The sequence below is a fragment of the Streptomyces sp. NPDC047000 genome, from assembly GCF_040644295.1.
GTDB lineage: Bacteria > Actinomycetota > Actinomycetes > Streptomycetales > Streptomycetaceae > Streptomyces.
Genome location: NZ_JBEYWE010000039.1, coordinates 1 through 56,995, shown reverse-complemented (window position 1 = coordinate 56,995; position 56,995 = coordinate 1). Strand labels below are relative to the sequence as shown.

Genomic DNA, 56,995 nt, shown 5'->3' with positions numbered 1-56,995 from the left:
GCGTACAGCGGCATCGTGGACACACCCGAGCCGCCCGGGCCGCCGAAGTTGAACAGCAGCGAGCCGATGCGCTTGCCTCCGTCGCCGCTCGCCTTCGCGCGGATCAGGGCGATGCCGATCGTCTCCCCGGTGGGTCTCGACCAGTCGAGCGGTGCCTCGAGCGTCGCGCACTGCCAGTCGCTGCCGGGCGCGGGGGAGTCGGCGGTGCCCTTGCAGCGGCCCCAGTCCAGCCGCTGCGAGGTCAGCGATGCCGGCAGGGCCCGGGTGCCGCCCGAGGACGGTGCCGTGGACGACGCAGCCGAGGAGTGCTTCTCCCCGTCCCCGCCCGGGCCCGACGATCCGCTGCCGCAGCCGGCCACCAGCAGCGCCGCCGCGAGTGCGGCCGTCCACCGTACGAGACGTGCCATGCGCATCCCCCTCACAGGCCCTCCGCACCGTGTCACGGAGAGCGGTCAGGCCATACTAGGCGGGTCGAGCCGAGCCCGCTTTGGCCTGTGGACAACCCTCTGACCTGCTCTTTCATGCAAGATGCGGGGGGCGGGACGCGGGGTGCGGCGGCTACAGGGCGCCCTTGCGCGTCAGATGGTTGAAGGCCAGCCAGCCCGGCAGCACCGGCAGCCACAGCGTCAGCAGCCGGAACAGCAGGACGGCCGGTGCCGCGACCTCCTTCGGCAGGCCCACGGCGATCAGACCGACGGTCAGGGTCGCCTCCACGGCGCCGACCCCGCCGGGCGTTGGCGCGGCGGAGCCGAGCGCGTTGCCGGCCAGGAAGACGACGGCGACGCTGGCGATGCTCAGCGAGGTCGACTGGTTGCCGAACGCGCGGATCGACGCGTCCAGGCACATCACGAAGCAGGCCGTCAGCAGCAGCATCCCGCCGATGCCGGTGACCAGCTTCTGCGGCCGCTGAAGCACGTCCAGCATGCGCGGCACCACGCCCGCGAACAGCGACCGCACGCGCGTGGCGACGAACTTGCGCAGGAACGGCACCGACGTCACCACCAGCACCAGCACCGCCACCGTCAGCAGGCCCGCGATGACCGTCCGGGACGGCGACAGCGACGGCGTCTTCTCCGTGCCGGTCAGATAGCCGAACGACAGCAGCATCAGGATGTGACAGCCGAGCCCGAACAGCTGCGAGGCGCCCACGCTGGCCACCGCGAGCCCCGGCCGCACCCCCGCACGTTGCAGGAACCGCGTGTTGAGCGCCACACCGCCGACCGCGGCCGGTGCCACGATCTTCACGAATGACCCGGCGACCTGCGCCGCCACGGTCCGCGGGAACGGCACCCGCTCCGGCACGAAGCCGAGCAGCGCCATCGCCGCCGCGACATAGCTGGCCGCCGAGAACAGCACCGCCGCCGCGACCCAGCCCCACTGCGCGTCGGCGAACAGGGTCCCGAACTCGATATGCGTGAGCTGCGACAGCAGGAAGTACGCGCCGATCGCGCCCGCGAAGATACTGAGCAGGGTGCGCAGCCGCACCCGCTCCAGCCGGGCGGGCTCCACCGGTGCCTGCGGCCTGATCCGCAGCACCTGGTGGCGGATCAGGGTGAGCAGGTCCTCCTCACGGGCCTCCTCCACCGCCTCGTCGATCGCCCGCTTCTCGGCCCGCGCCTCCGCGCGTACGGTCCGCTTGTCCGGCTTCCCGCCGGCCGCCGCACCGGACTCCTCGGACGCCTCGCCGAGCCGGGCCGTCTTGGCCTGCTGCGACGCCTCCAGCACCGCCTCACGCTCGCGCTGCGCGCGTTCCCGGGCGAGCCGGCGCAGCGTCCCGCGCGTGGAGCGCGTCAGCGCGATGGGCTGGAGCATGGGCAGGCAGTCGGCGACCTTGTCGGGCCCGAGCACCCCGACCGCCGACGACACCGCCCGTTCGGCGCCCACCCGCAGCCCGACCGTCGTCAGCAGCTGGGCGACGTCCATGCGCAGCAGCAGATCACCGGCCGCGATCTCACCGCCGCGCAGATCGGTGAGGATCACCGAGCCGGAACGGTCCACCAGGACGGCGTCACCGGCCAGCCTGCGGTGTGCGATGCGCCGGGACTGCAGCGCCTCCACCTGCTGCCAGGTGTGGCGCAGCAGCTCGTCGGTGATCTCCTCGTCGGCCAGCGAGTCCAGGGTGCGCCCGCCGGTGTGCTCGTAGACGAGCATCACCGCGTCCGGGCCGAGCTCGGAGGTCGCGATCAGCTTCGGCGCGTTCGCCCCGGCCGCGATGGCCGCGTACGCGAGCAGCGCCTCCTGCTCCAGGGCCTGGCGCAGCGACTGGAAGCTGCTGCGGGTGGCGAAACCGCGCAGGGCGAGGTTGCGCCAGGCACGGTAGAAGAAGCCCTGGGCCTGCTGCTCGCGGTCGACGACGGTGACGTCGAGCGGCGGGCCGTCCTCGAGGGTGACGAAGTAGCGCCTGCCCCGGTAGCCGTTCTCGGTGGCCTCCGGGCTCTCCTCGCGCGAGGCGGTGACCGGGCGGAAACCGACGGTGCGCAGGCCCGCCATGAGGGTGCGGCCGGTGGGCCGCACGTTCGGCGAGCCGACCGCGTACAGGGTGCCGTAGGCGACGGTCCACCCGATGAGCACCGTCAGGATGATCGAGAACGGTGTCGTGTAGCCGGTGACCAGCATGGAGAACGCGTCGAGGAGCAGCACGGTCCACAGCGCGGCGCGCCAGCGCGGTCTGCGGGACATGCCGACGGCCGTCATGTACGCGATGACAGGGGCCAGATAGCCGTGGACCGGGTCGGTCAGGGCGTGGAGGTCACCGGGGGAGGGCTGGGTGAGCGCCTCCTGGATCGAGTCGGGTGCCGCCTTGGCGACCCACAGGTCGGTGGCGAGGGTCACACCGTGCGCGAGGACGGCGGCCAGGACGCCGTCGGCGATCCGCAGCCCGTCCCGCTTGATCAGCCGCTCGATCGCGAACGCCACGGGGACCAGCAGGATCGCGATGCTGGAGACCAGTCCCGCGATCTTGGTCAGCAGGTCGGGGGCCTGGCCGGTGCCCTTGTTGATGTCCTGTTCGAGTCCCGACGTGGTGCCGTGCGCGAAGCCGGCGATCGCGAGCAGCACGATGACGGCGGCCACGCCCACCATGAGGCGCATCAGGTCGGAGGGCCGGTGCACGCGCGCGGGGAGCAGCGGTTCGTCGCCCTCGACCTCGTCGATGTGCGCCACGTCGGGGTCGCCGCCGGGACCGGGAGTACCGGAGGTCACCCCGTCACGGGCCGCCGTCCCGTCCTGCCGCCGCCCGCTGCCGCCGGTGTCCGGGCGCGACGAGGCGTCCGAGGGGCCCTCGGCGCCCTCGGGGTCCACACCCTGTTGCTTCATCGTCTCTTCTTGATCTCGTATCACCGGTCACCGCCCGCACGATGGTGGCACGTCCCACCGGCAGACGCGGGCGTCAGGGTGCGGCAGCGAGGGCGCACAGTCTGCCGGACGCGTCGCCGCGGGGCGAGGGACGGAGCGGTCGCGGGGCCCGCCGCGTTGTCGGTGGGGTGGGGCAGGATGGGGCGAATGAGCGAGGAAAGCCTTCCCCGGGCCGCCCGCCCCGACCACGCGGACGGCCTGCCGGACTATGCCGAGCGGGTCCTGGAGGTCGCGGAACGGATCCCGCCCGGGCGTGTCATGACGTACGGGGACGTCGCCGAATGGCTCGAGGAGGGCGGCCCCCGGCAGGTGGGCCGGGTGATGGCCCTCTACGGCGCCCCCGTCCCATGGTGGCGCGTCATCCGGGCGGACGGAATCCTCCTCCCCGGCCACGAGCAGGCGGCCCTCGCCCGCTACCGCTCGGAGGGCACCCCGCTGCGGGAGGCGAGCCGGTCGGCCGACGGGCACCTGCCGCGCGTCGATCTGCGGCGGGCCCGCTGGGACGGCACCGCGGGTGGGGAGGATCACAGCTGACGGCTTCCGGCACCGGGCCGTCCCGGAGGCGCTCCGTGGGCCGTACGGGTGACAGCGGGCACACGCACCCCATGCCGTACGTTCGAAGGGCGAGGGACGCGAGTGGCACGCCGGACGCGAGTGGCGTGCCGGGCGGACGAGCGGCCGGAGCCAGGAGCGACGCGGGGGAAGAAACGGAAGCACGTCTTCCGGGCGGTCCGCCGGCGTAGCGTCGACCGCGCATCTCCCCGTCACCCCGCGGCCACCGCTCGGCAGTCAGGCAACCAGCACAACCACCAGGACCGGCGAACCACGTGAGCTCCTCTTTCTCCACCAGACGCCCGACGCACCCCCAGGTGCGGCAGGGGAGCCGTGGCGCTTACCGACTGGTGCGCACCCCGCCTTCCGGACCGGTCCCCCCTCGTCTTGACGCCGCGCAGCGCGCCGTGGTTGACCACGGCGGTGGACCGCTGCTCGTCCTGGCGGGCCCCGGCACCGGGAAGACCACCACGCTCGTCGAGTCCGTCGCGGCACGCGTCACCCACGGCGCCGACCCCGAACGCATCCTGGTGCTCACCTTCAGCCGCAAGGCCGCCGTGGAACTGCGCGACCGCATGGCGCTGCGCATCGGCGCCGCCCGCGCGCCCCGGGCGACCACCTTCCACTCGTTCTGCTACGCCCTGGTCCGCGCCCACCAGGACAGCGAGCTGTTCGTGGAGCCGCTGCGCCTGCTGTCCGGCCCGGAGCAGGACGTGACCGTACGCGAGCTCCTCGGCGGCCAGCCCGACCTGGAACGGCTCGGCCTCGCGCATGTGCGGTGGCCCCGCGAACTGCGCGCCTGCCTCACCACCCGGGGCTTCGCCGACGAGGTCCGCGCGGTCCTCGCCCGCAGCCGCGAGCTGGGCCTCGGCCCCGTCGCCCTGGACGCCTTCGCCCGCCGTATCGGCCGCCCCGACTGGCGCGCCGCCGCCGCGTTCCTCGCCGAGTACCTCGACGTGCTCGACCTGCAGGGCGTGCTGGACTACGCCGAACTCGTCCACCGCGCCGTCCTCCTCGCCCACCGCCCCGAGGCCGCCGCGCAGCTCGCCGCCCGCTACGACGCCGTGTACGTCGACGAGTACCAGGACACGGACCCCGCGCAGGTACGGCTGCTGCGCGCCCTGGCGGGCGGCGGGCGCACCCTCGTCGCCTTCGGCGACCCCGACCAGTCGATCTACGCGTTCCGCGGAGCGGACGTGAACGGCATCCTCGGCTTCCCGGCGGCCTTCCCGCGCCCGGACGGCCGCCCCGCCCCCGTGGAGGTGCTGCGCACCTCCCGCCGGTCCGGCGCCGGTCTCCTCGCCGCCACCCGGCTGCTCACCCGGCGCATGCCCCTCACCCGGCTGCCCGCCGACAAGACACGCGCCCACCGCGAACTCGCCCCCGCGCGCGAGGGCGGCCGGGTCGAGGTCTACACCTACCCCACACCCGGCACGGAACTGGACAACATCGCGGACATCCTGCGCCGGGCACACCTCGAGGACGGCGTCCCCTGGGGCGCGATGGCCGTCCTGGTACGCGCCGGCTCCCGCATGATCCCCACGGTCCGCCGGGCCCTCACCTCGGCGGGCGTCCCCCTCGACATCGACGGTGACGACCTCCCCCTGCGCCACGAACCCGCGGTGACACCCCTTCTGACCGCCCTGCACGCGGTCGCCGGGGCGGAGGCGTCGGCAGCGGGGGAACGGGGGGCCGGTCCCGCGGACGCACCGCGCGCGGCGGAGCCCGACCCCGGCGGGGGCGGCTCCGATGCGGCCGGTGCCGACGCGGCCCAACCCGATGTGGCCGGTGCCGACTCTGATGTGGCGGACTCTGATGTGGCCGGTGCCGACGCGGCCCACTCCGACGAGGTCGGCTCCGACCAGGTCGGCCCCGCGGACGCCCCCTGCTGGCTGGACACCGAGACCGCGCTCACCCTCCTCGCCTCCCCGCTCGGCGGGATGGACGCCGCCGATCTGCGGCGGCTCGGACGCGCCCTGCGCGAGGAGGAGCGGAACGCCGGGAACCCCGTACCGCCGCCCTCCGACGTACTGCTGGCGCGGGCGCTGGCCGAGCCGGAGCGGCTCGTCACCCACGACCCGGCCTACGCGCGCGGCGCGCAGCGGCTCGGCGCGCTGCTCAGGAAGGCCCGTGAGCGCCTCGCGGGCGGCGGCACCGCCGAGGAGGCCCTCTGGGACCTGTGGGACGGCACGCCCTGGCCCGGCCGCCTGGAACGGGCCGTCCGGCGCGGCGGCGCGGCCGGCCGCAACGCCGACCGCGACCTGGACGCGGTGTGCGCGCTGTTCGCGACCGCCGCGCGCGCGGAGGAACGCACCGGCGGACGCGGCGCCCTCAACTTCCTCGCCGAGGTCGAGGCCCAGGACATCGCCGCCGACACCCTCACCCGGCGCGCGGTGCGTCCGGACGCCGTACGCCTGATGACCGCCCACCGTTCCAAGGGACTCGAGTGGCGCCTGGTCGTCGTCGCGGGCGTCCAGGAGGGACTGTGGCCCGACCTGCGCCGCCGCGGCTCCCTCCTGGAGGCCGACCGCATCGGCCGCGACGGACTCGCCGAACCGCTCACCCCCGGCGCGCTGCTCGCCGAGGAACGCCGCCTGTTCTACGTGGCCGCCACCCGCGCGCGCGACCGCCTCGTCGTCACCGCCGTGAAGGCGCCCGCCGACGACGGCGACCAGCCCTCCCGCTTCCTCGCCGAACTCGGCGTCGCACCCAGGGACGTCACCGGACGTCCCCGCCGCCCCCTCTCGGTCGCCGCCCTGGTCGCCGAACTGCGCGCGACGACGGTCGACCCGCGCGTGTCCGACGGGCTGCGCGAGGCCGCCGCCCGCAGGCTGGCCCGGCTCGCCGCGCTCACCGACGAGGACGGCCGCCCGCTGGTGCCCGCCGCGCACCCCTACCGCTGGTGGGGCATGTTCGAACCCACCGAGAGCAAGGTGCCGCTGCGCGACCGCGACCAGCCCGTCGTGCTGTCGGGCAGCGCCCTCGACCAGCTCGCCAACACCTGCGCCCTGCAATGGTTCCTGGGCCGCGAGGTGAAGGCCGACGCCCCGGCGACCACCGCCCAGGGCTTCGGCAACGTCGTGCACGTCCTGGCCGACGAGGTCGCCTCCGGACGCACCCCCGCCGACCTGGCCGTCCTCATGGAACGCCTGGAGTCGGTGTGGAACGCGCTCGCCTTCGACGCGCCGTGGAAGTCGGAGCAGGAGAAGGGCAACGCGCGCGTGGCGCTCGAGCGCTTCCTGAAATGGCACGTCATGGACCGCGCCGGCCGCACCACGGTGTCCAGCGAGCACGACTTCGACGTCACACTGGAGGCGGGCGACTACGAGGTGCGTATCCGCGGCCAGATGGACCGGGTCGAGGCCGACGGTGACGGCCGTGCCTACGTCGTCGACTTCAAGACCGGCAAGCACGCGCCCACCGCCGGAGAGGTCGCCCGGCACCCGCAGCTCGCCGTCTACCAGCTGGCCGTCCGCGAAGGCGCCGTGGACGACGCCTTCGGGGGCACCCGCCCCGAACCCGGCGGCGCCGAACTCGTCCAGCTCCGGCAGGCCGCCCCCCAGCGCGACGGCGGTGACACCCTGCCCAAGGTGCAGGCCCAGAAGCCCCTGGAGGGGGAGTGGGCGGGCGAACTGCTCGCCACCGCCGCCGGCAAGGTCCTCGACGAGCGCTTCTCGCCGAGCACGGGCCAGCACTGCGCGCACTGCGCCTTCCGCGCCTCCTGCAGCGCCCGACCGGAAGGCCGGCACATCGTCGAATGACCCGGGTGAGCGATCGCACCCAACGCCTCGACCTGCGCTTTCCATCTCCATGACAGCAATCCGGTCCTCCGCTGTCAGCGCCCGCCGCTAGCCTCTGCCCCATGGCCCGCATCACCGACCCCGAGCAGCTCAAGGAGCTCCTCGGCATCCCCTTCACCCCGGAGCAGACGGAGTGCATCACCGCGCCGCCCGCCCCGCAGGTGATCGTGGCCGGAGCCGGATCGGGCAAGACCACCGTGATGGCGGCCCGCGTGGTGTGGCTGGCCGGCACCGGCCAGGTCGCCCCCGAGCAGGTCCTCGGCCTCACCTTCACCAACAAGGCCGCCGGTGAACTCGCCGAACGCGTCCGCAAAGCGCTGGTCAAGGCCGGAGTCACCGACCCCGACACCATCGACCCGGACCACCCCCCGGGCGAGCCGCTGATCTCCACGTACCACTCCTTCGCGGGCCGTCTCCTGACCGACCACGGCCTGCGTATCGGACTCGAACCGACCTCCCGTCTGCTCGCCGACGCCACCCGTTTCCAGCTCGCCGCACGCGTGCTGCGCGCCGCCCCCGGCCCCTACCCGGCGCTGACCCGCTCCTTCCCCGACCTGGTCGGCGACCTCCTCGCGCTCGACGGCGAACTGGCCGAACACCTGGTGAACCCGCAGGAGCTGCGCGACCACGACGCCGGTCTGCTGCACACCCTGGAAGGCGCCCGGCTCAGCAACGCCGACCTGCGCAAGGTGCCCGAGACCGCCGCCGCCCGCCGTGAACTCGCCGACCTGGTGGTCCGCTACCGGGCCGCCAAACGCGAACGCGACCTGCTCGACTTCGGCGACCAGATCGCCCTCGCCGCCCGCCTCGCCACGCTCCCCGAGGTCGGCCGCATCCTGCGCGACGAGTTCAAGGTGGTCCTCCTCGACGAGTACCAGGACACCTCCGTCGCCCAGCGCGTCCTGCTCGCCGGACTCTTCGGCTCCGGCACCGGCCACCCCGTCACCGCCGTCGGCGACCCCTGCCAGGCCATCTACGGCTGGCGCGGCGCCTCCGTCGCCAACCTCGACGACTTCCCCGACCACTTCGCCCACGCCGACGGCAGCCCGGCCCGCCGGCAGGCGCTCGGCGAGAACCGCCGCAGCGGCGGCCGCCTCCTCGACCTCGCCAACGGCCTCGCCGCACCCCTGCGCGCCCTGCACGAGGGGGTCGAGGCCCTGCGCCCGGCCCCCGGCGCCGAACGCGACGGCCTCGTGCGCTGCGCGCTGCTGCCCACCCACGCCGAGGAGATCGACTGGCTCGCCGACTCCGTCGCCCACCTCGTCCGCACCGGAAAGGCGCCCGGCGAGATCGCCGTACTGTGCCGTACGGCGGCCGACTTCGCCGAGATCCAGGGCGCCCTCGTCGCCCGTGACGTGCCCGTCGAGGTCGTCGGCCTGTCCGGGCTGCTGCACCTGCCGGAGGTCGCCGACCTGGTCGCCGTCTGCGAGGTGCTCCAGGACCCCGGCGCCAACGCCTCCCTGGTCCGCCTCCTGACCGGCCCCCGCTGGCGCATCGGCCCCCGCGACCTCGCCCTGCTGGGGCGGCGCGCCCGGCTGCTCGTCGCCCACGCGCGCGCGGACGGCGACGGCGACCCGGACCGCAGACTCGCCGAGGCCGTCGAGGGCGTCGACCCGTCCGAGGTGATATCGCTCGCGGACGCCCTCGACACCTTCCTGGAGACCCCCCTGGCCGGCACCCCCGGTGCGGCCGGCACCGACGGGCTGCCCTTCTCGGCCGACGCGCGCGTGCGCTTCGCCCGGCTGGCCACCGAACTCCGCGACCTGCGCCGCTCCCTGTCCGACCCCCTGATGGACGTCCTGCACCGCGTCCTGGCCGCCACCGGCCTCGAAGTGGAACTGTCCGCCTCCCCGCACGCCCTCGCCGCCCGCCGCCGCGAGACCCTGTCCAACTTCCTCGACGTCGCCGCCTCCTTCGCCGGGAACGACGCCGAGGCCACCCTGCTGGCCTTCCTCGCCTTCCTGCGCACCGCGGCCCAGTACGAGAAGGGCCTCGACAACGCGCTGCCGGGCGGCGAGAACACCGTCAAGGTGCTCACCGCCCACAGGTCCAAGGGCCTGGAATGGGACGTCGTGGCCGTCCCCGGCCTGGTCACCGGCACCTTCCCCAGCGCCCAGGGCCGTGACAAGTGGACCGCGCAGGCCAAGGTCCTCCCGCACGGCCTCCGCGGCGACGCCGACACGCTCCCCGACGTCGCGAGCTGGGACGCCAAGGGCCTCAAGGCCTTCCACGAGGCGATGAAGGACCACCAGTACACCGAGGAGCTCCGCCTCGGCTACGTCACCTTCACCCGCCCCCGCTCCCTGCTGCTCGGCTCCGGCCACTGGTGGGGCCCCACCCAGAAGAAGCCCCGCGGGCCGTCCGGCTTCCTCCAGCAGCTCCATGACCACTGCGCGGCCGGGTACGGCGAGATCGAGGCCTGGGCCGACGAGCCCGGGGAGGACGACGAGAACCCCGCCCTGCGGCGCGCCACCGCCGACCTCGCCTGGCCGCTGCCCCTGGACGAGGAGGCCCTCACGCGCCGCCGTGCCGCCGCGGAGACCGTCATGGCCCATCTGGAGCAGGCGGCGGCCCGGCCGTACGGAGCCCATCCGTACCCAGCACGCCCGGATGCCGCGCACGGGCCGGCGTCCCCCGACGCACCGGTCCACGACGACCCGGAGCGGCCCCCGCCGCCGGACGACGAGCCCTTTCCCGACGAGCCCTTCCTCGACGGGCCTTTCCTCGACGACGACCCCTTCGACCCGGACACGCCGGCCCCCGGCCCGTCCGCCGAGGCCGCCGCGGCCGCCGCGGCAGAGCCGGCACCCGCCGAGGGCACCCCCGCCGAGGACATTCCCGAGGACACCCCTGTCGAGGACACCGCCGACTGGGACTCCTGGACCGCCGACCGCCCCGCCGCACCCCCCGCGACCCGCTCCACCGTCCCCCAGCAGGTCACCGCACCCCCCGGCGGCACCCCCCACCCCGGCCCCGGCACCCCCGACCCGTACCGGACCCCCCTCACCCCCGAGGAGGCCCGCACCGTCGACTCCTGGGACCGTGACCTCGACGCGCTCACCGGCGAGCTCCTGCAGGCCCGCCAGGACATCACCCAGGTCCCCCTGCCGCCGACGCTCACCGCGTCCGAGCTGCTGCGCCTGGCCGCCGACCCGGACGGATTCGCGCAGGACCTCGCCCGCCCCCTTCCGCGCCCGCCGCAGCCCGCCGCACGCCGCGGCACCCGGTTCCACGCCTGGGTGGAGTCCCGCTTCGAGGAACTGCCGCTGCCCCTGCTCGACCCCGACGACCTGCCCGGCAGCGAGGCCGAGATCGCCGACGAGCGCGACCTGGCGGCTCTCAAGGACGCCTTCGAGCGGACCGAGTACGCGCGCCGCACCCCCCACCGCATGGAGTCGCCCTTCCAGCTGGAGATCGCCGGCCGCGTCGTACGGGGCCGTATCGACGCCGTCTACCGCACGGGCGACGGCGACACGGCCACGTACGAGATCGTCGACTGGAAGACCCACCGCAACCGCACCGCCGACCCCCTCCAGCTGGCCCTCTACCGGCTCGCCTGGGCCGAGCAGCAGGGCGTGCCCCTGGAGTCGGTCACGGCCGTGTTCCTCTATGTGCGCGACGGCGAGACCGTACGCCCCGAGGGCCTGCCCGGCCGGGCCGGACTGGAACGGATTCTCCTGGGTCAGGACCCCGGACCACCCCTGTGTGACCAACCGCCCAGCGAGGATGCCGCCGCGGGCGGATAGGCTCGTGACCATGAGCCAGACCCCGGACAGCGCCGTCCGCGCGTACATCGAGCAGCACCGCACCGCCTTCCTGGACGACCTCGCCGCATGGCTGAGGATCCCCTCCGTGTCGGCCCGGCCGGACCACGCACCCGATGTACGGCGCAGCGCGGTCTGGCTCGCCGGCGCCTTCGCCCGGACCGGCTTCCCGGTCGCCGAGGTCTGGGAGACCCCCGGAGCCCCGGCCGTGTTCGCCGAGTGGCCCTCCGACGACCCCGGGGCACCCACGGTCCTCGTCTACGGCCATCACGACGTGCAGCCCGCCGCCCGCGAGGACGGCTGGCGGACGGAGCCCTTCGAACCCGTCGTCCGCGGCGACCGCCTGTACGCGCGCGGGGCCGCCGACGACAAGGGCCAGGTCTTCTTCCACACCCTCGGTGTGCGCGCCCACCTCGCCACCACGGGCCGCGCCGCCCCGGCCGTCCACCTCAAGCTGCTGATCGAGGGCGAGGAGGAGTCCGGCTCCCCGGCCTTCCGGGCCCTCGTCGAGAAGAACGCCGCGCGGCTCGCCGCCGACCTGGTGATCGTCTCCGACACCGGCATGTGGTCCGAGGACACCCCGACGGTGTGCACCGGCATGCGTGGCCTCGCCGAGTGCGAGATCCGGCTGTACGGCCCCGACCAGGACATCCACTCCGGCGCCTTCGGCGGCGCGGTCCCCAACCCGGCGACCGCCGCCGCCCGCCTGGTCGCCGCCCTGCACGACGAGCACGCGCACGTGGCGGTGCCCGGTTTCTACGACGGTGTCGCCGAGCTCACCGACCGCGAACGGGAACTCTTCGCCGAACTGCCCTTCGACGAGCTGAGCTGGCTGCGCACCGCCAAGTCGCACGCCCTCCACGGCGAGGCCGGGCACACCACGCTGGAACGCATCTGGGCCCGGCCCACCGCCGAGGTCAACGGCATCGGCGGCGGTTACCAGGGACCCGGCAGCAAGACGATCATCCCGTCGTCCGCCATGGTGAAGCTCTCCTTCCGGCTGGTCGCCGGCCAGGACCCGGACCACATCGAGACCGCCGTCCGCAGCTGGGCCGCCGTACAGGTGCCCGCCGGGATCCGGCACGAGATCACGTTCGCCCCGGCCACCCGCCCGTGCCTGACCCCGCTCGACCATCCCGCCCTGCAGTCCGTCGTCCGGGCGATGGGCCGTGCCTTCGAGAGCCCGGTGCGGTACACCCGCGAAGGCGGTTCCGGGCCCGCCGCCGACCTCCAGGAGATCCTCGGGGCGCCGGTCCTCTTCCTGGGCGTCTCGGTCCCGTCCGACGGCTGGCACGCCCCCGATGAGAAAGTGGAGATCGGCCTCCTCCTCAAGGGGGCCGAGACCACCGCCTACCTGTGGAACGACCTCGCCGAGAACTGGCCCCATGCCCTCTGACCTTCCCGGGCCCTCCCGAGCGGCGCCGCGCGCGCACACTGGGAAGGGCGACCTTCGCACCCCGTCCCCACCCGGACCCGGTCCCCACCCGTCGTACGACCCGATGAACCGCTTGCCGAACCACACCATTGCACCGGGGGAGTTGGAAGCACTCGTGACCACCTGGACCGACCACACAGCCGACCGCCCCGTCTCGCTCACCGCCCCGAGCGGCATCGACCGGGCCGCCCACCACCGGCTCGACGAGGCCTGGCTGGCCGCGGCGTGGAGTCACCCCACGACCCGCTGCTTCGTGGTCTCCGGCGGCCAGGTCCTCATCGACGAGACGCCGGACGGCCGGACCGAGCTCGTGATGACCCCCTCCTTCGAAGCCCCGCTCACCGAGGCGCACCGCTATTTCCTGGGCATCGACCAGGACGGCATCCGCTACTTCGCCCTCCAGAAGGACGCCCTGCCCGGCCGTATCGACCAGTCGGCGCGCCCGGCCGGACTGCGCGAGGCCGGCCTGCTGCTCTCACCGCGCGACGCCGGTCTGATGGTGCACGCCGTCGGCCTGGAGAACTGGCAGCGCACCCACCGCTTCTGCTCCCGCTGCGGCGAGCGCACGGTGATCGCCGCGGCCGGCCACATCCGCCGCTGCCCGGCCTGCGGCGCCGAGCACTACCCGCGCACCGACCCCGCGGTGATCATGGCGGTCACGGACGGGGAGGACCGCATCCTGCTCGGCCGCCAGGTCCACTGGCCCGAGGGCCGCTTCTCGACCCTCGCCGGTTTCGTCGAGCCCGGCGAGGCCATCGAGCAGTCCGTGCGCCGCGAGGTCCTCGAGGAGGCGGGCATCACCGTCGGCCAGGTCGAGTACGTCGCCAGCCAGCCCTGGCCGTTCCCGTCCAGCCTCATGCTCGGCTTCGTCGCCCGCGCCACCTCGACCGACATCAACGTCGACGGCGACGAGATCCACGAGGCCCGCTGGTTCTCCCGCGACGAACTGCGCGCCGCGTTCGAGTCCGGCGAGGTCCTGCCCCCGTACGGCATCTCCATCGCGGCCCGCCTGATCGAGCTCTGGTACGGCAAGCCCCTGCCGACCCGCACCTTCATCTGACCAGGACGTACGACAAAGACGTACGACACACATGTACGACAGAGGCGGTTCCCGGGACCCCCGGGAACCGCCTCTGTCGTACACGTGTGTCCTGACGACCGCCGCAGCTCAGACGCCGATCTTCTGCTTCACCTGGGCGAGCGAGGGGTTCGTCAGCGTCGAACCGTCGGAGAACAGTACGGTCGGGACCGTCTGATTGCCGCCGTTCGCCTTTTCCACGAAGGCCGCGGACGCCGGGTCCTGCTCGATGTTGATCTCGGTGTACGCGATGCCCTCGCGGTCCATCTGGCTCTTCAGCCGGCGGCAGTAACCGCACCACGTGGTGCTGTACATCGTCACAGTGCCCTGCATCTCGGTCGCGCTCCTCAGGCAGCTCGGGAAAGGGATCCTGCTACGGAACGCGCCTGGCCGGATCGGCATTCCCTCCCGGGGTATGCCGGACAGGACGGAGTCCGTCCGCAGGAGACATGGCCACTGCCCGGGCCGGCGTTCGTACGACCGCAAGGGCTCACCTGTGGACAACCGGCGCAGTCGTCCCGGGCGACCTGGCAGCATGGCCATGTGACAGCAGCAACGCACTCCACCCTCTTCCCGCAGGTACCGGACTCGGCCGACGCGGTGCTCGACGGGCTCGACCCCGAGCAGCGCGAGGTGGCGACCGCCCTGCAGGGACCGGTGTGCGTGCTGGCCGGAGCCGGTACCGGCAAGACCAGGGCGATCACCCACCGCATCGCCTACGGGGTGCGCGCCGGGATCCTCCAGCCGTCCAGCGTGCTCGCCGTCACCTTCACCAACCGGGCCGCGGGCGAGATGCGCGGCCGGCTGCGGCAGCTCGGAGCCCAGGGCGTGCAGGCCCGCACCTTCCACTCGGCGGCGTTGCGGCAGCTGCAGTACTTCTGGCCGAAAGCGGTCGGCGGGTCCCTGCCCCGGCTCGTCGACCGCAAGATCCAGCTCGTCGCGGACGCGGCGGCCGCCTGCCGTATCCGTCTCGACCGGGGCGAGCTCCGGGACACCGTCGCGGAGATCGAATGGGCCAAGGTCACCCAGACGGTGCCCGCCGACTACGCGCCCGCCGCCGTCAAGGCCGGCCGGGCGGCCCCGCGCGACCCGGCCGAGATCGCCCAGCTCTACACGGTCTACGAGGACCTCAAGCGGGAGCGCGCGGTCATCGACTTCGAGGACGTGCTGCTGCTGACCGTCGCCGTCCTGCAGGACCGGCACGACATCGCCGACCAGGTCCGCGCCCAGTACCAGCACTTCGTCGTCGACGAGTACCAGGACGTCAGCCCCCTCCAGCAGCGCCTCCTGGAGCTGTGGCTGGGCGACCGGGACAGTCTCTGCGTGGTCGGCGACGCCAGCCAGACGATCTACTCCTTCACCGGCGCCACCCCCGACCACCTTCTCGACTTCCGCGTCAGACACCCCGGCGCCACCGTCGTGAAGCTGGTCCGCGACTACCGCTCCACCCCCCAGGTCGTCCACCTGGCCAACGGACTCCTCGCCCAGGCCAGTGGCCGCGCCGCGGACCACCGGCTGGAACTGGTCTCGCAGCGTCCCGCGGGCCCCGAGCCCGTCTACACCGAGTACGCCGACGAGCCCGCCGAGGCCGAGGGTGCCGCCCGCCGCATCCGCGAACTGACCGGCGCGGGTGTCCCGGCGAGCGAGATCGCGATCCTCTTCCGCACCAACGCCCAGTCCGAGACCTACGAACAGGCCCTCGCCGACGCCGGGGTCCCCTACCAGCTGCGCGGCGCCGAGCGCTTCTTCGACCGGCCCGAGGTACGCAAGGCGATCACTGAACTGCGTGCCGCCGCCCGCTTCGGCCGCAACGACGCCCTCCTCGACGACACCGTGGACCTGCACTCCCAGGTGCGGGCCGTCCTCTCGGGAGCGGGCTGGACCCCGCTTCCCCCGGCCGGTTCCGGCGCCGTCAGGGAGCGCTGGGAGTCGCTGGCCGCGCTGGCCGACCTCGCGCGGGCCTTCGCCGCCGTGAAGCAGGACGCGACCCTCGGCGACCTCGTCGCGGAGCTCGACGAGCGGGCGGGCGCCCAGCACGCCCCGACCGTCCAGGGCGTCACCCTCGCCTCGCTGCACTCGGCCAAGGGCCTGGAATGGGACGTTGTCTTCCTGGTGGGGGTCGCCGACGGGATGATGCCGATCAGCTACGCCAGAACCGGTGAACAGATCGAGGAGGAGCGCCGTCTCCTCTATGTCGGGGTGACCCGCGCCCGCGAGCTGCTCCAGCTGTCCTGGTCGCTCACCCGGTCCCCCGGCGGCCGTCCCGGCCGCCGCCCCAGTCATTTCCTCGACGGACTGCGCCCCGGCTCCGGGTCCGCGGCGGGCCGTGCCCCCGCGGGTGCGTCCGGCGGGGGTGTGGAACGCGGGCGCGTCACCGCCGCCGGTGCCGCCGCCCCCGTCCCGCGCCGTACCCAGCGCAGCCCCGCCCGCTGCCGGGTCTGTGGCCGCAGTCTGACCGAGGCCGGTGAGATGAAGCTGATGCGCTGCGAGGACTGCCCGTCCGACATGGACGAAGGACTGTACGAGCGGTTGCACGAGTGGCGCGCCGAACAGGCACGGCTCAGCGGGCAGCCGCCGTTCTGCGTTTTCACCGACAAGACACTGGTGGCCATCGCCGAGACGGTCCCGGAAGGCGACGGCGAGCTCGCCAGGATCCCGGGGGTGGGAGTGCGCAAGCTGCGCCGCTACGGGACCGATGTCCTGGCCATCTGCGCAGGCCGGGAGCCCGACGGGGCCGCGGCCGGGGAGTGACGCCAACTCGTCGCAAAAATAGTTTGCGCAAGTCCCGGCAATCCCCATAGGTTCTAGGCACGGAAACAGCGACCTTCTCGGAGGCACTGATTCCGTGTTCTACTTGCATACCCGACGGACCGGTTCACCCCGGTCCCCCAGACGCCGAGAGGAGGCGAGTCCAGTGATCAGCATCGAGACCAGCACCAGCAGCCTCGTCAAAATGACCGATCGCTCGGCCGTCTCCGCGTGCATGCTCGGCGTCTCCAACCCGGGCACCGGTCTGTCCGGCATCCGTGCCGTGCGTCCGGCGTCCTCTGCGCCTCTGGTCGGTCTTCCCGTCCGTGAGCGCAATGAGCGACCGACCGAGGCACTGGAAGCAGTAGGGGCACAGGCACACGCCTATGCCTTCACGGCAGCCGGTGCCGGATTCCGGAAGCAGACGACGCAGCACCACCTGATGTGGGCCTTCCGTGGGCCAGAACCCTGGAGTGATCCAGTCTGATCGCCGATCAGGCCGGCGCCTTCAGGGCCGCGGAACCCCACCCGGGATCCGCGGCCCTTCTGTTTTCCCCGAACGGGGACGACGGACCGAAGGGGCCTCGGGACGAGCAACACCACCGGTACCAGCCGCAACCCGGTCCGACCCGACCGGAACGACCAGACGAGGAAGACGAACCGTGCAACTCGAAGCGCACGCCCCGTCCGTACCGCCTTCCGAAACGATCCCCCCGCCCGGCCTCACGGAGGACTCCACCTTGTTCCCGCTCACCGCGCTCACCGCGCTCGACGACGCCATCGAGAGCCTCGGCGTGCCCGTCCCCTGCCGTTCCAACGACCCGGAGGTCTTCTTCGCCGAGTCGCCGGCGGACGTCGAGTACGCCAAGGCCCTCTGCCGCACCTGCCCGCTGATGGAGGCCTGCCTGGCCGGCGCCCAGGAGCGGCGCGAGCCCTGGGGCGTCTGGGGTGGCGAGCTGTTCGTCCAGGGCGTCGTCGTCGCCCGGAAGCGGCCGCGTGGCCGCCCGCGCAAGAACCCGGTCACGGCATGAACATCCCCGGAACCATCGACCGCCCCCTCACGCACGATCCCAGGAAACAGGCCCCGATGAAGCCGTCCCTCAGCGAGCCCACCGGCTCGGCGACCCCGGACTCCACCACCGGTGCGAACGACTCGCGCCAGAACAGGACCCGAGAGATGCAACTCATCCCAGAAGCTCTGGCTCGTGCGCAGATGCACGAGCGGATGCATGACGCCGAGCGGGAGCGCCGGGCCATGAGCCTGGTGGTCGCCCGCCGGATGCAGCGCCGGGCCGAGCGCGCGTCCCTGCGTGCCCGCCGCGCGCTGGCCATGGCAGTGATGCAGTAACACCGTGACGCGGTGACCCCCTGCGGGGCCGCCCAGTGGTGCGACCGCCGCGCGAGTGAACCGCCTCGCGGTGCGCCGGTGCCCCGAACCCGGGGCCCGGCGCACCGCCCGTGGGGGCCGGGACGGGTAGACGGACCGGTCCCCCGCCCGGTGACGAGCGCCGGGTGCCGGTGCGGGTCCGGCGGCGCCGTGCCCGCAGCGTGCGGAGCCCCGCGTGCGGAGCCGTCCGGCTCAGGCCTCGGCGGCCGACTCCTCGTCATCGGCCTCCGGCACGAAGCCCGGCAGCCACTCCTCCAGTTCCTCGCGCAGCCCCACTGTCGCGCCCAGCTGGCACAGGACTCCGATGGTGCTCAGCGTCACGCGGTGGATCAGCAGGTACGAGGGCGGCAGATTGAGCTGCTTGGCCAGCTGGTAGGCGGGGGAGCGGGGATCGGCGATCCGGGCCGCCTGGCTGCGCATCCAGCCCCGGGTGAAGGTGAACTCGTCCGCCTGGGCCGGTTCGATGATCGGCAGCAGATAGTCCAGCACCGCGTCGGGATCCAGCTCGACCGACTCCCTGACGAACCCTTCCTCGCACAGCATCTCGTAGACGGACTCGGCGTCGCCGTCCAGCGTCATGCGCAGTGCCCCGCCGATCGGCGTGGGCAGACCGCCGGGCAGCCGGTCGACCGTGCCGAAATCCAGCACCCCGAGCCGCCAGCCGCCGTCCGGACCGCCGGGAAGCAACCGGAAGTTGCCCGGATGCGGGTCGGCGTGCAGCAGGCCGGTGCGGGCGGGGCCGGAGAAGAGGAAACGGGCGAGCAACTGCCCGGCCCGGTCGCGCTGTTCCCGGGTGCCGTCCGAGATGATCTCCGAGAGCGGGATCCCGTCCATCCACTCGGTGACCAGCACCTGGTCGCCCTGGTGCACCACCGCCGGGACCGCGAAGTCCGGGTCGCCCGTGAACTCCTCGGCGTGCACCTGCTGGGCCTGCGCCTCCAGGCCGTAGTCCAGCTCCTCGGAGACCCGGTCGCGCAGTTCGGTGATCAGCGGCTTGACGTCCATCCCGGGGACGAGCGGCCCCAGCAGCCGGGCGAAGCGGCTCAGCTGGGTCAGGTCCGACAGCAGGGCCTCGCCGGCGCCCGGGTACTGCACCTTGACGGCCACCTCGCGCCCGTCGTGCCACACCCCCCGGTGCACCTGGCCGATCGACGCCGCCGCCGACGGCTTGTCCTCGAACTCCAGGAACAGTTCCTGCCAGTCCTCCCCGAGCCGCTCCGCGAGCGCCGCGTGCACACTGCTCGTCGGCATCGGCGGCGCGGCCTCCTGAAGCTTCGTCAGAGCCGCCCGGTAGGGACCGGCGACCTCCTCGGGGAGCGCGGACTCGAAGACGGACAGCGCCTGCCCGAACTTCATGGCACCCCCCTTCAGCTCCCCGAGCACCTTGAACAACTGCTCCGCGGTGCGCTGCTGCAGCTCACGGCCGACGATCTCCGCGGACTCGCCCACGATTCTCTTGCCGAGGCCCCAGGTCGCCCGTCCGGCGAAGCCGAGCGGGAGCGCGGCGAGCTTGGCGGTCCGGGTGACCGCCTTCCGGGGAAGATCAGACATGCGCCCTCCAGGTCCCAGTCGGCCGCGCCGCGTCTGCCCTGTGTCCCTCGGGCGACGGCCGCTGCTCCGCCATTCTCTCGTGCGGCACTCCGTCCTCCGCGGTGTGTTCCTCCTCACCGTGTGCCGCGCCGGTCCGCACGCCCCTCTGCGCGTCCTGCCGCCGGCCCTCCGGGGAGGCCCCGCACCGGCAGGCCGGGTGCGGTACGACCTGCCGGGCACGCCAGTGCAGGGCGGGCAGTGCCACCTCCCAGCGTGCACCCGCGCTCGACGGTGTGTCCCCGGCCAGGAAGGAAAGAGCGTGCGCGGCGGCGAGCCCGGCGACCGTCGTGGCGAGCGTCAGGTCGCAGGCGCGCACCGGGCGGGGCCGGCCGGTGCGCCACTGTGCCACAAGTCGCGGCCAGACCGGGTCCCGGTCGGTGCGGCCGTGCTGGAGGCAGCCCGCACATCCGGTGGCACCGGGCAGGACGAAGGGGCCCACGACGCCGGTCGCCTCCACCACACCGGCGTAGAGATGGGGGGTCCCGGACTCGATCAGCGGGGCTGCGCGGGCCGGGTCGGGCGTGTGCACCGAGACGTCGTCGCGCGGGGTGAGGATCACCAGTGACAGGCCCGGCTCACCGTCCCCGGGCGGCCACGGCCGGCGTCGGCGCGGCGGGGTGTCCGGTGCCGCCCGGCGCACGGCCCGGCGGGCGGCCTCGGTCCGCCGTTCGCCGACGGACTCGGCGGGCAGCCCGCCCGGCGTCACGTCCCACGGCTCCACGCACCCGATGTCCCGCACCTCGACCTCGCCGACCCCGGCCGCCGCCAGCAGGGCGGCCACCTGGGTACCCACCCGGCCCGCGCCCCTCACCTGTACCCGCTGGGCGCGGCGGGCCGCCAGGCGGGCGACCGGTTCGCCGGGCCGGGAGGTGGTCAGCGACAGCGAGGCCAGATCGGGCAGCAGCCGTTCGAAGGCGTCCTTGCGGGCACGCAGCGCCTCGCCCGGGGCGCCGCCTCCCGTGGCGTCGTCGAGCAGTCCCGCCTGCTCCAGGCGTTCGACCAGCTCGTCGACCTGAGGGTCGGGCAGGTCCATGCGGTGCCCCTCCTCGCGCAGCAGCCCGATGCCGCGGGTGCCGTCGAGCAGGTCGAGGAAACTTCCCGTGGCCGTGTCCACCGGCCCCAGTGTCAGTGCGTGCGCCGGGGTCATCCCGAACTGCACGGTGTTGAGGTCGCGCCAGCCGCGCCGCAGCGCGGGCTTCACCAACGGATGCATGACAGGCCCCCGTAGCCCTGGAGAGTGTGCCGGTGCGTCGGAGGAGCCAGGCGGGTGGAACCAGACAGGTGGAACCAGACACGTGAAGCAGGGCGGTGGAGCCCGGCCGGTGGTCCGCCGACGGGTCCCAGCATGCCCGGACCGGCCGAGCGGTGCCGCGCGTTGTCCACAAGCGAGAGGTATAAGTCGTACGAACGGCAGGTGTTGGTCCTGTGCAGCGGATCCCCGGTCGGGGATCGGCACCGGGCCGCTGCGGACCCGGGACTTCCCGCGTGCGCAGCGGGTAACGTCGGGGCGTGCCCGCCGACCCACTCGACCGCCCCGGAACACCGCAGCGCAGCACGACGAGCCTGCCCCCCGACGGCTCGGCGACCGACGCCATCGAGGTGCGTCGCAGCAGCCGCAGACGCCGGACGGTCTCCGCGTACCGCGAGGGTGATCGCACCGTCGTCCTGATCCCCGCCCGGATGTCCGAGGCGGAGGAGCGGCGCTGGGTGAGCGTCATGCTCGACAAGCTGGCCGCCCAGGAGAGCAGGCGGACGCCCGGTGACGGTGAACTGGCCGAGCGGGCCCGGCGGCTGTCGGACCAGTACTTCGGCGGCCGGGCGCGGCCCGTCTCCGTGCGCTGGGTCACCAACCAGAACACCCGCTGGGGTTCGTGCACCCCGGCCGAGGGCAGCATCCGTCTCTCGCACCGGTTGCAGGGCATGCCCGAGTACGTCGTCGACTACGTGCTGTGCCACGAACTCGCGCATCTGCTGGTGCCCGGTCACGGCCCCGACTTCTGGCGGCTGCTGCGGTCGTATCCGCGCACCGAGCGGGCGAAGGGCTATCTCGAAGGGGTGGCCGCGGCCGCCCGGCTGCCGCATCCCCCGGCCGGCCGGGACGAGTGAACCGCGTACGGACCCGCGCGACCCCGTACGACCTCGCCCGATGCCGTACGACACGGCTGAGCGCGGATTGTGTACCGGGTCTGTACCGGACTTCGTCGGGTTCCGGTGTTTGCGGTTAGCCTGGCGCGACGCACTCGCATTCGGGATGGGGGACGGTCGTAACGCATGCCCAGGGAATTCCAGCGCGGCCACAAGGCCAGGATCAGTGACCTCACCGCGGGCACGGATCTGTACGTAGGCGTGCAGATCTCCGCCCCCGGGCTGTCCTTCGACATCAGCTGCTTCGGCCTCGACGCCGGTGAACGGCTCTCGGACGACCGCTACTTCATCTTCTTCAACCAGCCCAAGTCCCCCGAGGAGTCGCTGCAGCTGCTGGGCGCCCAGGCGGGCGACACGGAGTCCTTCCGGGTGACGCTCGACCGGATCCCGCCGCAGATCCACAAGCTGTCGTTCACCGCGACGATCGACGGCGCCGGGCAGATGTCCCAGATCGGCCCCGGATACCTGCGGATCGTGGCGGGCGGCGAGGAGGTGGCCCGGTACTCCTTCAGCGGCTCGGAGTTCACCACCGAGCGGGCCGTGATGCTCGGCGACCTCTATCTCAAGGACGTCTGGCGGTTCGCGGCCGTCGGCCAGGGCTTCGACGGCGGCCTGGAGGCGCTGCTGAAGAACTTCGGCGGCGAGGTCATGGAGGAGGAGGCGCCCGCCCCGGCTCCCGCCCCGCAGACCGGCGCCGTTCCCGGCTTCGCCGCGCCGTCGCAGTCCGCCGCGCCCCCCGCGTTCGGCGCGCCCGCGGCCCCGCCCGCTCCGGCCCCCGCGCCGCAGGGCTTCGCGCCCCCGGCCGCACCCACACCGCCCCCGGCGCCCGCGCCCCCGGTGCACGCCGCCCCGACGATCATCGCGCCCCTGGCCCCGCCCGGCATCGGCACGGTCCCGCCGCCCGCCCCGGCCCCCGCGCCCTACGGCCGGCCCCAGCCGCCGTACGGCCAGCCGGCCCCCGGTCAGACTCCGCCCGCGCCCCCCGGTTACGGGCAGCCCCCGGCTCCGCCGGCACCCCCCGGTTACGGGCAGCCCGCACCCCCGCCGGGCTACGGCCAGCAGCCGCCGTTCGGCCAGGTACCCGGCCAGCCCGGCGGCTACGCGGTCCCGCAGGGCGCGCCCCAGGGCGGCGCCGGTGTGACCGCCGCGCTCCAGAAGTACAGGGAGACGCCCACCGGACAGCGCTGGACCCTGCAGAACGGCAAGCTCGTCCGGGTCGACCTCGGCGTGGGCGGCCAGCCCGTGCTGGCCAGGCAGGGCAGCATGGTGCTGTACCAGGGCAAGGTCGACTTCGGCTACAAGGGCGCGGGCTTCGCGGGCCGTATCGTCGGCAACGCCACCGGCCAGGAGATGCAGCTGATGCGCTGCACCGGCCAGGGCCAGGTGTTCCTCGCCGAGAACTCCGCCCATCTGCACCCGGTCGAGCTCCAGGGCGACGCGATCTGCGTCTCCGCCGAGAACGTCCTCGCCTTCGACGAGACCCTCCAGTACGAGGTCCGCCGTATCGAGGGACACGGCATCCCCGGCGGTGCCCTGTTCACCATGCAGTTCCAGGGGACCGGCACGATCGTCGTCAAGACGCACGGCACGCCCGTCGTCCTGCCGGTGACGCCGACGACGTTCGCCGACTGCCAGGCGGTGGTCGCCTGGTCGGCCGCCTCCCAGGTGATCGTCTCCAGCCAGGTCCGGATGCGGCGCAACGCCTACCCCGGCGACACCGGCGAGAGCGTCAACCTCCAGTTCCGGGGCGCGCCCGGCAACTTCATCGTCGTCCAGCCCTACGAGATCTGAGGGAGCCCGTCATGACCCAGCCGCTCGCGGGCTACGCCCCCGCCCCCGTCACCGCCCGCATGGAGAACCACGGCAGCCACATGCTGAAGGTCGCCATGCAGTCCGGCAGCGATCTCCTCGCGCGCACGGGCTCGATGATCGCCTACGAGGGCTTCGTCCAGTACGAGCCCAACCCGCCGGCCGTGCGCCAGATCGCCCGTGACTGGCTCACCGGCGAGGGCGCGCCCCTGATGAAGTGCTCCGGCGACGGACTGCTCTATCTCGCCGACTACGGCGCCAACGTCGTCGTGATCAACCTCAACGGCGACGGCATCTCCGTCAACGCCACCAACCTGCTCGCCTTCGACGCCCATCTGACGTGGGGCGTGGAGCGGGTCAAGGGCCTCGCCAAGTTCGCCGGGCAGGGTCTGTGGAACACCAAGATCTCCGGGCAGGGCTGGGTGGCGCTGACCTCCCGCGGCGAGCCCATCGTCGTCGACTGCGGCGGCGGCGAGGACGAGACGTACGTCGACCCGGACGCGCTGGTCGCCTGGTCGCCGAACCTCAAGGTGAAGGGCAAGCGCAGCTTCAAGGCGCAGTCACTGATCGGCCGGGGCAGCGGCGAGGCCTTCCAGATGGCCTTCTCCGGTCAGGGCATCGTCGTCGTCCAGCCCAGCGAGGACAGCACCGACCGCCTCCGGTTCCGGGGCTGAGGGGGAGCAAGGATCACCATGCAGAGCCCGCTTTTCGCCTTCAACGACGCCCAGACCCAGGACCGCTGGAGCCTGCAGAACAAGCAGATGCTGCGCGTCGCGCTGGGCGGTCACGACGACATCCTCGCCCGCAAGGGCACCATGGTCGCCTACCAGGGACTCGTCGAGTTCGACGCCGAGTACCGCAGCAACGGTCAGGCACGCGCGCGTGCCCACACCGGCGAGGGACTCGACCTGATGCGCTGCCACGGGCAGGGCACCGTCTACCTCGCCAACCTCGCCCAGTACGTCCATGTGATGGACGTCGAGCAGGACGGGCTCACCGTCGACAGCAGCTATGTGCTGGCGATGGACTCCTCCCTGCACCACGAGGTCATCGCCGTCGACAGCCTCTACGGCATCTCCGGGTCCGGGAAGTACCAGCTCAACATCAGCGGGCACGGCAAGGTCGCCCTGATGACCTCCGGCGCGCCGCTGCTGATGCAGGTCACCCCGGACAAGTACGTCAACTGCGACGCCGACGCCATCGTCGCCTGGTCCACCGCGCTGCGGGTCCAGATGCAGGCCCAGACGCACTCCAGCGGGGTGTGGCGCCGCCGGGGCAACACCGGAGAGGGCTGGGAGCTGAGCTTCATGGGCAGCGGCTTCGCGCTGGTGCAGCCCAGCGAGCTGCTGCCGCCGCAGAACGCGGTGATCGGCCAGGGCGTCGCCGCCCAGTTCGGCATGGGGCAGCAGGGCGCGCGCGGCGCCAACCAGGGCAACGCCTGGAGCTGAGCCGTCGGCCTGACGGCGCGGCCGGAGAGGTAAGGGGTGCCTGCCCGTGCGGGCGCCCCTTACGTTCGCCCCGCCCCGCCGCGTCGCCGCTGCCTGCGGTCCGGCACCCGGCGGGTCACAGCCGGGCGCGCGTCGCCTCCAGCAGCCGTACGACGGACTCGTCGGCCACGTCCGGGACCTCGCCGTAGGGGAACCAGCGCACGTCCAGCGACTCCTCGCTGACGGCGTGCACCGCGCCGGGCGGGGCGAGGGCCGCGTACTGCACGTCGTAGTGCCGGTGGCAGGGCGGCGGGATCGGATGCCGGTCCAGGCGCACCGGGCCGCCCGGCAGCAGCGCCAGGCCCGAGACGCCCGATTCCTCGGTGGCCTCGCGCAGGGCGGCGTCCGCCAGCGTGCCGTCGCCCGGCTCGCAGTGGCCGCCCGTCTGGAGCCACATCCGCAGCTTCCGGTGCAGCGTCAGCAGCACCCGCCCGCGCACCGGGTCGATCACCAGGGCGCTGGCCGTGACATGCCCGGCGCCGCAGGACTTCCACACGCCGTCCGGGTGGGCCGCCAGATGGTCCAGATAGTCCTGGCGCAGCGCGTCCTGGCCCTCGTGGTTCTTCAGCACGAGGACCGCGTCGTCGTACAGGTTCACTCGGTGCCGTCGCCCCCGTCGGCCTTGCCGTGCCCCTCGCCGCCCGTGTCGCCCTCGTCGTCCTTGCGCAGGTCGGGCTTGGAGCCCTGGCCCGACGCCGCGTCGCCGAGGAGCTTGTCGAGCTCGGAGAAGTCCAGCTGCTCGCGGTGCACGAAACCGTCCGGATCGTCCAGGTCGGAGGCCGTGGGCAGCATGTCCGGGTGGGCCCACAGGGCGTCCCTGCCGTCCACCCCGCGCGCGTCCGTGAGCGAGGCCCACAGCCGGGAGGCGTCGCGCAGCCGGCGCGGGCGCAGCTCCAGACCGATCAGGGTGGCGAACGTCTGCTCCGCGGGACCGCCCGTCGCCCGGCGGCGGCGCAGCGTCTCGCGCAGCGCGTCCGCGGACGACAGACGCGGCTTCGCGGCAGCGTGGACCACCGCGTCCACCCAGCCCTCCACGAGCGCCAGAGCCGTCTCGAGACGGGCCAGGGCCTGCTTCTGCTCCGGGGTGTCCTCCGGCTGGAACATGCCCTGCTGGAGGGCGTCCTGCAGCTGCTCCGGGTTCTGCGGGTCGAACTGGCCGACCACGTCCTCCAGCTTGGCCGTGTCGACCTTGATCCCGCGCGCGTACCCGTCGACCGCGCCGAACAGGTGCGAGCGCAGCCACGGCACGTGCGCGAACAGCCGCTGGTGGGCCGCCTCACGCAGCGCGATGTAGAGCCGCACCTGGTCCTTCGGCACGCCGAGGTCCTTGCCGAAGGCCTCGATGTTGACCGGCAGCAGTGCCGCCCGGCCCGCCGGGCCGAGCGGCAGCCCGATGTCGGTCGAGCCGACGACCTCGCCCGCGAGCACCCCGACGGCCTGCCCGATCTGCGTGCCGAACATGGCGCCGCCCATCGAGCGCATCATGCCGATCAGCGGGCCCGCCATGGCCTGCATCTCCTCCGGCAGGACCTCGCCCATCGCGGTGCCGACGCGCTCGGCGACCGGGTCGACCAGCTCCTGCCAGGCGGGCAGGGTCGCCTCGACCCACTCCGCACGGCTCCACGCCACGGCGGAGCCGGAGCCCGACGGCAGCGCCGTCACGTCGTCCAGCCACAGGTCGGCCAGGCGGACGGCCTCCTGCACCGCGGAGCGCTCGGCGGGACCGGTGCTCGCGTCCTTGACGCCGTCAGGGGTGCCCTGGGAGACCGTCTGGCGGGCGATCTGCTTGGCCATGTCCCAGTTCACCGGGCCGCCCTCGTAGGAGAGCATCTGGCCCAGCTGCTGGAACGCGGCGCCCAGATCGCCGGGGTTCAGCGACCCGAACATGGCGGCGAGCGGATTGTCGGCGCCGGGGCCGCCGGCTCCGGACAGCCCGAAGCCGAACGGGTTGGCCGGTCCCTGCCCACCGCCGCTCTGCTGGTCCTTCTTCTTGCCCTCGTCGCCGTCGTCCGGCTCCTCCGGCGGAAGGCCGAATCCGAATGGGGTGTCACTCACGGGATTCCTCGGCTGGTTAAGGCCACCGGTTCTCTCCGGCGGCTCGGCTGCCCTGCAACACCACCCAGCGTAGACACCCGGACCCGTTCGGGCCTCGGTGCTTCGCCGACACTCGGCCTGCGGCAGGATGGATGTCACCTGGTACGTACGCGTCACTCGCGCCCGTATTGACGACAACCGCTGGAGACGCCCGGTGAGTTCCCCAGATCCGCAGGTTCGCGCAGCGCGAAACCACTCAACCACGCCCGCCGTGCGCGGGCCCGTCGTCGCGGTCACCGGCGCGGCGACCGGTGTCGGGGCGCTGCTCACCGAGCGGCTCGCCGCCTCCGGCGGGATCAAGCGGGTCGTCGCGATCGACGAGCGGCGGGGCGAGTGCGAGGCGGCTCAGTGGCACATCCTGGACGTGCGCGATCCGGCCATCGCCGACAAGCTGCGCGGGGCGGACGTCGTGGTGCACCTGGCGCTCGACCTGGACCTGGAGACCGATGCGGCGGCGCGCACGGCCTACAACGTGCGTGGCACGCAGACCGTGCTGACGGCCGCCGCCGCGGCCGGGGTGCACCGGGTGGTGCTGTGCACGTCGGCCATGGTCTACGGGGCGCTGCCGGACAACGAGCTGCCCCTGTCGGAGGAGGCCGAGCTGCGGGCGACGGCCGAGGCCACCGGGGTCGGTGACCTGCTGGAGATCGAGCGGCTCGCCCGGCGCGCGCCCCGCGCGCACCCCGGCCTCAATGTCACCGTGGTGCGTCCCGCTGTCCTCGTCGGCGGCACCGACACCGCGCTGACCAGGTATTTCGAGTCGCCCCGGCTGCTGGTCGTCGCCGGGTCGCGGCCCGCGTGGCAGTTCTGCCACGTGGAGGACCTGTGCAGTGCCCTGGAGTACGCCGTCCTGGAGAAGGTCGACGGGGAGCTGGCGGTGGGCTGCGACGGCTGGCTGGAGCAGGAGGAGGTCGAGGAGCTCAGCGGGATCCGGCGGATGGAGCTGCCGTCGGCGGTCGCCCTGGGCGCGGCGGCCCGGCTGCACCGTATCGGGCTGACCCCCTCCCCGGCCGGTGACCTGGCCTACACGATGTACCCGTGGGTGGTCAGCGGGAGCCGGCTGCACGACGCGGGCTGGCGGCCCGGCTGGACCAACGAGGAGGTGCTGGCGCAGCTGCTGGAGGAGGTCGCGGGCCGGCACACGGTCGCGGGCCGGCGCCTCGGACGCAAGGACGCGACGGCCGCGGGCGCGGCGGGCGCCACGGTGGCGCTGCTGGGCGCGGCGGCCGTCGTACGGCGTGCGCGCAAGGCGCGGCGGCGGATCTGAGCGCGGCGGACGGCCGCTTTCCCGCCGGGCACGCGCGCGCGTGCGGCGCGCGAACGTTTCCCGCGCTCCCGGGTGTGGGGCACGATGGACCCATGGCATCCCTCAACGACCATCCGGGCGAGCAGGCCGCACAGGACCCCGTCAAGCTGATCGCCATCCGTGAGACCGCCCTCTCCGTGGACGAGGTCTTCCAGGCGGTCGGGGACTCCGCGGCCGGTGGCATCGCCCTGTTCGTCGGAACCGTCCGCAACCATGACGGAGGCGCCGACGTCGACGAGCTCGGCTACTCGAGCCATCCCGGCGCCGAGGCGGAGCTGCGGCGTGTCGCCGAGAAGGTCGTCGCCGAGTACCCGGTACGCGCGCTGGCCGCCGTCCACCGGGTGGGCGACCTGAAGGTGGGGGACCTCGCCGTCGTCGTCGGCGTGTCGTGCCCGCACCGGGCGGAGGCGTTCGAGGCCTGCCGGAAACTGATCGACGACCTCAAGCACGAGGTGCCGATCTGGAAGCACCAGAGGTTCTCCGACGGCACGGAGGAGTGGGTGGGCGCCTGCTGAGCCCCCTCGCGCCCCGGTGCGCCCCTCTCCGCGGTCTCCGAGGTCCTCCGCTTGCGTAACCGCGTCCCTGGCGTGCGCGTTGTCGTTGCTGATGTTTAATCTGCTGATCAGTAAGTTCGCAGTGACGTGTGGGGTCGGGAGGTCGGCATGGCGGCGCTCACCTGGCTGCTGATTCCGTTTGCGGCGGCGGTCGGTGCGGGAGTGTGGGGCAGTTGGGCCAACAGGACCCGCAAGGCCCGCAGCGACGGACCCGAGCTGGACGGGTACGCCCGGTTCCGCGAGGCCATGGAGCGGACCCGCTCCGGCACCTGAGGACGGCCGGGGAGGAACGGCCCTGACGGCACTCCGACAGAAACGTCCCGTACTGTCGTGCCATGCCACGCCGCACCGCGACGATGCTCGCCTCCACCCTCATGCTGATCGCGCTCCTGTGCGCGGGAGTGCTCATCCCCGTGCCCTACGCGGAGATGTCCCCGGGACCCACGGTGAACACCCTCGGCGAGCACGGCGGCGCGCCGGTGCTGCAGATCTCCGGACACAAGACGTACGCCACGAGCGGTCACCTGAACATGACCACCGTGCGCGTCACCAGCGCCGACTACCGGATGAACCTGATCGAGGCGCTGTACGGCTGGCTCGCGCACGACACCAAGATCGTGCCCCACGACACGCTCTACCCCGACGGCAAGACCGAGGAGCAGTCGACCCAGGAGAACGCCGAGGAGTTCAGCCAGTCCCAGGAGAGCGCCAAGGTCGCGGCCCTGAAGGAGCTCAAGATCCCGGTCAGGTCCTGGGTGATCGTCTCGACGGTCGTCAAGGACTCCCCGGCCGAGGGCCGCCTGCACGCCGGTGACGTGATCAAGGCCGTGGACGGCGCGGCCGTCGACCAGCCCTCGGACGTCGCCAAGCTGGTGACCAAGCACAAGCCGGGCCAGCAGGTCGTCTTCACCGTCGTCCCCGCCAAGGCGCAGGCGGCCGCGGAGAAGGCGAACAGAACGGCGACGAAGACCGAGAAGGTCACGATCACGACCGCGACCTCCCACGACACCGGTGCCGAGCGGGCCATCGTCGGGATCTCCGCCGGGACCGACCACACCTTCCCGTTCAGCATCGACATCAAGCTCGCCGACGTCGGCGGCCCCAGCGCCGGACTGATGTTCGCGCTCGGCATCTACGACAAGCTCACCCCGGGCAGCCTCACCGGCGGCACGTTCGTCGCCGGTACCGGCACCATCGACGACGACGGCAAGGTCGGCCCCATCGGCGGCATCGAGATGAAGACGGTCGGCGCCCGCGACAAGGGCGCCCGGTTCTTCCTGACCCCCGCCGAGAACTGCGCGGCCGCCGCCAAGGACACCCCGAGCGGGCTGCGGCTCGTCAAGGTCTCCACCATCGACGACGCCATCGGCGCCCTCAAGGACATCCGCAGCGGCGACACCGCCGCCCTCCCGAAGTGCTCGGCCAAGGGCTGACCCCCCCGCACGGCGGCTGACGCCCCTGGGACAGCCGGCCGCCATGGAACGGCAGGTGCTAGTCCTCGAACGTCGTGGAGAGCGCGTCCGCGAGGCCCGGTACCAGGTCGGGGCCCGTGAGGACGTCCGTCGCCGCGTCCTTGTCGCGCAGCCTGAGCGCCGCCTCACGGGTGCCGTCGCGCAGCACCGCCACCGTCATGCGCACCTCCTGGCGCTCCGGGTGCCCGGCCACCCACGAGGCCAGCCGCGCCCCGTCCAGGCCCTGCGGCACGGACGCCTCGGCGGACGGCGGCAGCATCAGCCGCTCCACGGTGAGTGCGCAGCCGGCCACCGCCTCCGGCCAGGCGATCGTGCCCAGGAACTCGTCGAGCGGCTTGTCCGTTGGCACTTCGTCCTGCTCGATCGGGGTGAGACCGGTGACCACCGGCTCGTCCTCCAGACCGAGCTGGGCCGCGAGCGCGGGTTCCTGGGACCGCAGGTGCGCGGTGTCGACGAGGGCGAAGAGGCGGGCGGGCTGGTCCCAGCCGAGGCCGGAGGCGTACTCGTCGATCTCGAGCACGGCCCGGGTGAGCGGGGTGGCTGCCATGGGAGTGTTGGACATGGTCACAATCCTGCCTCGTTCCGGACCGGAACCGGGAACCGGTTAAACGGTGAGTAAGTTGCATAGGTGAGGCCCCCCGACCCCGGGGGGCCGCGGACGGTCCACGAACCCGAGGACCTGACGGATCGACAGCGAACTTCGAGGTGCGCACCTTGGCTTTCCAGATGCCGGACCGCGGCGGAGGCCCCACGGGGCCGCGGATCAGAGTGGGACGACCGTCCCGGCGGGCCCGGTCCCTGCTCATGACGCTGGGCGTCCTCGCCGTCCTCGGCATGGCGTTCACCATGTTCGCGGGCTTCTGGACCGACTGGCTGTGGTACCGGTCGGTGCACTACTCGTCGGTGTTCACCACCACCCTGTGGACCAAGATCGGCCTGTTCTTCGTCTTCGGCCTGCTGATGGCGGTCTCGGTCGGTGTCAACGTCTGGTTGGCGCACCGGCTGCGGCCCCCGCTGAGCGCCATGTCGATGGAGCAGCAGAGCCTCGACCGGTACCGGATGGGCATCGCGCCGTACAAGAAGTGGCTGCTGCTGTCCGTCACGGCCCTGGTCGGGCTGGTCGCGGGCGCCTCCGCGTCGAGCCAGTGGCGGGTCTGGCTGATGTGGGTCAACGGTGTGCCCTTCCACCAGAAGGACCCGCAGTTCCACCTGGACGTCGCCTTCTACGCCTTCGACCTGCCCTGGTACCGGTTCCTGCTGGGTTTCGGATTCGCGACCGCGATCCTCTCGCTGATCGCCGCGGCCCTCACCCACTACCTCTACGGCGGGCTGCGCCTGACCAGCCCCGGCGCGCGCGCCACGGGCGCCGCCACCGGACATCTGTCGGTGCTGCTCGGGATCTTCGTCGCCCTGAAGGCGGTCGCCTACTGGCTCGACCGGTACGGCCTCGCGGTCAAGTCGAGCGACTTCAAGGCCACCGGCAACTGGACGGGCCTGCGCTACGTCGACGCCAACGCCTATCTGCCCGCCAAGACGATCCTGTTCTTCATCGCCGTCATCTGCGCACTGCTGTTCTTCGCCACCCTGTGGCGGCGCACCTGGCAGCTGCCCGTCATCGGCTTCGGCCTGATGGTGCTCTCCGCCATCCTCATCGGCGGCCTGTACCCGGCGATCGTCCAGAAGTTCCAGGTCCAGCCGAACGAGCAGGCCAAGGAAGCGCCGTACGTCAAGAAGAACATCGACGCCACCCGCACGGCGTACGGGATCGACGACGCGACGGTGTCCGACTACGCGGGTTCCAGCAGCACCAAGGACAAGACGCAACTGCGCGACGACGCCGACACGGCCGCCAGCTACCGTCTGATGGACCCGAACATCGTGTCGCCGACGTTCGAGCAGCTCCAGCAGGTCCGCAACTACTACGGGTTCCCGTCCAACCTCGCCGTCGACCGCTACAAGATCAACGGCAAGGACCAGGACACCGTCATCGGTCTGCGCGAGCTGAACCTGAACGGCATCCCGAAGAAGAACTGGATCAACGACCACTTCCGCTACACCCACGGCTACGGCGTGGTCGCCGCCAAGGGCACCGAGGCGGACTCCGAGGGCCGGCCGGTGTTCACCGAGTCCGACCTGCCGTCCACGGGTGAGCTCGGCACGTACCAGCAGCGGGTCTACTACGGCGAGAAGACCGACACGTACTCCATCGTCGGCGGTCCCCAGAAGGAGATCGACTACTCCGACGACAGCGGCGAGAAGACCACCAGCTACCAGGGCACCAGCGGGGTCAGCCTCTCCAGCCCGATCAACCGGGCGGCGTACGCGGCGGCGTTCAACGAGCCGCAGATCCTCTACTCCGGCGCCATCGGCAAGGGCTCACGGATCCTCTACAACCGCACGCCCAAGCAGCGTGTCGAGGCGGTGGCGCCCTGGCTGACCATCGACGGCGTGGCCTATCCGGCGGTGGTCGACGGGCACATCCAGTGGATCGTCGACGCGTACACCACCACCAACGGCTATCCGTACGCCTCCCGCACCACGCTCGGCGACACCACCACGGACTCGCTGACCGCCGCCAACAACCAGCGGGTGGTGGCCCAGCAGAACCAGGTCAACTACATCCGCAACTCGGTGAAGGCGACCGTCGACGCGTACACCGGCGAGGTCAAGCTCTACCAGTGGGACACCGAGGACCCGGTCCTGAAGACCTGGATGAAGGCGTTCCCCGGCACCGTCGAGCCCAAGAAGGACATCTCGCCGGCGCTGATGGACCATCTCCGCTACCCGCAGGACCTGTTCAAGGTCCAGCGCGAACTGCTGACGCGCTACCACGTCACGGACGCGCAGACGTTCCTCAGCGGCAGCGAGGTGTGGCAGATCCCGGACGACCCGACCAACAAGTCGGGCGACGCGGTGCCGCCGTACTACCTCAGCCTCAAGATGCCCGGTCAGCAGTCCCAGGCGTTCTCCCTGACGACGACCATGACACCGAACGGCCGGGACAACCTGAGCGCCTTCATGTCGGTCAACGCCGAGGCGGGCACCGGAGGGTACGGAAAGATCACCATTCTCAAACTGCCCACGGGCAGAACCGTCGACGGCCCCAAACGGGTGCAGAGCCAGTTCAACTCGGAACCGTCCATCGCCGAGTCCATCCGCCTGCTCAGAGGCGGTGACTCGGACATCGAGTACGGCAACCTGCTCACGGTGCCGCTCGACGGCGGACTGCTCTACGTCGAGCCGGTCTATGTGCGCGGCGGCGACCTCAAGTACCCGCTGCTGCGCAAGGTCCTGGTGACCTACGGCGGCAACACCGCCTTCGAGGACACCCTCGACGCGGCGCTCAACAAGGTCTTCGGAGTGGACGGTTCGACGACCACGCCACCGGACTCCGGCACCAGCAACCCGCCGGCGTCCGGCAACCCGACGGTCCGCCAGGCGCTCAGCGACGCCCAGAAGGCCTACGACGCCGGTCAGCAGGCCCTGAAGGACAACGACTGGGCCGCCTACGGCAAGGCCCAGAAGGACCTCCAGGACGCGCTGAAGCGGGCCGAGGAGGCACAGGCCGCGGCCGACAAGGCGGCCGGCGGCAGCAAGAAGTCCGGCAGCAGCGGTTCGGGCGGCAGCTCGAGCCCCAGCGCCAGTCCCAGCCCGAGCGGGAGCGCGGGCAGCGGCTGATCACAGGGCACACCCCGCGCCGTGATACGGTTCTTTCACAACGGCGCGGGGTGGAGCAGCTCGGTAGCTCGCTGGGCTCATAACCCAGAGGTCGCAGGTTCAAATCCTGTCCCCGCTACTGAATGTCGACGGCAGTGATGTCCGAACGACGCCGAAGGCCCGGGTCCCTCAGGGACCCGGGCCTTCGTGCTGTGTGCGTCCGGGTGCGCCTGCCGCGTAAAGGAGCGGGAGGCGGCGGTCGCCGAGGTGGTTTGAAACGTGCGACACGTGCCACGAGTTGGCGACGGGACCGTCGTGCCGCCGTGTCGACAAGGGAGTTGTGTGTTTGACTTGTCTCTCTGTGGGCATGTCGACAAAACGCTGTAGTGACCTCACTGGTTGCGGTATACCAGGTGTACCCCGGTTGCGGGTGGTGCGACGATGGACGTTATGGGGGACAAGGCAACTCTGTTCGAGACGGGGCGGTTTGTGCAGCCTTCCGATCGGGAGGAGACCCGGGACGAGACCGGGCAGGTGGCCGACGAGGCCGTCGAAGAGGTGCGCCGGCGACTCGCCGCCGAGAAGGGTGACGTCGAGGCGATGAGCGTCCTCGGGGCCATGCTGCTGCGCCGCGGTGATCTCGACGGTGCCGAGCCCCAGCTGCGGGCCGCCACCGCCGCGGGCGACCGGGCCGCCGCCAACAACCTCGGAGTCCTCCTCCACCAGCGCGGCTACGCAGACGAGGCGGCCGGCTGGTGGCGCGTCGCCGCCGTCGCGGGCTCCGCGGCGGCCGCCCACGCCCTCGGCCGTCACCACCGGGAGCGCGGCGACGAGCCCGCCGCCGAGTACTGGCTGCGTCAGTCCGCCGAGCAGGGGCACACGCTCGGCGCCTACGCGCTCGCCGATCTGCTGGAGCACCGCGGCGACGCCGGGGCCGAGAAGTGGATGAGGGTCGCCGCCGAACGCGGGCACCGGGAAGCGGCGTACCGGCTGGCCCGCGCGCTCGACCGGCGTGCCGGCCGGGAGACCGGAGCCGGTACCGGAACCGGAACCGCCGTCGGCGTCAGAAGTTCCGGGGCGCCTTCCGGAACCGGCTCCAAGACGGGTGCCAAGGCCGGTTCCCGGGGCCCCGCCGAGGCCGAGCAGTGGTACCGGCAGGCCGCCGCTCGCGGCCACCGGCAGGCCGCGCTGCAACTCGGCGTGATCCTCGAACGGCGCGGCGAGCTCAGGGAGGCCGGACGCTGGTACCTCACGTCCGCCAAGGACGGTGACGCGCGCGCCGCCTGCGCCCTCGGGTTCCTGCTGCGTGACGCGGGCGACCTGGAGAACGCGTTCGTCTGGTGGCTGAGGGCCGCCCAGGACGGCGACGGCAACGCCGCCAACGCGCTGGGCGCGCTGCACGCCCAGCGGGGCGAGACCCAGACCGCCGAGCGGTGGTACCGGGCGGCCATGGACGCCGGGGACGACAACGGCGCGTACAACCTCGGGCTGCTCTGCGCCGAGCAGGGGCGGACCGCGCAGGCCGAGCAGTGGTACCGGCGCGCCGCGTACGCCGGGCACCGCGAGGCGGCCAACGCGCTCGCCGTCCTGCTGCTCCAGGGCGGCGACACCACCGGTGCCGAGCCCTGGTTCTCCAAGGCGGCGGAGGCGGGCAGCGTCGACGCCGCGTTCAACCTGGGCATCCTGTACGCCGGGCGGGGCACCGAGCGGGAGACCGCGCTCGCGCTGCGCTGCTACGAGCGCGCGGCCGCCGCCGGTCATACGGAGGCCGCGCTGCAGGTCGGCATCGCCCGGCTGCGCGAGGGCGACGAGCGGGAGGCCGAGCGGTATCTGCGGTGCGCGGCGGGCGGCGGGAGCGCCGAGGCGGCGTACCGGCTGGCCACCGTGCTCGACGCCCGGCGCCCCCCGGCGCCCGCGCACGAGCTGGGCCACGCGGTGTACGAGAAGACCGAGTGCGAGGAGTGGTACGAGCGGGCCGCCTCCCAGGGGCACCGGCGGGCGCAGGTCCGGGTCGGGATGCTCGCCGCGGCACGGGGCGACGTGGTCGAGGCGGCCCGCTGGTACCGGCAGGCCGCGGACGCCGGGTCGCGCAACGGCGCGTTCAATCTCGGGCTGCTGCTGGCCCGGGAGGGCAGCGAGCCGGAGGCGGCGGTGTGGTGGACCCGGGCCGCGAACGCGGGGCACGGACGGGCGGCGTTGCGGCTCGCCCTCGTCTACGCGCGTCGTGGCGAGCTGGCCGAGGGGCAGCGGTGGGCCGACCGGGCGGTGTCCCTGGGGCCGGGGGAGGTGGCGGCGCGGGCGGAGCGGTTGCGGGACGCGTTGCGGTCGGAGCTGACGGCGTGATCGCCGTACCGGGCGCGCCCCGGGGCCGCGCGCCCTCGCCCTTCTCCCCGGGGCGTTGTGGTGTCTGAACTGCGGCTTCCCGGTGTCGGGAAAGCGATTTGCTTCTGTCCGTGAGCGTCACGTAGTGTTCAGTTCATCGACGCGGGGTGGAGCAGCTCGGTAGCTCGCTGGGCTCATAACCCAGAGGTCGCAGGTTCAAATCCTGTCCCCGCTACTGAAGGCCGAGGGCCGGAATCCGATCTACGGATTCCGGCCCTCGGTTCGTTCGTGTTTCCCGCCCCTCCCGCATCCCTGCCTCTACCGTGCGCAGTCGGGGCACAGGCCGCGGTACGTGACCTCCACCTCCGACACCGTGAAGCCGAAGCGTTCCGCGGCGGGGAGGTCGGCCAGGGGGTTGCCCGTCGGGTGGACGTCCTTGATGGTGCCGCAGCGGGCGCAGACCAGGTGGTGGTGCGGGACGTGCGCGTTCGGGTCGTAGCGCTTCGCCCGCTTGTCGGTGGTGACCTCGAGGACCTCGCCGAGCGAGACCAGTTCGCCCAGGGTGTTGTAGACCGTCGCCCGGGAGATCTCGGGAAGTCTGACGACCGCCCGGTGGTGGACCTCGTCGGCCGTCAGGTGGACGTGCTCACCGTTCAGCACCTCGGCCACGACGCGCCGCTGTGCGGTCATCCGCCATCCGCGTCCGCGCAGCCGTTCCAGAAGGTCGCTCATGGAGCGGATTCTAACAGCAGCCAGACCATTTTACGAATAAGTGTCACTTTGGACCAAGTCTAAAGTGGGGGTGGGGGCGGGAGGGGTGCCGGTGGCGGGGCGGACTGCCGGCACCCCTGTTCGGGCTGCTCAGGCCGGTACGCGCTGCCGCGCCGGGGCCCAGCAGCGGATGATGTCGCGGACCGAGACGATGCCGACCGGTTCGTCGCGCTCCAGGACGATGAGGTGACGGAAGCCGCCGTGGGCCATGGTCCGGGCGGCCTCCTCCAGCGTCCAGGACGGGGCCGCGAACACGACCTCGTTGGTGGTGTGGGCGTGGGTGCGCTCGGTGTCGGGGTCCTGGCCGCGGCCCAGGGAGTTCAGGATGTCGCGTTCGGTGAGGATGCCGATCCCGCCCGCGTCCGGGTCGAGGACGACGGCCGCCCCCACCCGGCGTGCGGACATCAGGGTGGCGGCCTGGCGGAGGGTGTGTGCGGGGCCGATGGTGAGGACCACCGTGCTCATGGCGTCGCGGACGAGCATGGGATGGAGCCACCTCCAGGTCGGAAACGTGCCGGACGACCCCCCGGGCCACTCGTGCACGGATTCACAAGTTCACAAGTGGGGGGACTTTCAGAGTGACAGGCAAAGCGGGGGTCAACAAGAGGGCGCGCGTGATCCGCGGAGGGCGTGCGCGCTCACGGGGTCCGGATCAGCTGCGCTGGTTGAGATACCCCAGCAGCTCCTCGTGCAACAGCCCGTTCGACGCCGCCGCGTTGCCGCTGTGCGGGCCGGGGCGGCCGTCCAGGCCGGTGAAGGTGCCACCCGCCTCCGTCACCACGATCGCGTTCGCGGCCATGTCCCACAGCGAGAGCTCGGGCTCCGCGCACAGGTCCACCGAGCCCTCGGCCACCATCATGTAGGGCCAGAAGTCGCCGTACGCGCGGGTGCGCCACACGTCGCGGGTGAGGTCCAGGAAGCCGTCCAGCCGGCCCTGCTCCTCCCAGCCGGAGAGCGAGGAGTACGCGAAGGACGCGTCCGACAGCTTCGACACCCGCGAGACGTGCAGGCGACTGGCGGAGGACAGGCTGCGGCCGCTGAACGCCCCGTGGCCCTTCGCGGCCCACCAGCGGCGGCCCAGGGCAGGAGCGGAGACCAGGCCCACGACGGGCTGGTAGCCGCCCTCCGCGGCCTCGGTGAGCGCGATCAGGGTCGCCCAGACGGGGACGCCGCGCACATAGTTCTTGGTGCCGTCGATCGGGTCGATCACCCAGCGCCGCGGGCCGGTGCCCTCGACGCCGTACTCCTCGCCGATGATCGCGTCCCGCGGGCGGGCCCGCTGCAGCTGGCCGCGGATCAGCTCCTCCGCGGCCCGGTCCGCCTCGGTCACCGGGGTCATGTCCGGTTTGGTCTCGACCTTCAGGTCGAGCGCCTTGAAGCGTTCCGTCGTCGCGGCGTCGGCGGCGTCCGCCAGGACGTGGGCGAGACGCAGGTCGTCGAGGTAGTCCGGCATGGGAGGAACCGTATCGGGCCAGGTCGCCGCCGGGCCACTCCGTGGGGGGCGGGGTACCGCGTGCGGGGCGGTGCGGCGGGGGTGGGGACGATGGGTGCGGGGGAGTCGTGGTGCGGGTGTTTGGTGATGTGGGCAGTGCCCAATGGCACCCCCGGCAGGGACTTCTCCGGCCCTTGACAGTGCATGTGTGCCCGTCAAGTCTGGGCGCAGAGCCGCTCGCCACTGGGAGGCGAAGATGCCTGCAGCGCGGGAATCCCTGCTGGACGCCGCGTACTCGGCGCTGGCGCGCCGGCCGTGGTCCGCCATCCGGATGGTGGACGTCGCCGCGGTCGCCGGAGTGTCCCGGCAGACCCTCTACAACGAGTTCGGGAGCAAGGAGGGACTCGCCCGGGCGCTGGTGCGCAGGGAGGCGGACGCCTATCTCGCCGGCGTCGAACGCGCCCTCGCGCTGCCCGGCGGCGCGCCCGAGCGGCTCGCCGCCGTCGCCGAGTGGACGGCGTCGGCCGCGCGGGGCAACGCGCTGGTACGCGCCATGCTCACCGGATGCTGGAGCGAGCGGCTGCCCGCGCCGACGCTCTCCGCGGTGCCGTCCTCCTCGGCCGTACCGGCGCAGCGCAGGGCCGACGGCCCGCTCCCGTCACCCGCCGACCTCGTGGCGGCCGTACGGGACCGTGCCGTCGCGGTGCTGACGGGACCCGGTGCGTTCAGGGCGGACACCGCCGAGCTGGCCCGCTCCTGCGAGCTCGGCGTCCGGCTGGCACTGTCCTGTGTGGCGGCGCCGCCCGCGGAGGGCCGGATAGCGGAGCTGATCCGCGACGCCCTGTACCGCAGACAGCCGGTCGGCTGACCTCCGCCGGACCGTCCGGAACGACACCGTGCTCGACGGCCCGGCCCGGAGGCCGCCGGCCCTCTTGCAGGACCGCGGAAAACAGGACGGGGCGGGTCCGCCGTGGTGTCCGGCGGGGGCGGGCTCAGTGGGACGAGCCCGACAGTTGCAGCCCGATCACCCCGACGATCACCAGACTGATCGACACGATCTTCAGTGTCGAGACCAGGTCGCCGAGAAAGGCCATGCCGTAGATCGCGGTGCCCGCGGCCCCGATACCCGTCCACACCGCGTACGCCGGACCCACGTCGAGTTTCCGCAGGGAGAGGGTCAGCAGGCCGAAGCTGCCCAGGGCGAAGGAGCAGAAGGCGATCGTGGGCCACAGCCGGGTGAACCCGTGGGACAGCTTCAGACACACGGCGAAGCCGGTCTCCAACAGACCGGCCACGATGACCAGCAGCCACGCCATGTGCTGTCCCCTCCACGTGTGCGGGTCGGTGCGATGATGCACTTACCGGACTCGACACCTCACAAACACCGCGAGGGTCAGTCGCCGTCCGTATGCTCCCGTGTCGACAGCAGCCGGCGCAGGGAATAGAGCCGCGCCGCGTCGGCGTGGCCGTCGGCGACCCAGGCGTCCAGAGCGCAGTCCTGCTCGTCGTGGCTGCAGGCGCGCGGGCAGCCCTCGGTGCCGGGCTCCAGGTCGGGAAACGCGTGGATCACCCGGGACGGGTCGATGTGCGCGAGGCCGAAGGACCGTACCCCCGGCGTGTCGATGACCCAGCCGGCCGCGCCGTCGAGCGGCAGCGCCAGCGCCGACGTGGTGGTGTGCCGGCCGCGGCCCGTGACCGCGTTGACATGCCCGGTCGTGCGCCGCCTGTCCTCCGGCACCAGCGCGTTGACCAGGGTCGTCTTACCGACGCCGGAGTGCCCCACGAACGCCGTGATCTTGCCGTCGAGATGCTCGCGCACCCGGTCCGCCGCGTCGCCGTTCTCCAGTTCCGCGCGGCTGGTGACGACGTAGGGGATGTCGAGGTCGCCGTAGAGCCCGAGAAGCTCGTCGGGCGGGGACAGATCGGACTTGGTGAGGACGAGGAGCGGGTCCAGGCCACCGTCGTAGGCCGCGACCAGGCAGCGGTCGATCAGACGCGGGCGGGGTTCCGGATCGGCGAGGGCGGTGACGATGGCGAGCTGGTCGGCGTTGGCGACGACCACCCGCTCGTACGGGTCGTCGTCGTCCGCGGTGCGCCGCAGCAGCGAACTGCGCCGCTCGATCCGGACGATGCGCGCCAGGGTGTCCTTCTCGCCGGACAGATCGCCCACCAGGGCGACCTGGTCGCCGACGACGGCGGCCTTGCGGCCCAGCTCGCGGGCCTTCATCGCGACGACGACCCGGTCGTCGACCAGGCAGGTCAGCCGGCCCCGGTCGACGGTGAGCACCATGCCTCCGGCCGCGTCCTCGTGCTTGGGCCGGATGGTGGTGCGCGGCCGGTTGCCCCTGCGGTTGGGGCGGCTGCGGATGTCGTCCTCGTCGGTGTGCTTGCCGTAGCGGCGCATGACAGCTGTCCCGTGTCCTAGGCCCCGAGCATCCCGGTCCACAGGTCCGGGAAGTCCGGCAGGGTCTTGGCCGTCGTCGCCACGTTCTCGATCCGCACGCCCTCGACCGCGAGGCCGATGATCGCACCGGCAGTCGCCATACGGTGGTCCTCATAGGTGTGGAAGGTGCCGCCGTGCAGTGTGCGCGGGCGGATGTGCAGGCCGTCGGCGGTCTCGGTGACGTCGCCGCCCAGCTCGTTGATCTCCTTGGTGAGCGCGGCCAGCCGGTCCGTCTCGTGCAGCCGCAGATGCGCCACGCCCCGCAGTGTCGAGGGCGAGTCGGCGAGCGCGGCCACCGCCGCGATGCCCGGCGTCAGCTCGCCGACGTCCCCGAGGTCCACATCGATACCGTGGAGGGCACCCGAACCGGTGAACTCCAGACCGTAGTCGGTCAGTTCGCAGGAACCACCCATCTCGGTGAAGATCTCACGCAGCCGGTCGCCCGGCTGGGTCGTCCGCGCCGGCCAGTCCGGGACGACCACCCGGCCCCCGGTCACCAGCGCCGCCGCCAGGAACGGCTGCGCGTTCGACAGGTCCGGCTCGATCGTCAGGTCCCGGCCCAGCAGCGCGCCCGGAGTGACCCGCCAGACGTTCGGCTCGCCGCCCGACTCCGGCGTGTCCACCTGGGCGCCGACCGCGCGCAGCATGTCCACCGTCATCCGGATGTGCGGCATGGACGGCAGCGTGGCGCCGGTGTTGCGGACCTCGACACCCTGGTTGAAGCGCGGCCCGGACAGCAGCAGCGCGGACACGAACTGCGAGGAGGACGAGGCGTCGACCGACACCGGACCGCCCTCCAGGGCACCCCCGCCGTGCACCGTCAGGGGCAGCGCGCCGCGCCCGTCGTCGTCGATCCGCGCGCCGAGCGTGCGCAGCGCCTCGATCACCCCGTGCAGGGGGCGCTCGTACGACCTCGGGTCGCCGTCGAAGCGGACGGGGCCGTCGGCCAGGGCGGCCACCGGAGGCAGGAAGCGCATCACCGTGCCCGCGTTGCCCACGTCGATCGTGGCGGGGCCGCGCAGGCCGCCGGGGAACACCCGCCACGCCTCGCCGGAGCCGTCCGGACCGACCCCCTCCTCGATCTCGACCCCCATCGCGCGCAGCGCGCCCGCCATCAGCAGCGTGTCGCGGGAACGCAGCGGGCGGCGCAGCCAGCCGGACTCGGAGGCGAGGGCGGCCAGCACCAGGGCACGGTTGGTGACCGACTTGGACCCGGGCACGTGGACCGTCGCGTCGACGGCTCCGCTCGCGTGCGGGGCGGGCCAGAGGGCGGTGGGCGCGGGGTTAGCGGTCATGGGCCCCACTTTAATGGCTGCCGACAACCGGAGATCTTGATCGAAGACGGTGAAACAGCGGCGAAATCAGGGCGTGGTAGACGCCGGCGCGGACAAACGGAGTATGCCGCTCGTCTATGCGGTGTGCGTTTCCGCTCCGCTCCCCCTACGTCCGTGCGCCGCGTTCGCCCGTGTCCGTGCGCGGCGTTCGCCCACGTGCGCGGGGCGTCACACCTGCAACAGCCACCGCCCGCCGCCGATCAGCGCGCACAGCGACACCGCGTGGAACAGGAACAGCCACAGTCCCGCGGGCACGTGCGTGAGCCGGGACAGCTGGTCGGCGTCGGAGTCCCCGGCGCCGCCGCGCCGCCGCTTCGCCTGCAGCTCGAAGGCCGGGCGCACCCCGCCGATCAGCAGGAACCACACCACCGTGTACGCGAACGCCGCCTGCACCTGGGGACCGGCGAGCCAGGACACCAGCAGGAAGGCGCCGCCGGTGACGATCACGGTCAGCGCGCCGTAGGCGTTGCGGATCATCACCAGCATGGCGATCAGCAGCGCCGTCGCCAGCCACAGCAGCAGGGTGACGCGCCCGGCGGCCAGCAGCGCGGCGCCGCCCAGGCCGAGCAGCGGGGGAGCGGTGTAGCCGGCGGCCGCCGTGAGGATCATGCCGACGCCGTGCGGCTTGCCCCGGCTGACGGTGAGGCCGCTGGTGTCGGAGTGCAGGCGTATCCCGGTCAGCCGGCGGCCGGTGAGCAGCGCGACCAGGCCGTGGCCGCCCTCGTGCGCGATGGTGATGGCGTTGCGGGAGACCCGCCACACCGGGTGAGGGAGGATCACGGCGAATGCGGCGGCGAGCGTGGCGAGCACCACCCACAGCCGGGGGTCGGGCTGGGTGCCGGTGAGACGGTCCCAGAGGTCGGGCAGCGCGGTGACGGGCGTGCTGGCCATGTTCGCTGGTTGCTCCCTCTGGTGGTACGGAGTCTGGCAGTGTTGCACGTATGTGCGGACGGTATGCGGTCAGTCGTAGGCCCGAGGATCTCGCGGGAATCTTTGAGATCCAGAAGTGGGATCCACAGGAAACCCTGGAACCCGACTACAACGTGGCCCCCACCAAGGAGGTCTACGCAGTCCTCGACCGCCCTCTGAAGGACGCCGCCGATCCGCGCGCGGTTCGTCAGCTGCGCACACTGCGGTGGGGTCTGGTGCCCTCCTGGTCGAAGACCCCGGAGGGCGGCGCCCGGATGATCAACGCCCGCGCGGAGACGGTCTCCGAGAAGCCGTCGTACCGCAGGGCCTTCGCCGCCCGGCGCTGCATCGTGCCCGCCGACGGCTACTACGAGTGGGTCACCGGCAGCCAGGAACGGGATCTGGAGGTCGAGGGGAAGAAGAAGCGGCCCCGCAAGCAGCCCTACTTCGTGCTGCCCGCCGACGGGTCGGTGTTCGCGATGGCCGGTCTCTACGAGTTCTGGCGCGACCGCACCCTGCCCGACGAGCATCCGCGGGCCTGGTGGGTGACCTGCACGGTGATCACCACGGAGGCCGAGACCACCCCGCTCGCCGTCGCCCCCGCCGAGGGCCCGCGCTCGCTCGCCGAGATCCACCCCCGGATGCCCCTGATGCTCACCCCGGACCGCTGGGACGCCTGGCTGGACCCGGCCCGCACCGACCCCGACGAACTGCGCGGCCTGCTCGCCCCGCCGCCGCCCGGCCTGATGCGCGCCTACCCCGTCTCCACGGCCGTCAGCAACGTCCGCAACAACGGCCCGGAGCTGCTGACGGAGCTGGAGGCACCCGAAGAGGGCACACTCTTCTGACGTGACCCCAGAGACCCGCGAGACCCGTGAGACCGGCGTGACCACAGAGACCGACGTGATCCGCGAGACCGGCGTGACCCCAGAGACCCGCGAGACCGACGCCGGCACCGCTCGCATCACCTGGCACCGCGCGAAGCAGGCCCGGCTCGTGCTGGCGATGAGCCATGGCGCGGGCGGCGGCATCGGGGCGCGGGACCTCCAGGCGCTGGCCCGGGTGCTGCCCGGGCACGGGGTGAGCGTCGCTCTGGTGGAGCAGCCCTGGCGGGTCGCCGGGAAGAAGATCGCCCCGGCTCCGAAGACCCTGGACACCGGCTGGCGCGGGATCTGGCCCGCGCTGGCGGCGCCCGGCCTGCCGGTGGTCTCCGGCGGGCGCAGCGCCGGCGCGCGGGTCGCCTGCCGTACGGCGGCGGAACTGGGCGCCGTCGCGGTCCTCGCCCTCGGCTTCCCGCTGCATCCGCCGGGCAGGCCCGAGAAGTCGCGGGCGGAGGAGCTGCTGGGCACCGGGGTGCCCACGCTCGTCGTCCAGGGTGCGAACGACCCGTTCGGGCGGCCGGCGGAGTTCCCCGAGGGGCCGTACGAGCTGATCGAGGTGCCGTACGCCGATCACGGCCTCGCCGTCCCCGGACGTGCGGACCTCACCCAGGAACGGGCGCTGGAGATCGTCACCGACGGTGTCACCCGGTGGGCCGCGTCACTCGGGTGACACCCGGGAATGCCCGGGACGGGGCCGCTGTTGAGGCGGACAGAAGTGCTGGGGGACACCAGCACGGACGTCGTGGGAGAGGGAGTCCGCCGCATGGGTTCGACGATCTGTCCGAGCCGCACGCCCCGCACCGGGCTGGACTGGACGGTGCTGCACGCGGCCGGGACCACTCCGATTCGGGCGGCGGCGGACTCGGGTCGTGTTCTATCCTCCGAAACGAGTGGGACCGGCTTCGGTCCTGCCCGGAACGTTGAGGAGGTGGGTCCGGTCACCGGTACCGACGCAGGGACCGACAACGGCCAGGCGGAGCAGCCCGAGGGCCAGGGCATGAACGCGGACACGACGGCGACCGGAAGCGACCGGTCCGCCGAGTCGAGCGTGGAGCGCAGCGCGCGCTTCGAGCGGGACGCGCTCGAATACCTCGACCAGATGTACTCGGCCGCGCTGCGCATGACGCGGAACCCGGCCGACGCCGAGGACCTGGTGCAGGAGACCTACGCCAAGGCGTACGCGTCCTTCCACCAGTTCCGCGAGGGCACCAACCTGAAGGCATGGCTGTACCGGATCCTCACCAACACCTTCATCAACTCCTACCGCAAGAAGCAGCGCGAGCCCCAGCGCAGCGCGGCGGAGGAGATCGAGGACTGGCAGCTGGCACGTGCCGAGTCGCACATGTCGACCGGTCTGCGCTCCGCCGAGTCGCAGGCGCTCGACCACCTGCCCGACTCGGACGTGAAGGAAGCGCTTCAGGCGATCCCCGAGGAGTTCCGCATCGCCGTCTATCTCGCGGACGTCGAGGGCTTTGCGTACAAGGAGATCGCGGACATCATGGGGACACCCATCGGCACGGTGATGTCCCGGCTGCACCGGGGCCGCCGTCAACTGCGCGGCATGCTGGAGGACTACGCGCGTGAGCGCGGTCTCGTCCCGGCCGGTGCCGCCGAGTCGGACGAAGCGAAAGGCTCGGGCTCATGAGCTGCGGAGATCCGCACGAGACGGACTGCAGTGAGGTGCTGGACCACCTCTACGAGTTCCTCGACCGCGAGATGCCTGAGATGGACCGCACCAAGTTCCAGCAGCACTTCGAGGAATGCTCCCCGTGCCTCGAGAAGTACGGGCTCGAACAGGCAGTGAAGAAGCTGGTCAAACGCTGCTGCGGGCATGACGACGTGCCGACCGACCTGCGCGCCAAGGTGATGGGGCGGCTCGACCTGATCCGCTCCGGGCAGTCGGTGCCCGAGCACGACGTGGCCGGCGCGCCGCAGGAGTCACGGAACTCCTGAACCGGCGGAGACCGGCCCCGCCGGACCGTACCCCCTGTCCCGCGCCCACGCGGCACCCCCGCACGGTGCGGGCCCGGTCCGGTCTCCGCACACGGCGCCGGACCGGTCCCGTACGCCGGGCGCGAACGCCGTGACCGCCCCTGGACGCACCGGCGCACGCCGCCACCGCCTCGTACCGCCCCGCGTCCGCCGCCTCACCCCGTCCCGCCGGCCTTCACCCCGTCCCGTCCCGTCGGCCTCCGTCATGTCCGGCGGCTCGCGCCGGGCGTGCCCGCGCCGTGGGCCCGGACCCGGTGCCGGAGCCGGAACGGGGCTGTCTTACCCTGCCCCCGACTGGGTAACCCATGGGTAATGAGCGCCCCTCAAGCTGTACGTGGTTGGATGCGAGGGAGTGGGTGCACGGGGGCACCGGCCGGCTCACTCCACGGAACTGGCAGGCGGGAATCGTGAGGATCTTCGGCAAGGGACGGAACCGGCCCTCCGCCTCATGGCGGCAGGCCACCGATCGCGCGTTCACGCTGATCGGTGACGGCCGGTACGAGGACGCGGGCGCGCTGCTGACACGGGCCGCCGATCTCGAGCCCTGGCTGTCCGAGTCCTGGTTCAACCTCGCCCTCCTGCACAAGTTCCGGCACGACTGGGAGCAGGCCAGGGCCGCGGGTCTGCGCGCGGTGGCGCTGCTGGACCGGGAGTCCGGCGCGCCGGACTGGTGGAACGTCGGCATCGCCGCCACCGCCCTGCAGGACTGGCCGCTGGCCCGGCGCGCCTGGCAGGCGTACGGCCTCCAGGTGCCCGGCGGCGGTGCGGCCACCGGCGAGCCCGCCGGGATGGAACTGGGCAGCGCGGCCGTACGGCTGTCGCCGGAGGGCGAGGCCGAGGTGGTGTGGGGGCGGCGGCTCGATCCGGCCCGGATGGAGGTGCTGTCGATCCCGCTGCCGTCGTCGGGACGCCGCTGGGGCGAGGTCGTCCTGCACGACGGGGTGCCGCACGGCGAACGCACCACGTCCGCCGGGCACGCCTACCCGGTGTTCGACGAGATCGAGCTGTGGGCCCCCTCGCCCGTCCCGACCTGGGTGGTCCTGCTGGAGGCGGCCACCGAGGCCGACCGGGACGCGCTGGAGCAGCTCGCCGCCGACGCCGGGTTCGCGGCGGAGGACTGGTCGTCGTCCGTGCGGCTGCTGTGCCGGATGTGCTCCGAGTCGCGGATGCCGTCCGACGAGGGCGACGGCGTGCACCTGGATCCCCACGACCACAGTGAGCCGGGGCACCCGGGGCCGCTCGGTCACCGCACCGACGGCCAGCTGTGGGTGCCGGAGCGCGAGTGCGGGGTCGCCGCACCGGCCTCGCTGGTACGGGGACTGCTGGACGGCTGGGTCGCGGACAGCCCGGACTCCCGGGACTGGCGGGATCTGGAAGAGGTCTGCTGACCGCGCCTTTAGGCTGTACCCGCAAAACACCCGCGGGAGCTGTACCCGCGGCATCTCCCGGACTTGCAGGAAGGCGTACGTCGGTCATGGCGCAGCAGGACACCGATCAGCAGCACGCGGGCGTGCTCCCCGTGGACGACGAGGGCTTCGTCGTCGACACCGGGGACGCCGAGGAGCGCGAGACCGCCTGGCGTGAGCGCGGCACCTCCCGGCCGATCACCGTGGTCGGCAACCCGGTGCTGCACAAGGAGTGCAAGGACGTCACCGAGTTCGGCGCGGAACTCGACCAGCTGGTCGCGGACATGTTCGCCAGCCAGCGCACCGCCGAGGGCGTGGGCCTGGCCGCCAACCAGATCGGCGTCGACCTGAAGGTCTTCGTCTACGACTGCCAGGACGACCAGGGCGCCCGGCACGTCGGCGTGGTGTGCAACCCCAAGCTCGTCGACCTGCCCGCCGACCTGCGGCGTCTCGACGACAGCAACGAGGGCTGCCTGTCCGTGCCGACCGCGTACGCGCCGCTCGCCCGCCCCGACTACGCCGAGGTGACCGGGCAGGACGAGAAGGGCAACCCGGTCAAGGTGCGCGGCACCGGCTACTTCGCCCGGTGCCTCCAGCACGAGACCGACCACCTGTACGGATACCTGTACATCGACCGGCTCTCGAAGCGGGAGCGCAAGGACGCGCTGCGTCAGATGGCCGAGAACGAGCCCCGCTACGCCGTGGTCCCCAACGACTGACCCCGCCGGGGATCCGGCGCGCGGCGGGCGGCCCGCCCGCCGGCACGCCCATGCGCCTGTACGCACGCCCGTACGCCCGCGGGCCGCCGGATGATTCCTCCCGGCGGCCCGCGGACGAGCGTCGCACCAGACTCTGGCTCAGTGGCTCGCTCCCGCCGTCGCCGCCGGGAGTTCCACCCGTACGCCCGGGTCGCCCGCGTCGGCCGTGTAGTCGGAGGGACGCGTCTCGTCGATGCCCTCCGGGGCCTTCAGGGCCTTGAGGACGACGGTGAGGACCACCGTGACCGCGGCGTTCAGGACGAACGCCGTCAGGCCGATGTAGCCGATCTCCCCGATGCCCGGGACCTCCTTCGCCGAGCCGCCGAAGTGCGCCTGCGTCGGCGAGGCCACGCCGTACGCGGCGACGGTGCCGTAGACCATGCCGACCGCCCAGCCGACCAGCAGCGCCCAGCGGTGGAACCAGCGGGTGAACAGGCCGCCGACCAGGGCCGGGAAGGTCTGCAGGATCCAGATGCCGCCCAGCAGCTGGAAGTTGATGGCGACCGTCTTGTCCATGGTGAGGACGAAGACCAGCGCGCCCACCTTCACCAGCAGCGACACGATCTTGGAGACGCGGGTCTCCTGGGCGGGGGTGGCGTCCGGCTTGATGAAGTCCTTGTAGATGTTGCGGGTGAAGAGGTTCGCCGCCGCGATGGACATGATCGCCGCCGGGACGAGCGCGCCGATGCCGATGGCCGCGAACGCCACCCCCGCGAACCAGGCCGGGAACATGTCCTCGAACAGCTGGGGGATCGCCAGCTGGCCGTTGGTGACCTTGACCCCGGCGGCGACGGCCATGAAGCCGAGCAGCGCCAGCAGCCCCAGCATCAGGGAGTACAGCGGCAGGATCGTGGTGTTGCGGCGGATCACGTCACGGCTCTTCGAGGACAGCGTCGCGGTGATCGAGTGGGGATACATGAACAGCGCGAGCGCCGAGCCCAGTGCCAGCGTGGCGTACGTCCACTGGCCCGCCTCGGCCGGTGCGAGCGCGCCGCGTGGTTTGCCGGTGGCCGGGTTGACCTGGGCGAACGCCTGGCCGGCCTTGGCGAAGACGTCGTCGAAGCCGCCGAGCCGGATCGGGATGTAGATGATCGCCACCGCGATCACGACGTAGATCAGCCCGTCCTTCACGAACGCGATCAGCGCCGGTGCCCGCAGCCCCGAGGAGTACGTGTAGGCGGCCAGCACGCCGAAGGCGATCAGCAGCGGCAGGTCCTTCACGAACGAGTTCGAGCCCGACCCGCCGCCGACGCCCATCACGTCCAGCACGGCCTGGATGCCGACGAGCTGGAGCGCGATGTACGGCATCGTCGCGAGGATGCCGGTCAGCGCCACCGCCAGCGACAGGCCCTTGGAGCCGAACCGGCCGCGCACGAAGTCCGAGGTGGTCACATAGCCGTGCCGGTGCGACACCGACCACAGCCGGGGCAGGAAGGTGAAGATCAGCGGGTAGACCAGGATGGTGTACGGCACCGCGAAGAAGCCCGCCGCGCCCGCCGCGTAGACCGCCGCGGGGACGGCGACGAAGGTGTACGCCGTGTAGAGGTCACCGCCGAGCAGGAACCAGGTGATCCAGGTGCCGAACGACCGTCCGCCCAGGCCCCATTCGTCGAGCGAATGCTCGTTGTCCGCGCGGCGCCAGCGCGCCGCGAGGAAGCCCAGCACCGTGACGGCGAGGAAGAAGAAGACGAAGACACCGAGCGCGACGCCGTTCACGCCGTCCTTCACTCCGACACACCTCCCTCTCCGGAAGAGGAGGCGGTGACGGTGACGCCGTGGCGCGCGCGGGCGCGCCGGTCACGCTCCCAGAGCCGGTACGCGGTCATGGTGAGCGCCGTGGAGATCAGCACCCAGGCCATCTGGTACCAGTAGAAGAACGGGATCCCGATGAACGCCGGGTCGGTCTTCGCGTAGGAGCCGACCCACAGCATCGCCGCGAAGGGCGCGAGCAGGCAGACGGCGACGGCGACCCGTAACGGCGTCACCGGGGGTGGTGCGGACACTTCCGTGGCGTCTGACATGTGGTGACTCCGTCCCCTCGCGCGCGCGGCAACCCGTGGTAATGCGCAGGCAATGTAGGGGACGGTGTCGGCGAACCGGAAGACGTCGTCCGGATATCGCTGCGCAAAATCGCAACGAGCGAACGCGGCCCGAGGTGACGTCAGCCGTCGTCCCGGCTTCCGGCCGGTCAGTCCTGGGGCCGCTTGAGGCGTGCCACGAACTTGTACCGGTCGCCCCGGTACACCGACCGGACCCACTCCACCGGCTGCCCCTCCCGGTCCAGGGAGTGCCGGGAGAGCAGCAGCATCGGCAGCCCCACGTCGGTGCCGAGCAGCCCCGCCTCACGAGGGGTGGCCAGCGAGGTCTCGATGATCTCCTCGGCCTCCGCGAGATGGACGCCGTAGACCTCGGCGAGGGCGGTGTACAGGGAGGTGTACTTCACCAGTGAACGGCGCAGCGCGGGGAAGCGCTTGGCGGACAGATGCGTGGTCTCTATGGCCATCGGCTCGCCGTTCGCCATCCGGAGCCGCTCGATGCGCAGGACGCGCCCGCCGGCCGTGATGTCGAGCAGCTCGGCGAGCCGGTGATCGGCGGTGATGTAGCCGATGTCCAGCAGCTGGGAGGTCGGTTCCAGTCCCTGGGCGCGCATGTCCTCCGTGTAAGAGGTGAGTTGCAGCGCCTGTGAGACCTTGGGCTTGGCCACGAAGGTGCCCTTGCCCTGGATGCGCTCCAGCCGGCCCTCGACGACCAGTTCCTGCAGGGCCTGCCGCACGGTGGTGCGCGAGGTGTCGAACTCCGCCGCCAGGGTGCGCTCGGGAGGGACGGGCGTGCCGGGGGACAGCGTCTCCGTCATCTCGAGCAGGTGCTTCTTCAGTCGGTAGTACTTGGGCACACGCGCGGTGCGGACGGCCGCCCCACCCTCGTTCTCCGCACTGCTGACGTCGGTGCTCATCCTCTGCCTTCCGGCTCCGGGTGCCGCCGCTGCCGGCCCCCTGCCGGCCGCGGTGGCCCACATCGTGGCACGGCTGCGAGCGGGACGCTCCCGCTCCCCCGTGATCCCTTCTGTATACCGTTGCACCGCTTGATGGTCTAGTCCATCTCACCCCAGTGGTCCAGTCGGGTGTCTCGTCAGTGGTCTACCCGTTTTCGCTGGGTTCCTACTTAAAGGTCCTTTCATATGTAGGTCCCGTAACGGAGTCTGCGAAGCCGGTGAACACCCTTGACAGGCCTATTGGTCTGGGCCAGGCTCCCCGTGCTGGTCTACACCATTGGTCCAGTTCCCGGCTCCACGGGCGGTACGGCGTCGACGCTCTCACCGCGGGGGAGGCAGGGGGGTTGGTGGCATCCCTGAGGAGGATGGCGTGAAGCGCAAGCTGGTAGCAGCGATCGGTATCGCGGGCATGATGGTCTCCATCGCGGCGTGCGGGGGCAACGACAGCAAGGACTCCGGCAAGAGCGGTGCCGACGCCAAGGAGCTGACGGTCTGGCTCACCGTCGACGCGCAGAACAACTGGCCCGAGCTGGTGAAGGCCGCCGACGCCGCGGTCGTCAAGAAGCACCCCGGCATCAAGATCAAGCACGAGTACTACGGCTGGCCCGACAAGAACACCAAGCTCGACGCCGTCCTCGCCACCGACAAGGCGCCCGACGTGGTCGAGATGGGCAACACCGAGATGCTCGGCTACATGGTCAACGGCGCCTTCGCGCCGGTGGACGCCGCGAAGTTCACCAACTCCGGCGCGTGGCTGGACGGCCTCAAGGCCTCCGTCACCTACCAGGGCAAGACCTACGGCGTCCCCTACTACGCCGGTGGCCGCGTCGGCAACTGGCGCAAGGACGTCTTCGCCGCCGCGGGCGTCAAGTCCACGCCGAAGACGTACAAGGAGCTGACCGCCGACCTCGACAAGGTCCAGAAGAAGGAGGGCGGCAAGTTCAGCGCCTGGTACCAGCCCACCCGTGACTGGTACGCGGGCATGTCCTTCGTCTACGACGCCGGCGGCGCCATCGCCAAGGAGGAGGGCGGCCAGTGGAAGGGCAGCCTCTCCTCGCCCGAGTCGCTCAAGGGCCTCACCGAGTTCAAGAACGTCGTCGACAAGTACATGCACGGCGACAAGACCAAGGACGAGTCCGACCGCTACATCGTCTACGGCCAGGGCAAGTCCGGCATGATCTTCGCCGCCGCGTGGGAGGGCGCCAGCGCCGCCGACCCGAAGGCCGACAAGACCGGCAAGCTCAAGGACAACCTCGAGAACTTCGTCATGCCCGGCCCGTCCGGCAAGAACATGCCGGTGTTCCTCGGCGGTTCGGACCTCGCGATCCCGACCCGCTCCGACGCGCAGGCGGTCGCCGCCGAGTGGATCGAGGCGTTCACCGGCCCCTCCGGCCAGAAGGGCCTGATCGCCAAGGGCAACCTGCCCAACAACAAGACCGATCTCGCGCCCCTGAAGAGCGACCCCGCCACGGCGGTCCCGGCGACCGCGGCCGAGTCCAGCTGGTTCGTCCCGATGGCGCCGGGCTGGGGCAAGGTCGAGAAGGCCCAGATCCTGCAGACCATGCTGCAGAACATCGGTACCGGCAAGAAGTCGGTCGAGGCCGCCGCCAAGGAGGCGGACGCCGCGATCGACAAGGTCATCAACAACAAGTGACCTGACCGCAGGGCCCCGTGAGGCCCCGGGCACCGCGCCCGGGGACGGGGCCCTGCGTCCCGTACGGCCCCGGACACCGTCGTGGGGCGGGACCCCGCGTCCCGTACGACCGCGCACGCGGGCCGCTTCCCCCGGCGCGCGCCGTCACCGCCCCGCCGCCCCGGCCGTACGGGACCGCCTTCTCTCCGTACGACGTACGACCCGAGGGACCGCTGAGGAGCGCCCGATGAGTGCCGCAGACACGACCACCCCCGCGAAGGTGCCGCCCCCGCGGCAGGCGCCCCCACCGGCAGCCGTCCCGGACCGGCCACGCAGAGCGCGGACGGGCGGTGCCGCGGTGCCCTGGCTGCTGCTCGCCCCGTGCCTGCTGGTCCTCGTCCTGGTCATGGGCTACCCCCTGGTCCGGCTGGTCACCCTGTCCTTCCAGGCCTTCGGCCAGCCCCAGCTGTGGGGCTTCAAACCCGCCGAGTGGGTGGGCTTCGACAACTTCTCCACGGTGCTCGGCGACAGCGAGTTCTGGACCGTCGTCGTCCGCACCATCGTCTTCGCGGCCGGCTGCGTCCTGCTCACCATGGTCGGCGGGATGGCGCTCGCGCTGCTGCTCCAGAAGGTCTCCGGCTGGCTGCGCACGCTGATCAACATCGTGCTGGTGGCCAGCTGGGGCATGCCGGTCATCGTGGCCACCACCGTCTTCAAGTGGCTGTTCGACTCGGACTACGGCGTCTTCAACGCCCTGCTCAGCAGGCTGCCCGGGGTCGACATGATCGGCCACAACTGGTTCGCCAGCGGTTCCCAGGGCCTGGCCGTGATCATGCTGCTGGTCGTGTGGGGCGCGGTGCCGTTCGTGGTCATCACCCTCAGCGCGGGCCTGACCCAGGTGCCCAAGGAACTGGAGGAGGCCGCGCGCCTCGACGGCGCGGGCGGCTGGGGCGTCTTCCGCCATGTCACCCTGCCGATCCTCAAGCCGGTCGTCGTGATGCTCACGACCCTCTCGGTGATCTGGGACATGGGTGTCTTCCCGCAGGTCTTCGTGATGCGCGGCGGACACCCCGAACCGGAGTTCCAGGTGCTCAACACCTACTCCTACGACCGCGCGTTCGTGGTCAACGACTATGCGCAGGGCTCGGCGATCGCCCTGATCACCGTGCTCCTGCTGCTGGGCGTGGTCGCGGTCTACATGCGCCAGATGCTGCAGATCGGAGAAGTCGAATGAGCGGCACCAGCGGCATGAGCGGCACGCTCTCCACGGCGCCCCAGGCGTCCGCCACCCCCGCCGCGCCGGCCTCCCCCGCCCGGGGCCCGCGCCGGTACCCGAAGCTCGGCTGGAACATCCTCGGCCTGCTCGTCTTCCTCACCGCCGGCTTCCCGCTCTACTGGATGCTCGACACGGCGTTCAAACCGGCCAAGGACGCCATCGACCCCGACCCGAGCCTGCTGCCCACGGCCGTCACGTTCGACAACTTCCGCCGGGCACTGGACATCGCCGACTTCTGGGGCCCCGTGGGCCGCAGCCTGATCGTCTCGGTGTCGGTCGTCGTCATCGGGGTCGTCGTCGGCACCCTCGCCGCGCTGGCCATCTCCCGCTTCGCCTTCCGCGGCCGCAAGGTCGTCATCGTGGGCATCCTGGCCGTCCAGATGGTCCCGCTGGTCGCGATGATCATCCCGGTCTTCCTGCTCCTCAACGACCTGCATCAGTACGACAAGCTGTCAGGTCTGGTCATCACCTATCTGACCTTCATCCTGCCCTTCACGGTCTGGACCCTGCGCGGCTTCATCGTCAACATCCCCAAGGAGCTGGAGGAGGCCGCGATGGTCGACGGCTGCTCCCGCACCGCCGCCTTCATCCGGGTCGTCTTTCCGCTCCTCGCCCCCGGCATGGTCGCCACCTCGGTCTACGCCTTCATCCAGGCCTGGAACGAGTACCTCTACGCCCTGATGCTGCTCAGCCAGGAACACCAGACCGCCACCGTGTGGCTCGGCAACTTCACCACCAAGCACGGCACCGAGTACGCCCCGATGATGGCCGGCGCCACCATGATGGCCGTGCCGATCGTGGTCCTCTTCCTCCTCGTCCAGCGCAAGATGGCCGCGGGTCTGACCGCCGGCGCCGTGAAGGGATGACGCCACCCCGATGACGACAAGCGCCAGCGGCACCACTGTGTCCCATCGCGGAGAGGACGGCCTGACGCGCGACGCCCTCACCGTCCTCCAGCCCGGCTTCACCGGCACCACCGCCCCCGACTGGCTGCTCCGCCGCCTCGGCGAGGGCCTCGCCTCCGTGGGCCTGTTCGGCCGCAACATCGCCTCACCGGACCAGGTGGCCGCGCTCACCGCCCGGCTGCGCGCCGAACGCGACGACGTCCTCGTCGCCGTCGACGAGGAGGGCGGCGACGTCACCCGCCTGGAGGTGCGCACCGGCTCCTCCTTCCCCGGCAACCACGCCCTGGGCGCCGTCGACGACGTGGAGCTCACCCGGGAGGTCGCCGCCGAACTGGGCCGCCGCCTCGCCGAGTGCGGCGTCAACCTCAACTGGGCCCCGTCGGCCGACGTGAACTCCAACCCGGCCAACCCGGTGATCGGCGTGCGCTCCTTCGGCGCCGACACCGGCCTGGTCGCCCGGCACACCGCCGCCTATGTCACCGGCCTCCAGTCGGCGGGCGTGGCCGCCTGCACCAAGCACTTCCCCGGACACGGCGACACCGCCGTCGACTCCCACCACGCGATGCCGCGCATCGACGCGGACGCCGCGCTGCTGGAGTCCCGCGAGCTGGCCCCGTTCCGTGCGGCGATCGCGGCCGGCACGCGGGCCGTGATGAGCGCGCACATCCTGGTCCCCGCCCTCGACCCGGACCGCCCCGCGACCCTCTCCCGCCCCGTCCTGACCGGCCTGCTGCGCGAACGCCTCGGCTACGACGGCCTGATCGTCACCGACGGCATGGAGATGCAGGCCATCGCGGCCACGTACGGCATCGAGCGGGGCAGCGTCCTGGCCGTCGCGGCGGGCGCGGACGCGATCTGCGTGGGCGGCGGGCTGGCGGACGACGACACGGTACGGCGGCTGCGCGACGCCCTGGTGACGGCGGTCCGGGCCGGCGAGCTCCCCGAGGAACGCCTCGCGCAGGCAGCCCGGCGGGTACGGTCCCTGGCGGCCTGGACGACGGAGCACCGGACACGTCGGACCCCCGCCCCCGCGCCGGACATCGGCCTGACGGCGGCCCGCAGGGCCCTGCGGATCACCGGCACCGCCGAGCCTCTCGCCGCACCCCCGTACGTGGCCGCGTTCACGCCGGTGGCGAACATCGCGGTGGGTGAGGAGACCCCGTGGGGCGTGGCCGCGGAACTCGCCCGGCTCCTGCCCGGCACGGAGACGGGCACCTTCACGGGTGACGGGGCCGGGCAGGCGGCGCTGTCGGCGGCGGGCGGGCGGCGCGTCGTGGCGGTGGTGCGGGACGAGCACCGGCACGGGTGGATGTCGGCGGCGCTGGACACGGTTCTGGCGTCCCGCCCGGACACGGTGATCGTGGAGATGGGAGTGCCCCAGGCCCCGCCGCGCGGTGCGTTGCACATCGCGACCCACGGGGCGGCGAGGGCCTGCGGCCGGGCGGCGGCGGAAGCCCTGACGGGCGGCCTGCCGGGGTAGGCGGGGCCGGGAGGGGTTTCGCCCCCGCCGCCCCTTCCCGTCCCGTTCCTGGGGGCTGTGCCCCCAGACCCCCCTTTCGGCCCTGGACGGGCCTTGTCCTCAATCGCCGGACGGGCTGAAAGTCAGCCCGTCCGGCGAGTGTGGCGCGGGGGGACGGGGGCCGCGCCCCCGGGGGCGGGACCGGGAGGGGGCGGGGGGGAGATCGGGCGAGCGTGGGGTAGGGGACGGG

48 protein-coding genes and 2 tRNA genes (1 of these 50 cut by a window edge) are annotated in these 56,995 nt (G+C 72.3%); 32 read left to right on the top strand and 18 right to left on the bottom strand.

Annotated elements, in window-relative coordinates; genetic code table 11:
- Both ABZ862_RS35560 and ABZ862_RS35555 read right to left on the bottom strand, forming a co-directional pair.
- Positions 1 to 407 carry the beginning of an alpha/beta hydrolase gene (locus ABZ862_RS35560; RefSeq protein WP_360967769.1) on the bottom strand. Its footprint begins 1,147 nt before the window's first position, so the window shows 407 of its 1,554 coding nt (coding positions 1-407); it begins with the start codon at positions 405 to 407; the stop codon falls past the left edge of the window.
- 151 nt (positions 408 to 558) lie between these two features.
- Positions 559 to 3,315: a lysylphosphatidylglycerol synthase domain-containing protein gene (locus ABZ862_RS35555; protein WP_360967766.1), complete on the bottom strand. Its 2,757-nt coding sequence runs from the start codon at positions 3,313 to 3,315 to the stop codon at positions 559 to 561.
- Positions 3,316 to 3,501: 186 nt separating this feature from the next.
- Between ABZ862_RS35555 and ABZ862_RS35550 the strand changes: the two genes are divergently transcribed.
- The 5 genes from ABZ862_RS35550 (at position 3,502) to nudC (ending at position 13,965) form a co-directional block, all read left to right on the top strand.
- Complete coding sequence (locus ABZ862_RS35550) at positions 3,502 to 3,888, top strand: MGMT family protein (RefSeq protein ID WP_360967763.1); 387 nt, start codon at positions 3,502 to 3,504, stop codon at positions 3,886 to 3,888.
- 293 nt (positions 3,889 to 4,181) lie between these two features.
- Positions 4,182 to 7,667 carry an ATP-dependent DNA helicase gene (locus ABZ862_RS35545; RefSeq protein ID WP_360967761.1) on the top strand — a complete coding sequence of 1,162 codons (3,486 nt, stop codon included), beginning with the start codon at positions 4,182 to 4,184 and terminating at the stop codon, positions 7,665 to 7,667.
- A gap of 101 nt (positions 7,668 to 7,768) precedes the next feature.
- Positions 7,769 to 11,452 (top strand): UvrD-helicase domain-containing protein, encoded by a 3,684-nt coding sequence (locus tag ABZ862_RS35540; RefSeq protein WP_360967758.1) that lies wholly within the window; start codon positions 7,769 to 7,771, stop codon positions 11,450 to 11,452.
- A gap of 10 nt (positions 11,453 to 11,462) precedes the next feature.
- Complete coding sequence (locus ABZ862_RS35535; protein WP_360967755.1) at positions 11,463 to 12,866, top strand: dipeptidase; 1,404 nt, start codon at positions 11,463 to 11,465, stop codon at positions 12,864 to 12,866.
- Positions 12,867 to 13,020: 154 nt separating this feature from the next.
- The gene (nudC, locus tag ABZ862_RS35530; protein ID WP_360967753.1) at positions 13,021 to 13,965 is read left to right on the top strand and encodes an NAD(+) diphosphatase; all 945 of its coding nucleotides are present in this window, start codon (positions 13,021 to 13,023) and stop codon (positions 13,963 to 13,965) included.
- Positions 13,966 to 14,073: 108 nt separating this feature from the next.
- On the opposite strand, the gene ABZ862_RS35525 is transcribed toward nudC, so the two are convergent.
- Positions 14,074 to 14,316, bottom strand: coding sequence for a mycoredoxin (locus tag ABZ862_RS35525; protein WP_360967750.1), 243 nt, complete (start codon positions 14,314 to 14,316; stop codon positions 14,074 to 14,076).
- Between the two features lie 210 nt (positions 14,317 to 14,526).
- On the opposite strand from ABZ862_RS35525, the gene ABZ862_RS35520 reads away from it, so the two are divergent.
- The 4 genes from ABZ862_RS35520 to ABZ862_RS35505 all read left to right on the top strand — a co-directional run bounded on the left by ABZ862_RS35520 (position 14,527) and on the right by ABZ862_RS35505 (position 18,079).
- A complete protein-coding gene (locus tag ABZ862_RS35520) occupies positions 14,527 to 16,734 on the top strand; it encodes an ATP-dependent DNA helicase UvrD2 (protein ID WP_360967748.1) in 2,208 nt (735 codons plus the stop codon).
- 163 nt (positions 16,735 to 16,897) lie between these two features.
- Complete coding sequence (locus tag ABZ862_RS35515) at positions 16,898 to 17,218, top strand: hypothetical protein (protein WP_360967745.1); 321 nt, start codon at positions 16,898 to 16,900, stop codon at positions 17,216 to 17,218.
- Between the two features lie 175 nt (positions 17,219 to 17,393).
- A complete protein-coding gene (locus tag ABZ862_RS35510; RefSeq protein WP_360967742.1) occupies positions 17,394 to 17,762 on the top strand; it encodes a WhiB family transcriptional regulator in 369 nt (122 codons plus the stop codon).
- Positions 17,759 to 18,079 carry a hypothetical protein gene (locus ABZ862_RS35505; protein WP_360967739.1) on the top strand — a complete coding sequence of 107 codons (321 nt, stop codon included), beginning with the start codon at positions 17,759 to 17,761 and terminating at the stop codon, positions 18,077 to 18,079. The genes ABZ862_RS35510 and ABZ862_RS35505 overlap by 4 nt, the downstream gene beginning before the upstream one ends.
- Positions 18,080 to 18,310: 231 nt before the next feature.
- Here the strand turns inward: ABZ862_RS35505 and ABZ862_RS35500 are convergent, their stop codons facing one another.
- Both ABZ862_RS35500 and ABZ862_RS35495 read right to left on the bottom strand, forming a co-directional pair.
- Entirely contained in the window at positions 18,311 to 19,669 is a 1,359-nt protein-coding gene (locus tag ABZ862_RS35500; protein ID WP_360967736.1) for an AarF/ABC1/UbiB kinase family protein, read from the bottom strand.
- On the bottom strand, positions 19,662 to 20,921 hold the full coding sequence (locus tag ABZ862_RS35495) for a TOMM precursor leader peptide-binding protein (protein ID WP_360967733.1): 1,260 nt from the start codon (positions 20,919 to 20,921) through the stop codon (positions 19,662 to 19,664). The genes ABZ862_RS35500 and ABZ862_RS35495 overlap by 8 nt, the downstream gene beginning before the upstream one ends.
- Positions 20,922 to 21,217: 296 nt before the next feature.
- Between ABZ862_RS35495 and ABZ862_RS35490 the strand changes: the two genes are divergently transcribed.
- The 4 genes from ABZ862_RS35490 (at position 21,218) to ABZ862_RS35475 (ending at position 25,110) form a co-directional block, all read left to right on the top strand.
- Complete coding sequence (locus ABZ862_RS35490) at positions 21,218 to 21,814, top strand: M48 family metallopeptidase (RefSeq protein WP_360967730.1); 597 nt, start codon at positions 21,218 to 21,220, stop codon at positions 21,812 to 21,814.
- 165 nt (positions 21,815 to 21,979) lie between these two features.
- Complete coding sequence (locus ABZ862_RS35485) at positions 21,980 to 23,644, top strand: TerD family protein (RefSeq protein WP_360967727.1); 1,665 nt, start codon at positions 21,980 to 21,982, stop codon at positions 23,642 to 23,644.
- Between the two features lie 11 nt (positions 23,645 to 23,655).
- A complete protein-coding gene (locus ABZ862_RS35480; RefSeq protein WP_360967724.1) occupies positions 23,656 to 24,336 on the top strand; it encodes an AIM24 family protein in 681 nt (226 codons plus the stop codon).
- Between the two features lie 18 nt (positions 24,337 to 24,354).
- The gene (locus ABZ862_RS35475; RefSeq protein ID WP_360967721.1) at positions 24,355 to 25,110 is read left to right on the top strand and encodes an AIM24 family protein; all 756 of its coding nucleotides are present in this window, start codon (positions 24,355 to 24,357) and stop codon (positions 25,108 to 25,110) included.
- Between the two features lie 115 nt (positions 25,111 to 25,225).
- Here ABZ862_RS35475 and ABZ862_RS35470 read toward each other — a convergent pair whose 3' ends face one another.
- Positions 25,226 to 25,747: an NUDIX hydrolase gene (locus ABZ862_RS35470; protein WP_360967718.1), complete on the bottom strand. Its 522-nt coding sequence runs from the start codon at positions 25,745 to 25,747 to the stop codon at positions 25,226 to 25,228.
- Positions 25,744 to 27,204 (bottom strand): zinc-dependent metalloprotease, encoded by a 1,461-nt coding sequence (locus tag ABZ862_RS35465; RefSeq protein ID WP_360967715.1) that lies wholly within the window; start codon positions 27,202 to 27,204, stop codon positions 25,744 to 25,746. The genes ABZ862_RS35470 and ABZ862_RS35465 overlap by 4 nt, the downstream gene beginning before the upstream one ends.
- A 193-nt stretch (positions 27,205 to 27,397) precedes the next feature.
- On the opposite strand from ABZ862_RS35465, the gene ABZ862_RS35460 reads away from it, so the two are divergent.
- The 4 genes from ABZ862_RS35460 to ABZ862_RS35445 all read left to right on the top strand — a co-directional run bounded on the left by ABZ862_RS35460 (position 27,398) and on the right by ABZ862_RS35445 (position 30,536).
- Positions 27,398 to 28,510 (top strand): SDR family oxidoreductase, encoded by a 1,113-nt coding sequence (locus ABZ862_RS35460; RefSeq protein WP_360967713.1) that lies wholly within the window; start codon positions 27,398 to 27,400, stop codon positions 28,508 to 28,510.
- 92 nt (positions 28,511 to 28,602) lie between these two features.
- Positions 28,603 to 29,064 (top strand): molybdenum cofactor biosynthesis protein MoaE, encoded by a 462-nt coding sequence (locus ABZ862_RS35455; RefSeq protein ID WP_360967710.1) that lies wholly within the window; start codon positions 28,603 to 28,605, stop codon positions 29,062 to 29,064.
- 147 nt (positions 29,065 to 29,211) lie between these two features.
- Complete coding sequence (locus tag ABZ862_RS35450; protein ID WP_360967707.1) at positions 29,212 to 29,376, top strand: hypothetical protein; 165 nt, start codon at positions 29,212 to 29,214, stop codon at positions 29,374 to 29,376.
- Between the two features lie 62 nt (positions 29,377 to 29,438).
- Positions 29,439 to 30,536, top strand: a complete 1,098-nt coding sequence (locus ABZ862_RS35445; protein WP_360967704.1) for a PDZ domain-containing protein — start codon at positions 29,439 to 29,441, stop codon at positions 30,534 to 30,536.
- Positions 30,537 to 30,594: 58 nt separating this feature from the next.
- Here ABZ862_RS35445 and ABZ862_RS35440 read toward each other — a convergent pair whose 3' ends face one another.
- Positions 30,595 to 31,137 (bottom strand): PPA1309 family protein, encoded by a 543-nt coding sequence (locus ABZ862_RS35440; protein WP_360967701.1) that lies wholly within the window; start codon positions 31,135 to 31,137, stop codon positions 30,595 to 30,597.
- Positions 31,138 to 31,301: 164 nt separating this feature from the next.
- On the opposite strand from ABZ862_RS35440, the gene ABZ862_RS35435 reads away from it, so the two are divergent.
- The 4 genes from ABZ862_RS35435 (at position 31,302) to ABZ862_RS35420 (ending at position 36,789) form a co-directional block, all read left to right on the top strand.
- A complete protein-coding gene (locus ABZ862_RS35435; RefSeq protein WP_360967787.1) occupies positions 31,302 to 34,253 on the top strand; it encodes a UPF0182 family protein in 2,952 nt (983 codons plus the stop codon).
- A 44-nt stretch (positions 34,254 to 34,297) separates the two neighbouring features.
- Positions 34,298 to 34,371 (top strand) — tRNA-Met (locus ABZ862_RS35430).
- 302 nt (positions 34,372 to 34,673) lie between these two features.
- A complete protein-coding gene (locus ABZ862_RS35425) occupies positions 34,674 to 36,575 on the top strand; it encodes a tetratricopeptide repeat protein (protein ID WP_360967698.1) in 1,902 nt (633 codons plus the stop codon).
- Positions 36,576 to 36,715: 140 nt separating this feature from the next.
- A tRNA-Met gene (locus ABZ862_RS35420) sits at positions 36,716 to 36,789 on the top strand.
- Between the two features lie 83 nt (positions 36,790 to 36,872).
- Here the strand turns inward: ABZ862_RS35420 and ABZ862_RS35415 are convergent.
- From ABZ862_RS35415 to hisN, 3 genes are all read right to left on the bottom strand, one after another.
- On the bottom strand, positions 36,873 to 37,286 hold the full coding sequence (locus tag ABZ862_RS35415) for a Fur family transcriptional regulator (RefSeq protein WP_360967695.1): 414 nt from the start codon (positions 37,284 to 37,286) through the stop codon (positions 36,873 to 36,875).
- Between the two features lie 129 nt (positions 37,287 to 37,415).
- Complete coding sequence (locus tag ABZ862_RS35410) at positions 37,416 to 37,808, bottom strand: CBS domain-containing protein (protein ID WP_360967692.1); 393 nt, start codon at positions 37,806 to 37,808, stop codon at positions 37,416 to 37,418.
- Positions 37,809 to 37,977: 169 nt separating this feature from the next.
- Entirely contained in the window at positions 37,978 to 38,778 is an 801-nt protein-coding gene (hisN, locus tag ABZ862_RS35405) for a histidinol-phosphatase (protein WP_360967690.1), read from the bottom strand.
- Between the two features lie 235 nt (positions 38,779 to 39,013).
- Here hisN and ABZ862_RS35400 point away from each other — a divergent pair, with 235 nt between their 5' ends.
- Complete coding sequence (locus ABZ862_RS35400) at positions 39,014 to 39,625, top strand: TetR/AcrR family transcriptional regulator (RefSeq protein WP_360967687.1); 612 nt, start codon at positions 39,014 to 39,016, stop codon at positions 39,623 to 39,625.
- Between the two features lie 124 nt (positions 39,626 to 39,749).
- Here the strand turns inward: ABZ862_RS35400 and ABZ862_RS35395 are convergent, their stop codons facing one another.
- From ABZ862_RS35395 to ABZ862_RS35380, 4 genes are all read right to left on the bottom strand, one after another.
- Positions 39,750 to 40,073 carry a multidrug efflux SMR transporter gene (locus tag ABZ862_RS35395; RefSeq protein ID WP_360967685.1) on the bottom strand — a complete coding sequence of 108 codons (324 nt, stop codon included), beginning with the start codon at positions 40,071 to 40,073 and terminating at the stop codon, positions 39,750 to 39,752.
- A 77-nt stretch (positions 40,074 to 40,150) separates the two neighbouring features.
- Positions 40,151 to 41,161: a ribosome small subunit-dependent GTPase A gene (gene rsgA, locus ABZ862_RS35390; RefSeq protein WP_360967683.1), complete on the bottom strand. Its 1,011-nt coding sequence runs from the start codon at positions 41,159 to 41,161 to the stop codon at positions 40,151 to 40,153.
- 17 nt (positions 41,162 to 41,178) lie between these two features.
- On the bottom strand, positions 41,179 to 42,495 hold the full coding sequence (gene aroA / locus ABZ862_RS35385) for a 3-phosphoshikimate 1-carboxyvinyltransferase (RefSeq protein ID WP_360967680.1): 1,317 nt from the start codon (positions 42,493 to 42,495) through the stop codon (positions 41,179 to 41,181).
- A gap of 207 nt (positions 42,496 to 42,702) precedes the next feature.
- A complete protein-coding gene (locus ABZ862_RS35380; RefSeq protein WP_360967677.1) occupies positions 42,703 to 43,425 on the bottom strand; it encodes a M50 family metallopeptidase in 723 nt (240 codons plus the stop codon).
- Positions 43,426 to 43,475: 50 nt separating this feature from the next.
- Here ABZ862_RS35380 and ABZ862_RS35375 point away from each other — a divergent pair, with 50 nt between their 5' ends.
- The 6 genes from ABZ862_RS35375 (at position 43,476) to def (ending at position 48,441) form a co-directional block, all read left to right on the top strand.
- A complete protein-coding gene (locus ABZ862_RS35375) occupies positions 43,476 to 44,291 on the top strand; it encodes an SOS response-associated peptidase (protein ID WP_360967674.1) in 816 nt (271 codons plus the stop codon).
- A 73-nt stretch (positions 44,292 to 44,364) separates the two neighbouring features.
- Positions 44,365 to 44,994 (top strand): alpha/beta family hydrolase, encoded by a 630-nt coding sequence (locus ABZ862_RS35370; RefSeq protein ID WP_360967784.1) that lies wholly within the window; start codon positions 44,365 to 44,367, stop codon positions 44,992 to 44,994.
- Between the two features lie 258 nt (positions 44,995 to 45,252).
- The gene (locus ABZ862_RS35365) at positions 45,253 to 45,969 is read left to right on the top strand and encodes a sigma-70 family RNA polymerase sigma factor (protein WP_360967672.1); all 717 of its coding nucleotides are present in this window, start codon (positions 45,253 to 45,255) and stop codon (positions 45,967 to 45,969) included.
- Positions 45,966 to 46,277: a mycothiol system anti-sigma-R factor gene (rsrA, locus tag ABZ862_RS35360; RefSeq protein ID WP_360967669.1), complete on the top strand. Its 312-nt coding sequence runs from the start codon at positions 45,966 to 45,968 to the stop codon at positions 46,275 to 46,277. Before ABZ862_RS35365 ends, rsrA begins: the two co-directional genes overlap by 4 nt.
- Positions 46,278 to 46,723: 446 nt before the next feature.
- Positions 46,724 to 47,704, top strand: coding sequence for a hypothetical protein (locus ABZ862_RS35355; RefSeq protein WP_360967667.1), 981 nt, complete (start codon positions 46,724 to 46,726; stop codon positions 47,702 to 47,704).
- An 86-nt stretch (positions 47,705 to 47,790) separates the two neighbouring features.
- On the top strand, positions 47,791 to 48,441 hold the full coding sequence (def, locus tag ABZ862_RS35350; RefSeq protein ID WP_360967664.1) for a peptide deformylase: 651 nt from the start codon (positions 47,791 to 47,793) through the stop codon (positions 48,439 to 48,441).
- Positions 48,442 to 48,579: 138 nt separating this feature from the next.
- Here the strand turns inward: def and mctP are convergent, their stop codons facing one another.
- The 3 genes from mctP to ABZ862_RS35335 all read right to left on the bottom strand — a co-directional run bounded on the left by mctP (position 48,580) and on the right by ABZ862_RS35335 (position 51,433).
- Complete coding sequence (gene mctP / locus ABZ862_RS35345) at positions 48,580 to 50,208, bottom strand: monocarboxylate uptake permease MctP (RefSeq protein WP_360967662.1); 1,629 nt, start codon at positions 50,206 to 50,208, stop codon at positions 48,580 to 48,582.
- Entirely contained in the window at positions 50,205 to 50,501 is a 297-nt protein-coding gene (locus ABZ862_RS35340; protein WP_360967659.1) for a DUF3311 domain-containing protein, read from the bottom strand. The genes mctP and ABZ862_RS35340 overlap by 4 nt, the downstream gene beginning before the upstream one ends.
- Before the next feature lie 167 nt (positions 50,502 to 50,668).
- The gene (locus ABZ862_RS35335) at positions 50,669 to 51,433 is read right to left on the bottom strand and encodes a GntR family transcriptional regulator (protein ID WP_360967656.1); all 765 of its coding nucleotides are present in this window, start codon (positions 51,431 to 51,433) and stop codon (positions 50,669 to 50,671) included.
- A gap of 409 nt (positions 51,434 to 51,842) precedes the next feature.
- Here ABZ862_RS35335 and ABZ862_RS35330 point away from each other — a divergent pair, with 409 nt between their 5' ends.
- The 4 genes from ABZ862_RS35330 (at position 51,843) to ABZ862_RS35315 (ending at position 56,766) form a co-directional block, all read left to right on the top strand.
- Positions 51,843 to 53,126, top strand: a complete 1,284-nt coding sequence (locus ABZ862_RS35330; protein WP_360967653.1) for an extracellular solute-binding protein — start codon at positions 51,843 to 51,845, stop codon at positions 53,124 to 53,126.
- Between the two features lie 226 nt (positions 53,127 to 53,352).
- Complete coding sequence (locus ABZ862_RS35325) at positions 53,353 to 54,339, top strand: sugar ABC transporter permease (protein WP_360967650.1); 987 nt, start codon at positions 53,353 to 53,355, stop codon at positions 54,337 to 54,339.
- Complete coding sequence (locus ABZ862_RS35320; RefSeq protein WP_360967647.1) at positions 54,336 to 55,247, top strand: carbohydrate ABC transporter permease; 912 nt, start codon at positions 54,336 to 54,338, stop codon at positions 55,245 to 55,247. The genes ABZ862_RS35325 and ABZ862_RS35320 overlap by 4 nt, the downstream gene beginning before the upstream one ends.
- Before the next feature lie 10 nt (positions 55,248 to 55,257).
- Complete coding sequence (locus tag ABZ862_RS35315; RefSeq protein WP_360967644.1) at positions 55,258 to 56,766, top strand: glycoside hydrolase family 3 protein; 1,509 nt, start codon at positions 55,258 to 55,260, stop codon at positions 56,764 to 56,766.
- The last annotated feature ends 229 nt before the right edge of the window (positions 56,767 to 56,995 follow it).

What these genes read in the sequence shown, in the direction of transcription:
- ABZ862_RS35555 (WP_360967766.1), bottom strand. Translation starts at nt 3,315, where the DNA reads ATGAAGCAACAGGGTGTGGACCCCGAGGGCGCCGAGGGCCCCTCGGAC.
- ABZ862_RS35550 (WP_360967763.1), top strand. Translation starts at nt 3,502, where the DNA reads ATGAGCGAGGAAAGCCTTCCCCGGGCCGCCCGCCCCGACCACGCGGAC.
- ABZ862_RS35540 (WP_360967758.1), top strand. Translation starts at nt 7,769, where the DNA reads ATGGCCCGCATCACCGACCCCGAGCAGCTCAAGGAGCTCCTCGGCATC.
- ABZ862_RS35535 (WP_360967755.1), top strand. Translation starts at nt 11,463, where the DNA reads ATGAGCCAGACCCCGGACAGCGCCGTCCGCGCGTACATCGAGCAGCAC.
- ABZ862_RS35525 (WP_360967750.1), bottom strand. Translation starts at nt 14,316, where the DNA reads ATGCAGGGCACTGTGACGATGTACAGCACCACGTGGTGCGGTTACTGC.
- ABZ862_RS35505 (WP_360967739.1), top strand. Translation starts at nt 17,759, where the DNA reads ATGAACATCCCCGGAACCATCGACCGCCCCCTCACGCACGATCCCAGG.
- ABZ862_RS35500 (WP_360967736.1), bottom strand. Translation starts at nt 19,669, where the DNA reads ATGTCTGATCTTCCCCGGAAGGCGGTCACCCGGACCGCCAAGCTCGCC.
- ABZ862_RS35495 (WP_360967733.1), bottom strand. Translation starts at nt 20,921, where the DNA reads ATGCATCCGTTGGTGAAGCCCGCGCTGCGGCGCGGCTGGCGCGACCTC.
- ABZ862_RS35485 (WP_360967727.1), top strand. Translation starts at nt 21,980, where the DNA reads ATGCCCAGGGAATTCCAGCGCGGCCACAAGGCCAGGATCAGTGACCTC.
- ABZ862_RS35480 (WP_360967724.1), top strand. Translation starts at nt 23,656, where the DNA reads ATGACCCAGCCGCTCGCGGGCTACGCCCCCGCCCCCGTCACCGCCCGC.
- ABZ862_RS35475 (WP_360967721.1), top strand. Translation starts at nt 24,355, where the DNA reads ATGCAGAGCCCGCTTTTCGCCTTCAACGACGCCCAGACCCAGGACCGC.
- ABZ862_RS35455 (WP_360967710.1), top strand. Translation starts at nt 28,603, where the DNA reads ATGGCATCCCTCAACGACCATCCGGGCGAGCAGGCCGCACAGGACCCC.
- ABZ862_RS35450 (WP_360967707.1), top strand. Translation starts at nt 29,212, where the DNA reads ATGGCGGCGCTCACCTGGCTGCTGATTCCGTTTGCGGCGGCGGTCGGT.
- ABZ862_RS35445 (WP_360967704.1), top strand. Translation starts at nt 29,439, where the DNA reads ATGCCACGCCGCACCGCGACGATGCTCGCCTCCACCCTCATGCTGATC.
- ABZ862_RS35440 (WP_360967701.1), bottom strand. Translation starts at nt 31,137, where the DNA reads ATGTCCAACACTCCCATGGCAGCCACCCCGCTCACCCGGGCCGTGCTC.
- ABZ862_RS35435 (WP_360967787.1), top strand. Translation starts at nt 31,302, where the DNA reads ATGCCGGACCGCGGCGGAGGCCCCACGGGGCCGCGGATCAGAGTGGGA.
- ABZ862_RS35425 (WP_360967698.1), top strand. Translation starts at nt 34,674, where the DNA reads ATGGACGTTATGGGGGACAAGGCAACTCTGTTCGAGACGGGGCGGTTT.
- ABZ862_RS35415 (WP_360967695.1), bottom strand. Translation starts at nt 37,286, where the DNA reads ATGAGCGACCTTCTGGAACGGCTGCGCGGACGCGGATGGCGGATGACC.
- ABZ862_RS35410 (WP_360967692.1), bottom strand. Translation starts at nt 37,808, where the DNA reads ATGCTCGTCCGCGACGCCATGAGCACGGTGGTCCTCACCATCGGCCCC.
- hisN (WP_360967690.1), bottom strand. Translation starts at nt 38,778, where the DNA reads ATGCCGGACTACCTCGACGACCTGCGTCTCGCCCACGTCCTGGCGGAC.
- ABZ862_RS35400 (WP_360967687.1), top strand. Translation starts at nt 39,014, where the DNA reads ATGCCTGCAGCGCGGGAATCCCTGCTGGACGCCGCGTACTCGGCGCTG.
- ABZ862_RS35395 (WP_360967685.1), bottom strand. Translation starts at nt 40,073, where the DNA reads ATGGCGTGGCTGCTGGTCATCGTGGCCGGTCTGTTGGAGACCGGCTTC.
- rsgA (WP_360967683.1), bottom strand. Translation starts at nt 41,161, where the DNA reads ATGCGCCGCTACGGCAAGCACACCGACGAGGACGACATCCGCAGCCGC.
- aroA (WP_360967680.1), bottom strand. Translation starts at nt 42,495, where the DNA reads ATGACCGCTAACCCCGCGCCCACCGCCCTCTGGCCCGCCCCGCACGCG.
- ABZ862_RS35380 (WP_360967677.1), bottom strand. Translation starts at nt 43,425, where the DNA reads ATGGCCAGCACGCCCGTCACCGCGCTGCCCGACCTCTGGGACCGTCTC.
- ABZ862_RS35375 (WP_360967674.1), top strand. Translation starts at nt 43,476, where the DNA reads ATGTGCGGACGGTATGCGGTCAGTCGTAGGCCCGAGGATCTCGCGGGA.
- rsrA (WP_360967669.1), top strand. Translation starts at nt 45,966, where the DNA reads ATGAGCTGCGGAGATCCGCACGAGACGGACTGCAGTGAGGTGCTGGAC.
- def (WP_360967664.1), top strand. Translation starts at nt 47,791, where the DNA reads ATGGCGCAGCAGGACACCGATCAGCAGCACGCGGGCGTGCTCCCCGTG.
- ABZ862_RS35340 (WP_360967659.1), bottom strand. Translation starts at nt 50,501, where the DNA reads ATGTCAGACGCCACGGAAGTGTCCGCACCACCCCCGGTGACGCCGTTA.
- ABZ862_RS35335 (WP_360967656.1), bottom strand. Translation starts at nt 51,433, where the DNA reads ATGAGCACCGACGTCAGCAGTGCGGAGAACGAGGGTGGGGCGGCCGTC.
- ABZ862_RS35325 (WP_360967650.1), top strand. Translation starts at nt 53,353, where the DNA reads ATGAGTGCCGCAGACACGACCACCCCCGCGAAGGTGCCGCCCCCGCGG.
- ABZ862_RS35320 (WP_360967647.1), top strand. Translation starts at nt 54,336, where the DNA reads ATGAGCGGCACCAGCGGCATGAGCGGCACGCTCTCCACGGCGCCCCAG.
- ABZ862_RS35315 (WP_360967644.1), top strand. Translation starts at nt 55,258, where the DNA reads ATGACGACAAGCGCCAGCGGCACCACTGTGTCCCATCGCGGAGAGGAC.